This is a genomic window from Glycomyces tritici, from assembly GCF_030403505.1.
Genome location: NZ_JAUEMJ010000011.1, coordinates 56,424 through 112,724 on the forward strand (window position 1 = coordinate 56,424; position 56,301 = coordinate 112,724).

General features: G+C 71.2%; 54 protein-coding genes (2 of these 54 running past the window's edge). 25 read left to right on the forward strand and 29 right to left on the reverse strand.

Features of this window, described 5'->3' with window-relative positions; all coding sequences use genetic code 11:
• The 5 genes from QWI33_RS25290 to QWI33_RS25310 all read right to left on the reverse strand — a co-directional run.
• A protein-coding gene (locus tag QWI33_RS25290) for a right-handed parallel beta-helix repeat-containing protein (RefSeq protein WP_289959620.1) crosses the window boundary here: on the reverse strand, window positions 1–333 show its start. The gene continues 1,329 nt to the left of window position 1, outside the view; the window shows 333 of its 1,662 coding nt (coding positions 1–333); its start codon is at window positions 331–333; its stop codon lies beyond the left edge, outside the window.
• Window positions 334–524: 191 nt separating this feature from the next.
• Complete coding sequence (locus QWI33_RS25295; RefSeq protein WP_289959621.1) at window positions 525–1,073, reverse strand: hypothetical protein; 549 nt, start codon at window positions 1,071–1,073, stop codon at window positions 525–527.
• A 95-nt stretch (window positions 1,074–1,168) separates the two neighbouring features.
• Complete coding sequence (locus QWI33_RS25300; protein ID WP_289959622.1) at window positions 1,169–1,978, reverse strand: MerR family transcriptional regulator; 810 nt, start codon at window positions 1,976–1,978, stop codon at window positions 1,169–1,171.
• Between the two features lie 10 nt (window positions 1,979–1,988).
• Window positions 1,989–2,480 carry a VOC family protein gene (locus tag QWI33_RS25305; RefSeq protein ID WP_289959623.1) on the reverse strand — a complete coding sequence of 164 codons (492 nt, stop codon included), beginning with the start codon at window positions 2,478–2,480 and terminating at the stop codon, window positions 1,989–1,991.
• Window positions 2,481–2,580: 100 nt separating this feature from the next.
• Window positions 2,581–3,126: a GrpB family protein gene (locus QWI33_RS25310; RefSeq protein WP_289959624.1), complete on the reverse strand. Its 546-nt coding sequence runs from the start codon at window positions 3,124–3,126 to the stop codon at window positions 2,581–2,583.
• Between the two features lie 315 nt (window positions 3,127–3,441).
• Here QWI33_RS25310 and QWI33_RS25315 point away from each other — a divergent pair, with 315 nt between their 5' ends.
• Both QWI33_RS25315 and QWI33_RS25320 read left to right on the forward strand, forming a co-directional pair.
• Window positions 3,442–3,864, forward strand: a complete 423-nt coding sequence (locus tag QWI33_RS25315) for an STAS domain-containing protein (protein ID WP_289959625.1) — start codon at window positions 3,442–3,444, stop codon at window positions 3,862–3,864.
• Window positions 3,861–4,829, forward strand: coding sequence for a sensor histidine kinase (locus QWI33_RS25320; RefSeq protein ID WP_289959626.1), 969 nt, complete (start codon window positions 3,861–3,863; stop codon window positions 4,827–4,829). Before QWI33_RS25315 ends, QWI33_RS25320 begins: the two co-directional genes overlap by 4 nt.
• Before the next feature lie 15 nt (window positions 4,830–4,844).
• On the opposite strand, the gene QWI33_RS25325 is transcribed toward QWI33_RS25320, so the two are convergent.
• Window positions 4,845–5,627 carry a SigB/SigF/SigG family RNA polymerase sigma factor gene (locus QWI33_RS25325; RefSeq protein WP_289959627.1) on the reverse strand — a complete coding sequence of 261 codons (783 nt, stop codon included), beginning with the start codon at window positions 5,625–5,627 and terminating at the stop codon, window positions 4,845–4,847.
• Between the two features lie 534 nt (window positions 5,628–6,161).
• Here QWI33_RS25325 and QWI33_RS25330 point away from each other — a divergent pair.
• Window positions 6,162–7,127: a sensor histidine kinase gene (locus QWI33_RS25330; protein WP_289959628.1), complete on the forward strand. Its 966-nt coding sequence runs from the start codon at window positions 6,162–6,164 to the stop codon at window positions 7,125–7,127.
• Between the two features lie 74 nt (window positions 7,128–7,201).
• Here QWI33_RS25330 and QWI33_RS25335 read toward each other — a convergent pair whose 3' ends face one another.
• On the reverse strand, window positions 7,202–8,389 hold the full coding sequence (locus tag QWI33_RS25335) for a serine hydrolase domain-containing protein (RefSeq protein WP_289959629.1): 1,188 nt from the start codon (window positions 8,387–8,389) through the stop codon (window positions 7,202–7,204).
• A gap of 108 nt (window positions 8,390–8,497) precedes the next feature.
• On the opposite strand from QWI33_RS25335, the gene QWI33_RS25340 reads away from it, so the two are divergent.
• Entirely contained in the window at window positions 8,498–9,055 is a 558-nt protein-coding gene (locus QWI33_RS25340) for a TetR/AcrR family transcriptional regulator (protein ID WP_289959630.1), read from the forward strand.
• Between the two features lie 143 nt (window positions 9,056–9,198).
• A complete protein-coding gene (locus QWI33_RS25345; RefSeq protein ID WP_289959631.1) occupies window positions 9,199–10,026 on the forward strand; it encodes an alpha/beta fold hydrolase in 828 nt (275 codons plus the stop codon).
• A gap of 69 nt (window positions 10,027–10,095) precedes the next feature.
• Here the strand turns inward: QWI33_RS25345 and QWI33_RS25350 are convergent, their stop codons facing one another.
• Window positions 10,096–10,941, reverse strand: a complete 846-nt coding sequence (locus QWI33_RS25350) for a CPBP family intramembrane glutamic endopeptidase (RefSeq protein ID WP_289959632.1) — start codon at window positions 10,939–10,941, stop codon at window positions 10,096–10,098.
• 149 nt (window positions 10,942–11,090) lie between these two features.
• Between QWI33_RS25350 and QWI33_RS25355 the strand changes: the two genes are divergently transcribed.
• The 4 genes from QWI33_RS25355 (at window position 11,091) to QWI33_RS25370 (ending at window position 15,916) form a co-directional block, all read left to right on the forward strand.
• The gene (locus QWI33_RS25355; protein ID WP_289959633.1) at window positions 11,091–12,275 is read left to right on the forward strand and encodes a sensor histidine kinase; all 1,185 of its coding nucleotides are present in this window, start codon (window positions 11,091–11,093) and stop codon (window positions 12,273–12,275) included.
• Window positions 12,272–12,919, forward strand: coding sequence for a response regulator (locus tag QWI33_RS25360; RefSeq protein ID WP_289959634.1), 648 nt, complete (start codon window positions 12,272–12,274; stop codon window positions 12,917–12,919). Before QWI33_RS25355 ends, QWI33_RS25360 begins: the two co-directional genes overlap by 4 nt.
• 296 nt (window positions 12,920–13,215) lie before the next feature.
• Window positions 13,216–14,493: a vanadium-dependent haloperoxidase gene (locus QWI33_RS25365; RefSeq protein ID WP_289959635.1), complete on the forward strand. Its 1,278-nt coding sequence runs from the start codon at window positions 13,216–13,218 to the stop codon at window positions 14,491–14,493.
• Between the two features lie 166 nt (window positions 14,494–14,659).
• The gene (locus QWI33_RS25370; RefSeq protein ID WP_289959636.1) at window positions 14,660–15,916 is read left to right on the forward strand and encodes a hypothetical protein; all 1,257 of its coding nucleotides are present in this window, start codon (window positions 14,660–14,662) and stop codon (window positions 15,914–15,916) included.
• An 83-nt stretch (window positions 15,917–15,999) separates the two neighbouring features.
• On the opposite strand, the gene QWI33_RS25375 is transcribed toward QWI33_RS25370, so the two are convergent.
• The 3 genes from QWI33_RS25375 to QWI33_RS25385 all read right to left on the reverse strand — a co-directional run bounded on the left by QWI33_RS25375 (window position 16,000) and on the right by QWI33_RS25385 (window position 19,032).
• A complete protein-coding gene (locus QWI33_RS25375) occupies window positions 16,000–16,491 on the reverse strand; it encodes a hypothetical protein (RefSeq protein WP_289959637.1) in 492 nt (163 codons plus the stop codon).
• A gap of 206 nt (window positions 16,492–16,697) precedes the next feature.
• A complete protein-coding gene (locus QWI33_RS25380) occupies window positions 16,698–18,302 on the reverse strand; it encodes a glycoside hydrolase family 43 protein (protein ID WP_289959638.1) in 1,605 nt (534 codons plus the stop codon).
• Between the two features lie 112 nt (window positions 18,303–18,414).
• Window positions 18,415–19,032, reverse strand: coding sequence for an RICIN domain-containing protein (locus QWI33_RS25385; RefSeq protein WP_289959639.1), 618 nt, complete (start codon window positions 19,030–19,032; stop codon window positions 18,415–18,417).
• A gap of 332 nt (window positions 19,033–19,364) precedes the next feature.
• On the opposite strand from QWI33_RS25385, the gene QWI33_RS25390 reads away from it, so the two are divergent.
• The 8 genes from QWI33_RS25390 to QWI33_RS25425 are packed head-to-tail and all read left to right on the forward strand — an operon-like array spanning window position 19,365 to window position 26,911.
• Window positions 19,365–20,204 (forward strand): IclR family transcriptional regulator, encoded by an 840-nt coding sequence (locus QWI33_RS25390; RefSeq protein ID WP_289959640.1) that lies wholly within the window; start codon window positions 19,365–19,367, stop codon window positions 20,202–20,204.
• Between the two features lie 9 nt (window positions 20,205–20,213).
• Window positions 20,214–20,942 (forward strand): AfsA-related hotdog domain-containing protein, encoded by a 729-nt coding sequence (locus QWI33_RS25395; protein WP_289959641.1) that lies wholly within the window; start codon window positions 20,214–20,216, stop codon window positions 20,940–20,942.
• On the forward strand, window positions 20,939–21,748 hold the full coding sequence (locus QWI33_RS25400) for an SDR family NAD(P)-dependent oxidoreductase (RefSeq protein WP_289959642.1): 810 nt from the start codon (window positions 20,939–20,941) through the stop codon (window positions 21,746–21,748). Before QWI33_RS25395 ends, QWI33_RS25400 begins: the two co-directional genes overlap by 4 nt.
• A 12-nt stretch (window positions 21,749–21,760) precedes the next feature.
• A complete protein-coding gene (locus tag QWI33_RS25405; RefSeq protein ID WP_289959643.1) occupies window positions 21,761–21,991 on the forward strand; it encodes a phosphopantetheine-binding protein in 231 nt (76 codons plus the stop codon).
• Complete coding sequence (locus tag QWI33_RS25410; RefSeq protein ID WP_289959644.1) at window positions 21,988–23,187, forward strand: beta-ketoacyl-[acyl-carrier-protein] synthase family protein; 1,200 nt, start codon at window positions 21,988–21,990, stop codon at window positions 23,185–23,187. Before QWI33_RS25405 ends, QWI33_RS25410 begins: the two co-directional genes overlap by 4 nt.
• Window positions 23,187–24,137, forward strand: coding sequence for a beta-ketoacyl synthase N-terminal-like domain-containing protein (locus QWI33_RS25415; RefSeq protein WP_289959645.1), 951 nt, complete (start codon window positions 23,187–23,189; stop codon window positions 24,135–24,137). Before QWI33_RS25410 ends, QWI33_RS25415 begins: the two co-directional genes overlap by 1 nt.
• A gap of 3 nt (window positions 24,138–24,140) precedes the next feature.
• Entirely contained in the window at window positions 24,141–25,139 is a 999-nt protein-coding gene (locus tag QWI33_RS25420) for a 3-oxoacyl-ACP synthase III family protein (RefSeq protein ID WP_289959646.1), read from the forward strand.
• Window positions 25,136–26,911, forward strand: a complete 1,776-nt coding sequence (locus QWI33_RS25425) for an acyl-CoA dehydrogenase family protein (protein WP_289959647.1) — start codon at window positions 25,136–25,138, stop codon at window positions 26,909–26,911. The genes QWI33_RS25420 and QWI33_RS25425 overlap by 4 nt, the downstream gene beginning before the upstream one ends.
• A gap of 69 nt (window positions 26,912–26,980) precedes the next feature.
• Here the strand turns inward: QWI33_RS25425 and QWI33_RS25430 are convergent, their stop codons facing one another.
• From QWI33_RS25430 to QWI33_RS25470, 9 genes are all read right to left on the reverse strand, one after another.
• Window positions 26,981–28,051 carry a LacI family DNA-binding transcriptional regulator gene (locus tag QWI33_RS25430; RefSeq protein WP_289959648.1) on the reverse strand — a complete coding sequence of 357 codons (1,071 nt, stop codon included), beginning with the start codon at window positions 28,049–28,051 and terminating at the stop codon, window positions 26,981–26,983.
• Entirely contained in the window at window positions 28,048–30,258 is a 2,211-nt protein-coding gene (locus QWI33_RS25435) for a beta-galactosidase (protein WP_289959649.1), read from the reverse strand. The genes QWI33_RS25430 and QWI33_RS25435 overlap by 4 nt, the downstream gene beginning before the upstream one ends.
• 357 nt (window positions 30,259–30,615) lie before the next feature.
• Window positions 30,616–31,842, reverse strand: coding sequence for a sulfotransferase family protein (locus QWI33_RS25440; protein ID WP_289959650.1), 1,227 nt, complete (start codon window positions 31,840–31,842; stop codon window positions 30,616–30,618).
• Window positions 31,843–32,062: 220 nt separating this feature from the next.
• Complete coding sequence (locus QWI33_RS25445; RefSeq protein WP_289959651.1) at window positions 32,063–32,617, reverse strand: hypothetical protein; 555 nt, start codon at window positions 32,615–32,617, stop codon at window positions 32,063–32,065.
• A gap of 232 nt (window positions 32,618–32,849) precedes the next feature.
• Window positions 32,850–34,115 carry a wax ester/triacylglycerol synthase domain-containing protein gene (locus QWI33_RS25450; protein WP_289959652.1) on the reverse strand — a complete coding sequence of 422 codons (1,266 nt, stop codon included), beginning with the start codon at window positions 34,113–34,115 and terminating at the stop codon, window positions 32,850–32,852.
• A 211-nt stretch (window positions 34,116–34,326) separates the two neighbouring features.
• The gene (locus QWI33_RS25455; RefSeq protein ID WP_289959653.1) at window positions 34,327–34,986 is read right to left on the reverse strand and encodes a DUF998 domain-containing protein; all 660 of its coding nucleotides are present in this window, start codon (window positions 34,984–34,986) and stop codon (window positions 34,327–34,329) included.
• 145 nt (window positions 34,987–35,131) lie between these two features.
• The gene (locus tag QWI33_RS25460; RefSeq protein WP_289959654.1) at window positions 35,132–35,632 is read right to left on the reverse strand and encodes a GNAT family N-acetyltransferase; all 501 of its coding nucleotides are present in this window, start codon (window positions 35,630–35,632) and stop codon (window positions 35,132–35,134) included.
• Between the two features lie 37 nt (window positions 35,633–35,669).
• Window positions 35,670–37,679 carry a right-handed parallel beta-helix repeat-containing protein gene (locus tag QWI33_RS25465; protein ID WP_289959655.1) on the reverse strand — a complete coding sequence of 670 codons (2,010 nt, stop codon included), beginning with the start codon at window positions 37,677–37,679 and terminating at the stop codon, window positions 35,670–35,672.
• A 73-nt stretch (window positions 37,680–37,752) separates the two neighbouring features.
• Window positions 37,753–38,442 (reverse strand): aspartate/glutamate racemase family protein, encoded by a 690-nt coding sequence (locus tag QWI33_RS25470; RefSeq protein WP_289959656.1) that lies wholly within the window; start codon window positions 38,440–38,442, stop codon window positions 37,753–37,755.
• Between the two features lie 244 nt (window positions 38,443–38,686).
• Here QWI33_RS25470 and QWI33_RS25475 point away from each other — a divergent pair, with 244 nt between their 5' ends.
• Window positions 38,687–39,598, forward strand: coding sequence for a peptidase inhibitor family I36 protein (locus QWI33_RS25475; protein WP_289959657.1), 912 nt, complete (start codon window positions 38,687–38,689; stop codon window positions 39,596–39,598).
• A gap of 112 nt (window positions 39,599–39,710) precedes the next feature.
• Here the strand turns inward: QWI33_RS25475 and QWI33_RS25480 are convergent, their stop codons facing one another.
• From QWI33_RS25480 to QWI33_RS25490, 3 genes are read right to left on the reverse strand one after another with little or no spacing between them, the layout of a single operon-like run.
• Window positions 39,711–40,502 carry an SDR family NAD(P)-dependent oxidoreductase gene (locus QWI33_RS25480; protein WP_289959658.1) on the reverse strand — a complete coding sequence of 264 codons (792 nt, stop codon included), beginning with the start codon at window positions 40,500–40,502 and terminating at the stop codon, window positions 39,711–39,713.
• Between the two features lie 26 nt (window positions 40,503–40,528).
• Window positions 40,529–41,275: an SDR family NAD(P)-dependent oxidoreductase gene (locus tag QWI33_RS25485; protein ID WP_289959659.1), complete on the reverse strand. Its 747-nt coding sequence runs from the start codon at window positions 41,273–41,275 to the stop codon at window positions 40,529–40,531.
• Entirely contained in the window at window positions 41,268–41,987 is a 720-nt protein-coding gene (locus QWI33_RS25490) for an SDR family NAD(P)-dependent oxidoreductase (RefSeq protein WP_289959660.1), read from the reverse strand. Before QWI33_RS25490 ends, QWI33_RS25485 begins: the two co-directional genes overlap by 8 nt.
• 185 nt (window positions 41,988–42,172) lie before the next feature.
• Here QWI33_RS25490 and QWI33_RS25495 point away from each other — a divergent pair, with 185 nt between their 5' ends.
• Window positions 42,173–43,177: a sigma-70 family RNA polymerase sigma factor gene (locus tag QWI33_RS25495; RefSeq protein WP_289959661.1), complete on the forward strand. Its 1,005-nt coding sequence runs from the start codon at window positions 42,173–42,175 to the stop codon at window positions 43,175–43,177.
• Between the two features lie 74 nt (window positions 43,178–43,251).
• Here QWI33_RS25495 and QWI33_RS25500 read toward each other — a convergent pair whose 3' ends face one another.
• From QWI33_RS25500 to QWI33_RS25505, 3 genes are all read right to left on the reverse strand, one after another.
• Window positions 43,252–43,968, reverse strand: a complete 717-nt coding sequence (locus tag QWI33_RS25500; RefSeq protein ID WP_289959662.1) for a hypothetical protein — start codon at window positions 43,966–43,968, stop codon at window positions 43,252–43,254.
• Window positions 43,851–44,234 (reverse strand): transposase, encoded by a 384-nt coding sequence (locus QWI33_RS29605; protein ID WP_435367605.1) that lies wholly within the window; start codon window positions 44,232–44,234, stop codon window positions 43,851–43,853. The genes QWI33_RS25500 and QWI33_RS29605 overlap by 118 nt, the downstream gene beginning before the upstream one ends.
• A gap of 78 nt (window positions 44,235–44,312) precedes the next feature.
• Window positions 44,313–44,786, reverse strand: a complete 474-nt coding sequence (locus QWI33_RS25505) for a hypothetical protein (protein WP_289959663.1) — start codon at window positions 44,784–44,786, stop codon at window positions 44,313–44,315.
• Between the two features lie 388 nt (window positions 44,787–45,174).
• Here QWI33_RS25505 and QWI33_RS25510 point away from each other — a divergent pair, with 388 nt between their 5' ends.
• Complete coding sequence (locus QWI33_RS25510; protein ID WP_289959664.1) at window positions 45,175–46,536, forward strand: TrkH family potassium uptake protein; 1,362 nt, start codon at window positions 45,175–45,177, stop codon at window positions 46,534–46,536.
• On the opposite strand, the gene QWI33_RS25515 is transcribed toward QWI33_RS25510, so the two are convergent.
• Entirely contained in the window at window positions 46,506–46,880 is a 375-nt protein-coding gene (locus QWI33_RS25515) for a type II toxin-antitoxin system PemK/MazF family toxin (RefSeq protein WP_289959665.1), read from the reverse strand. The two genes, QWI33_RS25510 and QWI33_RS25515, sit on opposite strands and share 31 nt — an antisense overlap.
• A 64-nt stretch (window positions 46,881–46,944) precedes the next feature.
• Entirely contained in the window at window positions 46,945–47,877 is a 933-nt protein-coding gene (locus tag QWI33_RS25520; RefSeq protein WP_289959666.1) for an EamA family transporter, read from the reverse strand.
• Between the two features lie 71 nt (window positions 47,878–47,948).
• On the opposite strand from QWI33_RS25520, the gene QWI33_RS25525 reads away from it, so the two are divergent.
• From QWI33_RS25525 to QWI33_RS25540, 4 genes are all read left to right on the forward strand, one after another.
• Window positions 47,949–48,866, forward strand: coding sequence for a LysR family transcriptional regulator (locus QWI33_RS25525; protein WP_289959667.1), 918 nt, complete (start codon window positions 47,949–47,951; stop codon window positions 48,864–48,866).
• 126 nt (window positions 48,867–48,992) lie between these two features.
• Window positions 48,993–50,240 (forward strand): MFS transporter, encoded by a 1,248-nt coding sequence (locus QWI33_RS25530; RefSeq protein ID WP_289959668.1) that lies wholly within the window; start codon window positions 48,993–48,995, stop codon window positions 50,238–50,240.
• Window positions 50,241–50,455: 215 nt separating this feature from the next.
• Window positions 50,456–51,301 carry a nucleotidyltransferase domain-containing protein gene (locus QWI33_RS25535; RefSeq protein WP_289959669.1) on the forward strand — a complete coding sequence of 282 codons (846 nt, stop codon included), beginning with the start codon at window positions 50,456–50,458 and terminating at the stop codon, window positions 51,299–51,301.
• 352 nt (window positions 51,302–51,653) lie between these two features.
• Window positions 51,654–54,509 carry an AfsR/SARP family transcriptional regulator gene (locus tag QWI33_RS25540; protein ID WP_289959670.1) on the forward strand — a complete coding sequence of 952 codons (2,856 nt, stop codon included), beginning with the start codon at window positions 51,654–51,656 and terminating at the stop codon, window positions 54,507–54,509.
• Window positions 54,510–54,609: 100 nt separating this feature from the next.
• Here the strand turns inward: QWI33_RS25540 and QWI33_RS25545 are convergent, their stop codons facing one another.
• Window positions 54,610–55,077: a hypothetical protein gene (locus QWI33_RS25545; protein WP_289959671.1), complete on the reverse strand. Its 468-nt coding sequence runs from the start codon at window positions 55,075–55,077 to the stop codon at window positions 54,610–54,612.
• Window positions 55,078–55,284: 207 nt separating this feature from the next.
• On the opposite strand from QWI33_RS25545, the gene QWI33_RS25550 reads away from it, so the two are divergent.
• Window positions 55,285–56,301: the start of an ATP-binding protein gene (locus tag QWI33_RS25550; RefSeq protein ID WP_289959672.1), read on the forward strand. It continues 1,206 nt past the right edge of the window; only the first 1,017 of its 2,223 coding nucleotides appear in the window; it begins with the start codon at window positions 55,285–55,287; its stop codon lies beyond the right edge, outside the window.

Below are 56,301 nucleotides of genomic sequence, written 5' to 3' on the forward strand. Positions count from 1 at the left end.
GATGGTGCCGCCGCCGGAGGCCGTCGTGATGACCACGGTGGAGACGGTCTGGGCCGAGCCCCATTTGACGGAGACGCGGCCGGTGCTCCCGGCGGGAGACCAGTAGGTGCTCGCGTTCCCGTCGATGACGTTGCCGTAGCTGGTGCCACTGGCCTTGCTGGTGCCGTCGGCGCCCGCGCCGAGGCTGAGGTTGGCGCCGAGGGCCTGGGTCGAGTAGGACGGGCTGTCGGCGGTCTCGGCCGCGGCCATCGTCATCGACATGGCGCTCCCGGCGATCACCACCGCAGCGGCGGCCAGCGCCGCGCCGATCTTGAGTCTCGCTGTACGTCTCATCTGTGAACTACCTCTCGTGAGGGTGATATTGAGGCATTTCAATGAATCTAAGGCAAGGGCTTTCAAGGAGTCAATGGTTTCGATGCAACCGATTGCCCAAACTTTCGCGAGCGCCCTCGAGCTGCGTGAGGCTCAGCGGGTCGAGACCGAAGCGAGGGGGCCGCTCCGCCCTCCGCCTCAACGGCTGGCGATCACTCCTCGCGGCACCACAGCTGCCGCAGGTGCTCGTTGAACGTGACCACGGCGAAGACGACCGCTCCCGGCACGAAGTACCACGCCGCGGGGCCGGGTACGTCGTCCACTTCAGGCTTCGACGCCCCGTACGTCAGCAGGACGGGCACGAGCATGCCCACCAGCAGCAGCACCGCGACGATCCGGGCGGTCAGGACCAGGCCGGGACCGGCCCAGCGCCGCCACTGGGCGATGCAGATCCCGACCGCGGTGAGGACGCATGCCAGGAGCACCAGGAAGACCAGTCCCATCACGACCCCGAAGACCTGCTCGTCCTCGTCCTCGCCGAGGGAACCGAGGACCGCGAACGGCGCGGTCAGCAGCCGCACCGTCATCGGGTCGAACGACCGCGCGTCGGTGAAGGTGGGCAGCGCACTGCCGAGCATCAGCAGGCAGGCCGCGGCGAAGGCGAGCGAGCGGATCGCGATCGACTCGAGGGTGTGCACCCGTCCCTCGAGGTCCAGCAGCCGCCGCCGGATCCGTTCGACGTCGATTTCCGTGTCAGCCATGTCGTCGCCCCCTGCTCGCCGCCGCGCCGAATCCTCGCCGCGCGATCCGGATCGTAACCGACATGCGCTCGGCTCCTGAAGGAGCGGCTCCGGGCTCAATCCCAGGTCGCCGTCTCGGGATCGGTCCCGTTGGCCTCGGCGTTCGCGTCGAAGACCTCGCGCAGCCACACCGCCAGGCCCGGCTCGGCGGCGTCGAGGTTCGCAGTGAACGCGGCGTCGTCCACATAGGTGCGGCCGATGCACACGTGCATCGCGTGCGTGCAGTCGAAGTACGTGGACATGAGCTCCCGGTGCCGCTCCGCCAGCGCGTTCGCCGCGGCCGAACCCGGCAGGGCGCCCGAGCGCTTCGCGGCGACGAGGTCGGCGTTCAACGCCTCGGTGCGCGCCGCCACGGCCTTCCAGTCGTCCGCTTCCAAATGCGCGGCGCGTGCGGCGTACTGCCGCCACTGCGGCGTGTCGCCCCAGCGCTCCTCGGCCCCGGCCTGCCAGTCCGGGTCCCAGGATTCGCCGAAGATCGCCACCTGCTCCTCGGCCGTCAACCGGATGCCACGGCCCAGGGCGTCGAGCATTCGATCGACCGCGCCGGCCATCCGCTCCATGCGGGCGATGCCCTGCTGGAGCTGTGCCTTCTGTCGGCGCAGGTGCTCGCGGGCGTCGACGGCCGGGTCGTCGAGGAGCCGCTTGATCTCGCTCAGCGGCATGCCGATCTCGCGGTAGACCAGGACGCGGTGGACCCGGGCGATGTCGTCGTCGGTGTAGAGCCGGTACCCGGCGCCGGTGCGGTGGCTCGGGCGCGCCAGGCCGATCTCGTCCCAGTGGTGCAGCGTCCGCACGCTGACCCCGACGAGCGCGGCCGCGCCCCCGACGGTGAGGCCGCCGGGGGCGCGGTGCTGTCGGTCGTTCACCGGTCCAGTATCACTCGGTCGGCAGGTCCCATCCGCTCTCCCGCAGGTAGTCGGCCACCGGGCCGTTCAGGTCCAGGGGCTTGCCGCTGGTCATGACGACCTTGACGTTCTCGGGCGTGGTGACGATGAGGTCGACCGTGTTCCAGGGCCGGTCGATCGGCCCTTCCGTGCAGCCGGGGAGGATCGCCTCGCAGCGCTCCTTGATCTCGTCGAACTGGCTGAGCACGCAGGTGAAGGTGACGGTCATCCCAGGGGTCTGCGCGGTCGGCTCCCCGGGCAGGAGCAGGACGTCCTGGAACGCCCAGCGCCGCAGGTGCGTCATCTGGCCCGGCGTCGTGAAGAAGTCGATGAACCCGAGCCCTTCGGTCCAGAAGCGCTTCGAGGCCTCGAAGTCGCTCGTGGGGATGGAGGCGAACATGGGCATGCCGTAGACGCCCTTGTAGATCTCGGGTGCGACCGCGGTCGGGGACGGCATGGGAACTGGGCTGATGTACTCGGTCATGCCCCGATCGTCGAGCCTCACGCCGCGTGAGGGTCAAGCCGGGACGCCCGCGCAGGGCCGTGAACCCGGTCACCGCGAACGGGCCGGTCCCGGGCACCGGTCAGCGCTTCTCCCATACCGGCTCGGACGGCAGCCCCTGCTCGGCACGGGCGCGGTCGGTCAGCTCCTGCACCAGTGCGGTCTTCGCGCGCGAGTACTCCCCCGGCACCGTTCCGGTAGCGGCGATCTCGCGCTTGAGGCTCGCGTAGCGGGCGGCGTCCTCGGGGTGTCGTCGCAGGTAGTCGCGGAGGATTCGCTGGTTTCTGGTCGGCCAGCCGTCGAGGGTGACCACGTGCAGGATGTGGCTGCGAACGCCCTGGTCGGCGCGGACGAACAGCAGGCGGTCGGCCATGCCGTTGTCGTGCGGGTGGAATCCGCGCGCGGCCAGCGCATCCTGGTGCGCGCCGACGAGTTCGAGCCTCGGCACGGCGGCCATGAGGTCGATGACGGGCTTCGCGGCCAGTCCTGGCACCGCGGTGGACCCGATGTGCTCGATCGCCGCGAACAGGCCCGGCGCCGCACCGCTGAGCATGTCGATGGCCGCGTGCGCCTGGCGCGGCCAGTCGGGGTCGTAATCGGCGATGTGCAGCTTGGCGTCGATCGGCATGAGCGCTATCCTCCATCAAGCGCGACCATCCGCGGCATCGAGTCGGCGGGGGCCGGGCTCGCGGGACCGTCTCACCGGTGAGACGCCGTTCCGGGCGCAGTCCTCAGTGTCCCGACTGGTGGACCGTGCCGTGGATCTGAGGCGCTCGGGCGCGCCGGTGATAGCATCCTCACCACCGCGGATCGGCCCGCGCCCCGCAAGGGCCCGACCTCGGATGGAATCTTTATCGACCTCATCACCGCTTCGCGAGAGGTGGGCCATGTGGCAAGCGCGGAGCACCGGCTCCCGTGAGATGCACCGGTTTGTAGTGACCCATTGGGAGGTGTCGTGACAGCGGAACCTGCGGACGGCAAGTCCGGTGAGTCGCATTCCTCCCCAGTGGCGAATTCGCGTACACCTCTTACCGAACCGGACACTTCGGTCGAGCAGCTGCTGATCACCGAATGCGACTGCCACGAGGCCGGACTGCTGGTGGTCGGTGAGATAGATTTGAACGGCCACGACGACTGGGAGAAAGCACTGCGTCGGGTCACCGGCCATGGCGCCGAGGTCCACCTCCACCTCGCTGGGCTCCGATTCATCGACGTCCGAGGGGTCACCTTGCTCGTGAACATCGCAGACGGCCTGGACGGCGGTCAGCTGATCGTCGCCCACGGGGCGCCCCCTGGCTTCGACCGGGTCATGCGGGTGCTGTGGCCGGACTGCGCGGCCGGGATACTGATCGAAGGAGATCAATGACCGAAGCATCAACATCGGGCATCCGCGATCAGGAGAACACGGACGGGTTCGAGCACCCCGTCTTCTTCTACTCCTCGCCCGACGAGTTCCTCGCCGGCACCGTTCCGTTCATCGAGGCCGCCCTGAGCGCCGATGAGCCCGCGGCCGCCGCCGTGCCCAAGCACAACCTGGAGTCCCTCAGGAAGGCGCTGGGGACCTCCGCCGAGCGCGTCATGCTCATCGACATGACCGATGCCGGCGCCAATCCCGGCCGGATCATCCCCGGGGTGCTGCGCTCATTCGTAGACGCCCACAAGGGCAGTCACCGGGTGCGCATCATCGGCGAGCCGATCTGGCCCGGCCGCAGCGAACTGGAGTACCCGGCGTGCGTCCAGCACGAGGCGCTGCTCAACCTCGCCTTCGACGGCCGCCCGGTCACCAAGCTCTGCCCTTACGACGCCGAAGGCCTCAGCCCGCAGACGATCGCGGACGCGCGCGCCACGCACCCGCTGGTCATCGACAGCACGGGGCGGCACCCGAGCGAGCAGTACGATCCGGGCCGCATCCTGACCGACTACAACCAGCCGCTGGCCCCCGCGCCGAGGACCGCCATCGAGCGCGTCGCCGACAAGCGGACGCTCGACAACGCGCGCTGGTTCGTGACCTCGTACGGGCGCTCGGCCGGCCTCTCGAGCATGCAGCTCATCGACCTCGAGATCGCCGTCACCGAACTCTTGACCAACAGCATCCAGCACGGCGGCGGCACCGGCACGTTCCGCGTCTGGACCGAAGGCGCGCAGTTCATCTGCGAGGTCTGCGACGTCGGGCACATCACCGACCCGCTCGCGGGTCGCATGCCGAAGGACGAGTCGCAGGGACACGGACGGGGACTGGTGCTCGTCAACCAGGTCGTGGACCTGTTCCTCGCGCACACCAGTCCCCGTGGGACCACCATCCGGATCTACCTTCGCCTGCCCGGCGCGTAGACCCGGCGCAGCGGCTCAGGCGAGTTCCTCGCGGAGCTCGTTGAGCGTGCGGTTGAGCAGGCGGGAGACGTGCATCTGGGAGATGCCCACCTCCTCGGCGATCTGCGTCTGGGTCATGTCGCCGAAGTAGCGCAGGCCGAGGATCCTGCGCTCGCGCTCGGGCAGCTCCTGGACGAGCGGGGCGAGCGTCTCGTGGTTCTCGACGAGCTCGAGGGCGCTGTCCTCGCCGCCGATCGTCTCGGCCAGGGAGAGCCGGTTCTCGTCCTCGAACGGGGGCTCGTCGAGCGAGACCGCCCGGAAGGCCTGGCGGGCTTCGTAGCCCTCCTGGACTTCGCGCACGGTGATGTCGAGGTGCTCGGCCAGCTCCTCGTCGGTCGGCGGGCGGCCGAGGTCCTGGGAGAGCTCGGCGCTGGCGTGGTTGAGGGAGAGGCGCAGCTCTTGGAGCCGGCGCGGCACGCGCATGGGCCAGGTGGTGTCGCGGAAGTGGCGTCGCACCTCGCCCATGACCGTCGGGACGGCGAAGGAGAGGAAGTCCGCGCCCTTGCGGGCGTCGAACCGGTCGACCGCGTGGATCAGACCGACCGAGGCGACCTGGACCAGGTCGTCCTTCGCAATGCCCTTGCCGGAGAACCGCTGCGCGATGTGCTCGGCCAGCGGGAGGTAGCCGGTGACCAGGCGGTCCCTGACCTCGGTCCACTCGGGATCGTCCGGGTCGAGCCGCGCCAGGTCCTCGAACAGCGGCTCGAGGTGGCTGTACTCGTCCGACTTGCGGCGCTGCTGCTGTCGTGTGTGGGTCATAGGTTCTTCCTCCAGTCTTGGCTTGGGGGGTAGGTGCCCTGGAGTTGCAGCGGGCCCGGCTGTCCACCGAGCCCTCAATGCTGTCAACGCCGTGGTCACCGTCCGACCATTCTGGTCAGGAGTAGCATGTCCTTCAGCGACTTCGTCGCCTTTGACTCCCATCGACTTCAACGTTTTCATCAGCATACGAGAATGGCTTGGGGATGTCACCAGGCGGCTCCCAACGCAATTCTTAAACCTGTTTGAGATGGAGATCACATGTGCTTCGCGAGCCGGGAATGCGGCCGGCGATCAGCTACGCCACCAGCACGATCGCCACTCCCCCGCCACAGGGGTTCGCTGCCGCACCTCCGGAATCAGCGGCCGACCCGCTCCCCGGATATCAGCGAATAGACGTCGGTCGATAACTCACAGCTGTCTCCGCAACTACGTTTGGTTGCTTCACGTATACTCGACCGCGACTCGATGCACACTTGTCGGCGGTCGTGAACACCGACGAGCGGCAGGCACCGTCCCGGTCGAAGGAGGCGCGTGATGAGCTCAATGCCCGCCCTCCGGGCCGAGGAGCCGTTCGATCATCCCACCCTGCACTACCGCGGCCCCCAGGAGTACCTGGAAGGCACGATCCCGTTCATCGACGAGGCGCTCACCGCCGGTGAACCCGTGGCCGTCGCAGTGCCGGCCCGCAACCTGGACCTGCTGCAGGACGCCTTGGGCGCCTCGGCGGCACGCGTGCACATGCTCGACATGACCAAGGCCGGCGCGAACCCCGGCCGGATCATCCCCGGCGTCCTGCGCGAGTTCGCCGACCGGCATCGCGACCGCCGCGTCCGGATCATCGGCGAGCCGATCTGGCAGGGCCGCAGCGATCTGGAGTACCCGGCCTGCGCCCAGCACGAGGCGCTGATCAACCCCGCCTTCACCGGCAGGAACGTCGCCATCCTGTGCCCGTACGACGTCGACGGCCTCGACCGGCGGGCGATCGCCGACTCGCTCGCGACGCATCCGGTCGTCATCGACGGCAAGGGGCGCCGCACCAGCGCCGCGTTCGATCACGAGCGCGTCGTCGCCCGCTACAACCGGCCGCTCCCGCCGCCGCCCAAGACGGCCATCGAACGCGCCGTCGACCGCGGCACCGTCGACAACGCCCGCTGGTTCGTGACCTCCTTCGGACGCAAGGCCGGCCTGCGCGCCGACCGGCTCATCGACCTCGAGATCGCCGTCACCGAACTGGTCACCAACAGCATCCGCCACGGCGGAGGGACCGGGACGCTGCGCGTCTGGACCGATGGCGACCTGCTCGTCTGCGAAGTGGCCGACGCCGGGCACCTCACCGACCCCCTCGCGGGCCGCCGCCCGGTCGACGGGGGCCGCGAGGGCCACGGACTGCTGCTGGTCAACCATGTCGTGGACCTGCTCCGCACCCACACGGGCCCGGCGGGCACCACCATGAGAATCTACATAGGAATGGACTCGGACCGGGACCACTGGGCGGACTGACCGTCGGTCGCCGCGATCTACACGTCCCCCCGTCCGCGTCGCAGGTGCACGCTCGGGCATGGCCGAGTGCCCGCTCATGCCCGCAGGCATCGGTAGACGGTGTCCACGAGTCCGTTGACGCGGAGGTCGTTGCCCTCCAGCAGTTCCGATCCGCGGTTGGGGGTGTAGCCGAACGCGAGCTCGCCGCCGGGGTCGGCGAACGCGAAGGACCCGGTCGCTCCACCGTGGCCGAAGCTCCCGGCCGGGACGCCGCCGGGGACGAACGGGCCGCCCGGGACCATGAACCCCAGGCCCCAGTCGGTGCGGATGTTCAGCACCCGGTCCCGGCCGGTGCTGTAGACCGTTCCGGCCTGCCGGGCCAGCTCGGGGCCGAACAGCCGGATGCCGTCGACCTCGCCGATGGTGGCGGCGAACAGCTTCGCCAGGCCGGCCGCATTCGCCGCGCCGTCGGTCGAGGGCGCCTCGACCAGCGAGAACTTGGGGTCGCTCGCCGATTCCCATCCGATCTGGAAGCTGCCGTACATCGCCCGGTACGTGAGTGAGGCCGGGTCCGCGAGGCCTTCGTACAGGCCTTGGAGTTCGGCGACCCGGCTGCCGAGCATCACCGCTTCGGTCGCGGCGGGCACGACGAGCGTCGCCAGGCGCGGCAGTTCGCTCTCGGGCAGGCCGATGTAGCAGTCCAGGCCGAGGGGCTCGGCGATCGCGGACGCGAAGTACCGGCCCACGGTGGCGCCGGTGACCGCTTTGACGACCCCGCTGAGGAGGTGGCCGAACGTGACCCCGTGGTACCCGTGCGCCCCGCCGGGCGTCCATTGCGGACGTGCGGCGGCGATCGCGTCGAACACCGGGGTGCCTGCTGCCAGCGCCTCGTAGGTGACCGGCGCGTGTTCAAGCGAGACGACGCCCGAGCGGTGGGTGAGCACCATGCGGAGGGTGATGTCCTGCTTGCCTTCGGCGGCGAAAGCGGGCCAGTAGTCGGCGATCGGTCGGTCGAGTTCGAGGCTGCCGCGGTCGACCAGGTGCAGGACGCTGACGGCGGCCATGGCCTTGGTGGTCGAGGCGATGCCCGTCACGGTGTCGCGGTGCCACGCCCGGCCCGATTCGGGGTCGGCCTGCCCGCCCCACAGGTCGACGACCGGGCGGCCGCGGTGCAGCACCGCGACCGCCGCCCCGACCTCCTTGCGGTCCGCGAAGTGCCGCGCGAAGCACTCGCGTACCGGCTCGAACCCTGCGGCCGTGACGCCTTCGATCGTTGTCGGCATGGTGCGCCCCTTCCTCGTAGCCTACCGTCCGGTCGGTAGATTAGCCTACCGCCCGGTCGGTAGTCAATGGGGTAGCATGACCGGCGTAGCGACGACGAAGGAGCGGCATTGGCGGGCAGGCAGGACACCGCGGTCACGCGGGACCGGATCTTGGAGACCGCTCGCGAGCTGTTCGGCGCGAACACGTACCGGGCCTCTTCGATGCGCGAGATCGCGGCCAGGCTCGGCATCGCCAAACCCTCGCTCTACCACCACTTCAGCAGCAAGGCTGAGATCCTCGAGCAGCTGCTGGAAGCACCGATCGAGGCGCTCGGCGCGGCAGTGGAGGCCGCCGCCGGCGAGCCCGACGCCGACGAGGCGCGGCGCCGCCTCCTGCGCGACTGCATCGCGGTGATGATCACGCACCAGGACGTCATGCGCCTGCTCCTGCGGGACGCGTCGATCTACAGCGACGACTCCATGCAGCTCGTCGGCACGGTCGTCGCCACGGTCGACCGCGCGACAGCGATCCTCGCCGGCCCGGGCGCCGACTGGCGCCGGCGACTCCGCGCCGCGCAGGCGTTCGCGGCCGCCACCGATCCGGTCGGCCGGTTCCCGGACGCCCCCGTCGAAGCGCTCCGCGAAGCACTCTTCCTGGGGGCCATGGCGATCCTCGACCTCGACTGACCGCCGTCCGGCGCCGGGGACGCGCCGGCGGCACGGGAAGCGTTGCGGGACCGAACAATCCGGTTACCTGAGGCACGGCACCGTCCCCGCCCCGATCGGCGTGAACGCATGACGGGCGCGGCGATCGCCGGTAGGGTGCACGGATGCCGACCCATGATCTCTCCCGAACGCTCGATTGGCAGGGACGGACGATCGCGTGGGACCGCTTCGGGTCCGGTCCCGCCCTGGTGCTCCTGCACGGCACGCCTTGGTCGTCCTACCTGTGGCGGCCCTTCGCCGACGCGTTCGCCGAGCGCTTCACCGTCCACCTCTGGGACATGCCCGGCTACGGCCGCTCATCAAAGGACCCGTCCCACGCCGTCGACCTCGGCTTCCAGTCCGAGCTGTTCGCGCACCTGCTCGAGGCGTGGGGTCTTGAACGGCCCCATGTGATCGCGCACGACTACGGCGGCACCGTCGCGTTGCGGGCCCGGCTGCTCCACGGCACCAGGTACGCCTCGCTGTGCCTCGTCGACGTCGTGGCGCTGCGGCCTTGGGGCTCGCCGTTCTACCGCCTCGTACGCGAACACGCCGACGTCCTCACCCGGCTGCCTCCGCCCGTCCACCGTGGAGCTGTCGAGGCGTACATCCGCGGCGCTTCCCACCGCGGGCTGAGCGACGCCGACCTCGGAGCCCTGGTCGATCCGTGGACCGGCGAGTCCGGTCAGCCGGCCTTCTACCGGCAGATCGAGGCGGCCGACGAGCGGTTCACCGACGAGGTGGAGGACCGCTACGGGGACATCGACGAACCGACCCGCATCCTGTGGGGCGCCGACGACGCCTGGATCCCGGTCGACCATGCGCACCGGCTCCACGCGGCCATGCCGGGCGCCTCGCTCGCCGTCATCGAAGACGCCGGGCACCTCGTCCAACTCGACGCGCCGGTCCGCCTCGCCGCCGAGCTGACGCGCTGGACCGAGTCCGTGCGGTGAACGCCTCCGGTCCGGGCCCGGCTCCGCTGCGGTCGCGTGGAGCCGGGCGCGGCCGGACCGGCGTCGCGCTCAGTTGCGCAGGCCCAGGCGCCCCCGGGTCGCGAGCAGCAGGATGACGGCGAGGATCGCGAAGGCCACGAGCTGCACGGTCTCGTACGCAAGGTCGTTGTCGACACCGGGGAACAGCACCGGGAGCAGCGAGACGTTGCAGTAGGTGTGCGCCAGGATCGCGATCGGCCCGCTGCCCTCCGTGCGGTTGTACAACCAGGTGAACAGGTAGGCGATCGCGATCGTGAAGCCGAGGAACACGAGGTAGGGGCGGACGCTGGCGGCGAGGTCGCTGCCGGCGTGGTTGTAGCCGTCGATGAGGAACAGCGGCAGGTGCCACAGGCCCCACATCACCCCCAGGACGAGCGTGCCGAGCGCGGGCCCGAACCGCTCCTGCAGCCGCGGCGTGGCGAAGTTGCGCCACCCGGGCTCCTCCCCGAGCGGGCCGCCCACGATGAGGACGACGACGAACGCGACCGCCCAGCCGCCGAGCTCCCCGGGCTCGGGCCGGAACGCCGCGAGCGCGCCGGGCAGCGGTAGGACGCACAGCATCAGCAGTGCCGGGAGGCCGATCATGACCAGGGCGTACCAGCGCCGTCCCACTCGCCAATGGCACAGGTCGCGCACCAGGGCCCGCACACCGGCGCGGCCGTCGGTTGCCGCCGTGACGACGAAGGCGGCGAGGAACGGCCCGATGAAGGGCGCGGCGAACATCCAGGGCACCAGCGGAAGGCGCAGGACGAGGATGCACAGCAGCTCGTAGGCGAATGCGGGCGCGAACGACAGGACGAAGAAGCTCAGAAGCGGGCGGTCGCTGATCGTGCGAATGATCGGGTTGCGGCGCAACGGGACTGGGGTCTGGATCATGTTCGGTCTCCTCGATGGGCGTTGACGTGCGGTCCAGCGTGCCCGCCGCGGGCCGCCGTCGTGCATCCGTCGTCGGAGGGATCGGCCGGACGGCATATCCGTCTTTCGGCAGAGAGACGCCGCGGACCGGGCTCGGTACGGTTCGGGGCATGAACGATGCATCGCGACGCAAGGACAGCACGGCCCGTGTGGCCCGGATGCTCACGGCGGCTGCCGTAGTGGCCGCCGGGGCGGTCGGCTTGGCGTTCGCGCAGTGGTCGGCGGTGGTGCCCGCGGTCGCGGCGGTCCTCGCACTCGCCGCCCCGGGCGGCAGGTGCCTCCGGTACCGGCGCACGGGTGCGGCGGCCTCCGCGGTCGCCGCCGTCTCACTGCTGTGCACCCTGCTTCACCGGGGCCCGCTGACCGGCTCGGCCGGCATCTGGGTCCTCGTGGAGCTCGCCGCGTTCGCCGTGCTCGTCGGCGTGGCAGTGCGACACGCGCCCGGCCGGCAGGCCGCGGGTGCCGCGGCCCTGGCCGTGCTCGCGCTCGGCCTGCAGCCGTTGCGGATGCTGCGCGACGCGTCTCCCCTGTGGACCGAGTACGTGTTCTTCCTCGGCGGCTGGACCATCGTCGGACTGGTCGCCGTAGCGGTCGGTGTCGTCGCGCGACTGGCCGACCGGCGCCGGTCGCGGGCGCTGGCCGAGGTGCGGCGGCGCGAGCGGCTCGCCCTCGCCGGCGACCTGCACGACCTGGTGGCGCACGACGTGACCGGGATCGTGCTCGACGCGCAGGCGACCCGCGCCGAAGCGGACCCCGCGCAGGCACCGGACGCGCTGGAGCGCATCGAGAAGGCCGGACTGCAGGCCTTGGCCGCGATGGACCGGACCGTCGGGATGCTCCGCGACGAGGGCGGCGCGGCGGAGCCCGGCACCCGCACGTACGGGGTGGCCGACGTGGCCGAGCTGGCCGACAGGTTCGCGGCCACCGCGCGCGTCCCCGTGCACCGGCATATCGACCCGGATCTGGCCGATCGCGTCCCGCGCGAGGCCGGTGACGCCGTCTACCGGCTGGTGGCCGAGGCCCTGACGAACGTTCGCAGGCACGCCCCGAGCGCCGCCGAGGTCAGCGTCGCGCTCACCGCCGAGGCGGCGGTGCTGCGGGTGCGCGTCGCCGACACCGCCTCGCGATCACTGGTGCGCCACCACCGCCTCGCGCACCGCGGCGGCCACGGCGGGACCGGCCTCATCGGACTCGCCGCCCGGGTCGAGGCGCTCGGCGGCGAACTGCACGCCGGCCCCGACGCCACGGGCTGGCTCGTCGAGGCGAGCCTGCCGCTCGGACGGGAGGCGTCGTGACGATCCGTGTCCTCGTCGCCGACGACCAGGACGGCGTCCGCCGCGGACTGTGCCGCCTCATCGACGCCCAGTCCGACATGGCCGTCGTCGGCGAGGCCGCCGACGGCCTCCAGGCGGTCGCGCTCGCCCGGTCGCTGCGCCCCGATGTGGCCCTGGTCGACATCCGGATGCCGCGCCTGGACGGCTTGGACGTCACCCGGCTCCTCGCCGACGCGTCGGCGCCCGAACCGGTCCGGGTCGTCATCGTCACCACGTTCGACCACGACGAGTACGTCCACACAGCGCTGCAGGCAGGCGCGTGCGGTTTCGTGCTGAAGCGCTCCGGCCCGGCCCTGCTCGCCGAGGCCGTGCGCGCCGCCGTCGCCGGCGAATCGCTGATCAGCCCGGCCATCACCGTCCGGCTGCTCCAGCATCTCGCGCCGGTCCGAACCGGTAAGGCGCAGCGGAATCCGCTCACGCCGCGAGAGACCGAACTGGCCCGGCTGGTGGCACGCGGCCTCTCCAACGCCGACATCGCCGCCGAACTGTTCATCTCCGTCGGCACGGTCAAGACGCACCTGGCCAACATCCAGGCCAAGCTCGGCGCCGCCAACCGCGTGGGCATCGCCGCCTGGTGCTGGCAGACCGGCCGCGCCACCCCGTGACCCGCACTGCCGAGGCCAGGTCGGCTGCCGCGCACCCCGGAGGGCCGCCGCGAACTCATCCGTTCAGTGGAGGCGCGGCACCGCCCACTGGGCCATCATGGACGCATGGGCACGAGCGGGCGACGCGACGCCGAACGGGGGCGACACCCCGTCCGCGAACCCGCCGCCGCTCCGACATAGCGCACCCGTTCCGCCGCGATCGGCACGCGGCAAGCCCGCCGACCCGTCACCGCCACACCACGAGCATCACGTCCCGATCCCCATCGGACCACCCCTTTCAGGAGAGTGAACGCCACGTGCTCAGCCGGCCCGACCACGATTTCAAGTTCGTCAACCCCCGCCGACGCAGTCTCCTCGCCGCCGTCGCCGCGGCCTCGGTCGCCGCGGGCGTCGGCGCGAGCCTCGCCGAACCCGCCTCCGGAGCCACTGCGGATTGCGGCGCGGACGACGCCCTGACCTGGTTCGACACCACGGTCGCCGTCACCGCCGCGGGAGGGTCGACCGTCCGCGTCATCAACGACCGCTCCTGGGCCATCGCCTGGAGCGCCGCCGCGCGGGCCCTGCGAACCGCGCCGCGCAGAAGCCGCGAGCACTACTCCCGAGCCGCCCTCGCGTCGGCGCTCCACACCGGGTTGTCAGCGCTCACCACCGGGCAGCAGGAAGCGCTCGACGCGGCGCTGGCTGAGGCGCTCGCCCGGATTCCCAAGGGCAGGGCCAAGAGCGAGGGCGTCGCCGCCGGCGCGCGGGAAGCCCGAGCCCTGCTCGCCGACCGTGAAGGCGACGGCCTCGACCCCGCCTCGATCAGCCCCCAGATCGAAGTCCCCGCACCCGCACCGGGGATCTGGCGGCCCACCCCGCCGGCACTGTCGCGCCCGACCACCGCCGGGATCGCCTACGCCAGGCCCTTCGCGCTCGAATCGGTCGAGCAGTTCCGGCCCGCCGGCCCGCCGCCCGTCGGCTCCGACGCCTACCGCGCCGAACTCGACGAGGTCCGGTCGCTGGGCCGGCTCGACTCCCCCGACCGCACCGAGGAGCAGTCGTTCATCGCGCAGTTCTGGTTCACCTCGGCGGTCCCGCTGCTCCAGCAGTCGCTGCGGCGGGGCCTCGAGCGGACGGACGACCTCGCCGACCGCGTGGAGCTCGTCGCCCTCTTCTACATCGGACAGGTCGACTCCCAGATCGCCGGCGCCGAGACGAAGTACCACTACTGGCACTGGCGTCCGATCAGCGCCGTCCGGGAGGACCCGGACGCCCCCGAGCCGGGCTGGACCCCGTTCGAGACGACCCCGAGCCACCCCGACTACATCAGCGGGACCAGCCTCTACACCGGCGTGGGCCAAGCACTGCTGCAGGCGCTCGTGCCGCAGGGTCCCGGGCGCGGGTTCCGGCTCACGAGCCCGGACTTCCCGGCGACGCCGCGCTCGTACTCGGGTTGGGCCGCACTGGGTCCGGAGGCCGTCTCGGCGCGCGTGCTGACCGGCATCCACTTCCGCACGGCCGGAAGGGACGCCCTGACGCTCGGCGCGGACGTGGTCGGCCATGCGGTGCACCTCCAGGACGACCTCTTCGGCTGACGCAGGGCCGCCGTGCCGCACCCGGCCACTGCGGTCTCGGTTCGCTCGGGAGCTTTACTCGTGAGGGTCCGCCTGGGACACTGTGGTGTGCGCGGCTCCTCCCGAACCGCTGCGCCGCAGGACGCCCCGGCGCCGTGCGCCCTCGAGATCCCAAGGACGAACGGGATTGGAACCACCGGCTCCCCCTGCCACCCCGCCCGCGCCCGTCGCCCGGCCCCGGGCGGGCCGCCCGATCGCACGGCTGGCCGCGTGCGCCGCGCTCAGCGCCGTCGTCCTCGTGCACGGATCGGCGGGCAGCTGGAAGTACTTCGGTTTCATGCTGCCCCAGGCGTGGAGCATCGTCGTGCTCGCCGCGGCGCTCGTCGCGGGCCGCCGGATGTCGCGGACGGCGATGCGGTGGCTGCGGTGGTCGACGCTCCCGGCGATGATCCTCCAGCAGCTGGCCTACATGGCCGATCACCAGCGCGGCGACCTGCTCGTCCTCAGCGCCTGGCTCGTCCTGCTCATCGGGCTGGAGCTGGCCGAGGACACCCCGGCACGGTTGCGGTACGCGCTGCGGCGGCTGTGCCGGCGCGAACTGCTGTCCGGTGACCGGCAGGCGGTGCGGCGGCTGGAGCGCGAGTTCGAGCGCTCGGGAAGGCGCCTGGCGATCGCCGGCGCGGGAGCCGTGGCGGTCGCGCTCACGGTGACGTGGCCGAGGTTCGAAGAGCTGCAGGCGAACTGGCGTTACTGGGAGTTCGGTCCGGCCGTCGCGGACCAGGTCTGGGTCACGGTCACCGGGGCGGTGATCGGCGCCTGGATGGGGCGCTTGATCGGCTACGGGCTGCTCGGCAGGTCGCTGCGGCGCCTGGAGGTGACCTTGCGGATGGTCCCGGTCCACCCCGACGAGGCCGCCGGGCTGAAGCCGATCGGCGACTTCTACTTCTACCATTCGCTGCTGGCGAATCTGCCCGCCGCGTTCCTCGGGGCCTGGGTGCTGACCCTCTCGCTGGCCCAGGGCGCACCGGCGATCGACCGCTACCGCCCCTTCCTCGGCCAGTACTTGACGCTGCTGGCGGTGGCGACGCTGATGGGCGTGCTCGCGTTCATCCTGCCGCTGTACTCGATACACCGGATGATGCGGCGGCAGAAGGAGGCCGTGCTGCTGGCCGAGGCCGACGGGCTCACGCCCGGCATCGAGGCGTCGCACCGGCACGCGGCGGAGGGCGGCGCGGGCGACGTGGACGCCGCCAAGCAGCGGCTCGAGACGCTGGTCGAGCGCTACCGGCAGTTCGAGGCGACACCGGTGTGGCCGATCGATCCGGCGATCCGGCGGCGGTTCACCGTGCGGAACCTGGTGCTCCTGCTGCCGTTCGCCGGGTACGTCCTCGGCGAGAGCCCTGTCTGGCAGGACGTGACCGACCTGGTGCGGAACCTGGGGTGACGCCTGGTCAGGGCCCGGTGCCCGGGGTTCGGGTCCGAGTGCCCTCCCAACGGACCGAGGCGTGTGGGTGGCCGGGTGGGACGCTAGTACTGCTTGTAGACGAGGCGGTCCTGGGTGAAGACCGTGAAGTTGTTGCCGTTGACGAAGGTGTTGCCCGCGAGCAGGAAGTAGGTGTTGGAGAGCGGGGAGTACGAGTGCACGCCGGTGAAGGTCTGGCTGCCGCCGTAGCAGGGGGCCGTGCCGCCGGGGGTCCACGAGCTCATGTAGTGGGTGGCGACGACCGTGCCCACCTGGTTGTTGCTCTGGTTGTTGACGGCCACGGTCAGCGTCGGCGTGGTGTAGCTCGATTGGCGGCACACGGTGATCGAGTACTGGAACGTCGTCCCGCCCGTGTCGAACTGGACCCAGCCGCTGGCGTACCCGAGCGAGTGCCCGTTCCCGGTGACCTGGATGGTGACGGGGATCTGGCCGCCCCAGGCCGCCTGGGCCGGCGAGGCGGTCATGACCGCGCCGGCGGTCATGGCGAGGACGGCGGCGAAGGCCACGAGGACCCGCCGGAGGAGGTTCGTTCGCATTGCGCTCCTTGAATCAGAGATGATCGAACATCATCGATGTGATGACCTCCAGAGTCTGTTGCAGTCCGACCACATTGAGCAATCCTCCGAACGTATGACGGTGCCGTGGAATGGAAACCGGTGACCGTCCACAGAAGAGACGCGGATCGTCCAGTGGGGTCGCCGAGGCGCCGGCTCGCTCGGGGGTGCACGGCGCCTCGCAACGCCTAAGTGGTGACCGAGAACCTCTTGACGGTGACGGCCCCGCCGAGCGCGGTGGTGGCGTGGTTGAAGACGGCGAAGCGGTATCCCATGAAGAACGTCCAGTTGCTGTTGAGCGTGAACGCGGGCCCGAGCTGGCTGAAGCTCGATCCGTCCTCGCTGTAGGAGAAGACGGCCTGGCGTCCCGAACCGGGGCGGATGTCCGCGGTGACGCGCAGCCAGACCCGGGCGCCGCACAGCTCGGCGCTCGCGCGTTCGGTGCCGGTGCCGGTCGTGTTCCAGCTGCCGTCCATGGTCAGGCCGTCGGTCATGGAGAGCCGGGTGACGCCGTTGTCGCGGCGCAGGCCGATCCAGGCCGAGGCGTCGCGGAGCATCGCCAGGCCCGCGCGGTCGCCGTTCGCCATGGCGGAGGGGTCGAGTTCCACGGTCGCCGTGGAGGAGGGCCCCTGGATCCGGTGGGTGAGGGTGTTGCGGGCCGAGTAGAGGTCGTTGGTGACCGTGGCGGTCTGGAGCCGCAGCCCGTTCCCGGTCGTCCATTTCGTGTTGTCGGGGTTGTGGTTCCACTCCCACTTGGCGGCGAGCGTCGCGGCGGTGAACTCGTCGGTGCCGGTCAGGGACGGCACGGGGTGCGGGGTGAGGTTCGGGAACGGGTAGGTGCTCCCCCACGCGCCGTTCACGGTGGTGACCTGCGGCCAGCCGTCCGAGGTCCAGGTGATCGGCGCCAGCGCGGGCATCCGCCCGCCGGGGTAGGCGTCGACGAAGGCCATGTAGTACCAGGCGCCGTTCGGCGTCGAGATGAGCCCGCCCTGGTGGGGGACGCCGCCGCCGGAGATCGGGCCGCGCATGTCCAGCAGGACCTGCCTGAGTGTGTAAGGGCCCCAAGGCGAGGAGGATTTGAGGATGTACTGGCCGTTGGCCGGCCGGGTGAGGAAGATGTAGTAGCTGCCGTTGATCTTGTAGAACCGGGCGCCTTCGAGGGTGCCGATGTTCGAGGGCGTGCTGAAGACCTGCTGGTTGCGGACTTCGGTCCTGCCGTCGGGCGAGAGCTGGGCGACCGAGATCTGGGTGTTGCCGTAGGCGACGTAGATGGTGTTGTCGGTGTCGACGAGCATCCCGGCGTCGTAGTAGGCGCGGCTCAGTTCGGCGTGGCGGGTCCAGGGCCCGGCGGGGTTGGCGGCGGTGTACATGTAGGAGCGGGCGAAGTCGATCTGGCCGAGCCAGTAGAAGCGGTTCTCGCTGGTGCGGTGCGCGATCGAGGACGCCCAGATGCCGCGCACGTAGCCGCGGCCGCCGCTCATGTTGTACTTCGCCCCGAAGTCGAGCGAGGGCACGGAGTGGCCGATGAACTCCCAGTTCACGAGGTCTCGCGAGTGCAGGACGGGCGCGCCTGGCGAGTAGTGCATGGTGGACGCGGTCATGTAGAAGTCCGAGCCGACGCGGATGACCTCGACGTCGGCGAAGTCCTGCCAGATGACGGGGTTGGCGAAGGTCGACTGCTGGGCTCCGGCGGTGAACGGGTGGACGGCGGTCGCGGCGACGGCTCCGGCGAGCGCGCTGGCCCCGCCGATGAGCACTCCCCTGCGGCTCTTGGAAAATTCGAGCCAGGACATGGTGGCTCCCTTCGCTGGTCGAGGATGGTCTACGTAGGTGGGCTGGTCGGACGGGTCGCGGCAGGGCGTGGCCGGACCGGAGGGTGCGCCCCCTCGGTCCGGTCCCGGCCGGTCAGATCGCGGCCGCGTCGATGTCGGCGAGGACGGTGTCCGCTCCGCAGGTGACGCCCACGGGAATGAGCGAGAACTGCTGGTTCGTCGCGCCCGTCGGCGCCCACTGGCGGATCGGGGCGCCCAGGGCGGTCGACCAGTTGTAGACGTCGATGGCCTTGCCCGAGTGGCGGTTGACGAAGGAGTAGTAGCCTTCGGCGTTCCGGTTCACCTGCCACTGCTGGTTGTTGCCGTTCACGTTGGTGTACTGCGCGATGGTGCCGCCGTCGGCGGTGCTGAGGTTCCACACGTCGAGCACCTGCCCGGAGTGGCGGATCTGCATCCGGTAGTAGCCGCCGCCGCTGTCGATGAAGCGGAACTGCTGGTTGGTGGCTTCGAGGTTGGTGTACTGGGTGAGGATCGCGCCGGTCGCGGTCGAGGCGCCCTGGATGTCGAGCGCGAGGCCCGAGTGGCGGGAGACGACGGTGTACCAGTCGCTGGTGCTCGGCGGCTGCGCTTCGGCGCGGTCGGGGGCGAGGGCCACGAGTGCGGCGGTGGCGATCACGACGGCCGCCGCGAGCGCGGCCAGGCCGCGGGTCCATCGGGACAGGATCGAGCAATCGGGTGCGGCCGATGTCATCGGGTGCTCCTTAGCGGACGCGGGAACGGGGGCGGGGTTCGGGGGCCGGAGTGCAGACCGGTTTCGAAACGTTCGGGTGAAGTTCCGAAAATTAACTGATTTGAACTATAGAGATCTATCGATATCTAGTCAACGGGGTCCGGGCTGCGGTCGCGGCGCCTTGCGAGGCCCGCGCGCGGAATCGCCCGATCGGGTGAGATGTGGACGGTACTGCCGTCTTCTACTGTCGGGTATCCGCTAACGACGCGTGATGTCGCCGTCGCCGCGGCGACAATGAGGACGTCTCGAGGCAGTGTCGCCTCCGTCTTCGCTTCCTATGAGGTGCTTGCACTGTGAGTGAATCTGCGAGACCGCGCGGCGTCACCGCCAAACTGGTCCTCCTGCTCCGCGAGCTCGCCGCGGGCCGCGAACCGGCCGGCGTCTCGCACCTGGCCCGGAGCACCGGGCTCCCCAAGACCACCGTGCACCGCCTCCTCGCCGACCTCGAGAGCAACGGCATCGTCCACCGCGACCAGGGCCGCTACCAGCTCGCCTCCCGGCCGCACTGGGCGAACCCGGGCCCGCAGCGGGACGTGACGCTGCGCAAGGTCGTCAAGCCGTACCTGCTGGAGCTGTACGCGCGGACCGGGCACGTGGTCACCCTCGCCACCGCCTGCGGCGACATGGCCCGGTTCCTCGACGTGCTCTACCCGCACCGCTTCACCGAGATCCTGCTGCGCACCACCGCCGCCGTCCCCCTGCACTGCACCGCCACCGGCAAGGCCATGCTCGCGTTCGACCCCGCGACCGCCGAGCAGTACCTGCGCAAGCACCATCTGACCCGCCTGACCCGGCACAGCATCGGCACCCGGCAGGCATTGGACGCGGCGCTGGTGGAGACGCGGCTGCGGGGCGTCGCCATCGACCACCAGGAGCACGTGGCCGGCTTCTGGGGCGTGGCCGCCCCGCTGGTCGACACCTCCGGCCGCGCGGTCGGCGCCATCGGCCTGGCCGGACCGGTCCGCGGGTTCCGGCCCGGCGAGCACGTCGCCCAGCTGCGCACGGTGGCCAAAGCCGCCTCCGACGCCCACAACCGCCGCTCACCGCAGACCGTTCCGGACGGCGGAACGGCCCCGTTCCAAGACCCGGAACACTGCACCGCGTCGCCGCCGGGAGTACCGAAACCTCCATAGCCTCAACGCATGCCAGCGCACACCATCCCTGTCGTCGGCCGTCCCTTCGCGCGATTCGCCGCGCTCGTCGGCGGCCTGACCCCCGACGCCGCCCTGACCGCCCTGCGGGGGCGCACGCTCGGCCCGGCCCACCTCGTCCCCGGGCAGGGCGTCACCGCCGAGGAGTGGTCGGACATCGAAGCGGCCGGGGCCGGAGCGGTCACCGCGGACCCCTTCCTCTGCCGGGAGCCGGTCCGGGTGGGCGTCCACCAGCGGGACCCGCGGAACGTCCTCATCGCCGACCTCGAACCGGTGACGGACCACCACTGGCGGGCCGCGATCGTCATCCACCCCGAGAGCGCCCCCCTCGCGGACCGCGACAACGGCACCGCGCACGTCCCGGGCATGGTCGAGGTCGAAGTGGGGCTCCAGACGGCGATGGCCGTGGCCGAGCAGTACCTGCTGCCGCGCCCGGGCGCCTTCGACTTCACGTCCAACCGGGTCGAGATCGCCTTCGAGGCCTTCATGTTCCCGCTGCAGGCCGTGGTCGAACTGCACGCCGACCGCGTGGCCTGGTCAGGCCCGGAAGTCCTCGAACTCGACGCGACCGCCCAGATCCACCAGGGCGGCCGGCGCGTCATGACCATGCGCTTCCGGTCGCAGGCCTTCGAGCGCGGCCTCCTCGCCGGCCTTGAGCGCGAACGCGCCGACGCAGTGCTCACCCGAACCACCGATCCGACCTTTCTGGAGCAGCGATGAACACCCAGCCTCTGACCGGCAAGCGCGCCCTCGTCACCGGGGCCTCCCGCGGCATCGGGCGCGCGATCGCGCTCGCCCTCGCCGAAGCCGGCGCCGATGTCGCCGTCCTCGCCCGCGGCGGAGACGCCCTGGAGTCGGTGGCCGCCGAGATCAAGGACCTCGGCCGCCAAGGGGTCCCGGTCGTCTGCGACGTCACCGACCCGGCCCGGATCGACGCGGCGGTGGGCGAGGCCGTCGATGCCTTGGGCGGGCTCGACATCGCCGTGAACAACGCCGGCGGGTTCAACTGGACCGGCCCGTTCCTCGACATGACCGCCGCGGACTGGGAGGAGGTCCGCGGCCTGAACCTCGATGCGAGCGTGTCGCTCCTGCGCCGCGTCGGCGCGCACCTGACCGCCCAGGGCTCCGGCTCGGTCCTGAACGTCTCCTCGATCGCCGGGCTCGGCGGCGCGCCGCGCCTGTCCTTCTACGCGGTCTGCAAGGCCGCCATGATCTCCCTGACCCACACCCTCGCCGTCGAATGGGCCGCCTCGGGCGTGCGCGTCAACGCGATCGCCCCCGGCTGGATCGACACCGCCCTCACCGGCTCCTTCACCGCCCACGACCAGGTGCGCCTGGGCCTGCAAAGCGAGGTGCCTCAGGACCGCTGGGGCCGGCCCGAGGACGTCGCGGGCGCCGCCGTCTACCTCAGCTGCGACGGTGCCGCCTTCGTCACCGGATCGGTGCTCGTCCTCGACGGCGGCCTCACCAGCCAGCTCTCGCACGTCGCCCGCAACCTGCTCGACCTCGGCCGCGCCGCGGCCTGAACCGGAGGAACCGTGAACCCCGACCAGATCGACCGGGCCCGCGCACTGGTGGCCCGCGTCCTCGAAGTACCTCCGGAGGACGTGGCCGACGGGGCCGACTTCCGCGACGACCTGGACGCGGACTCGCTGCAGCTGGCAGAGATCGCCGCCGCCCTCGAAGACGAGCTCGGCGTGGAGTCGGACGAGCCGCCCGCGTCATTCGCCGAAGTCCGCGAACTCCTCGCCGCCGAGGCCGGGCCGTGAGACGGGCCGTCATCACCGGTCTCGGGCCCGTCAGCGCCATCGGCACCGGACGCGAGGCCTTCGCCGAAGCGCTCATGACCGGCCGGAGCGGCCGGCGCGACGTGACCGCCTTCGACACCAGCGGATACCGCATCCACCACGCCTGCGACATCCCCGACTTCGATCCCCGGCACTGGATCGAACGGCTCGACCCGGCGGACGTGGGCCGCTCGGCGGCGCTCGCCGTCGCCGGGGCGCGGCTGGCGCTGGCCGACGCGGGCCTAGCCCATGAGGCGCTTGCGGACCGGGAGGTCCTCATCGCCGTCGGAGTGAGCGACTGCGAAGCGGCAGACGAGGACCGGCTGGCCGAGCAGGCCGTCCGGCACGGCCCGCGCGGGTTCGATCCGGCCACCGCTGCCAGGTTCGCCACGCCCGCATCGACACAGGTGGCGGCCGAACTCGACCTGCCGCACGCCGAGACCATCGACATCGCCGCGGCCTGCGCCGCGGGGAACCACGCCATCGCCCACGGGCTCGACGCGATCCGGCTCGGCGAGGCCGACATCGTGCTCTGCGGCGGCGCCGACGCGTTCGGACGCCGCATGTTCACCGGCTTCCACCGGGTGAAGACCCTGGCCCCGGACGCCTGCCGGCCCTTCGACGCCGACCGCGCCGGGACCATCACGGGCGAAGGCGCGGGCGTCCTCGTCCTCGAGGAGCGCGACCGGGCGCTCGAGCGCGGTGCGACCGTCCACGGCGAGGTCCTCGGCGCCGCCGTCAACTGCGATGCCCTCCACCCCGTTGCGCCCGACAGGGACTCGGTGGCCGCGTGCATCGGCCTCGCGCTCGCCGACGCGGGCCTGGAACCGGCCGATGTGGACGCGATCTGCGCGCACGGCACGGGGACGCCGGCCAACGACGTCAACGAGGCGAGCGCGGCGCGGCTCGTGTTCGGCGACCGGCTCCCGCCGATGACGGCGGTCAAGTCGATGCTCGGCCACGCCATGGGCGCCTCGTCCGCGCTCGGCGCGATCGCCTCCGCGCTCGCCATCGGGGCGCAGTACCTGCCGCCCACGATCAACCACCGCCGCACCGACCCCGCCTGCGCGGTCGACTGCGTCCCGAACACGGGCCGGCCGGCCCGCCTCGACGTGGTCGAGAACCACGGCTTCGGTTTCGGCGGCACCAATGCCGTCGTCCTCATCGGACGGCACTGATGCGAATCAAGGACTTCGCCTACTGGTCGCCGCTCGGCGCGCGCCCGGCGCTCTCGGGCGCGGGCGAGCCTGACGTCGTCCACGCCGCCGACCTGCCTCCGGGCGGCATCGTCCCGGTCCCCGGCTTCGACATCGGCGCCGAGGTCGGCGCCAAGGGCGTCCGCTCGATGGACCGGGCCACCGCGTTCGCCGTCGCCACGGCCGGGCGCCTGCTCGACGGCGGCGATCCGGCGCGCACGGGCGTCGTCCTCGCCACCACCGCCGGCAGTTTCGCGACCATGATGGCGTTCGGGGCGCAGTCGCTCACCAAACCCAAGCCGTACCAGGTCGATCCGGGCCGGTTCCCGGTCGCGGTCATGAACTACGCGGCCGGGCAGGTCGCGATCCGCCACGGGATCACCGGCCCGAACGCGGTGGTCCGCGGCGGCACCGCCGCCGGAGCGCAGGCGTTGCGATACGCCCGCCGGCTCCTCGCCTCCGGACGGGTCGACCAGGTGCTCTGCGGCGCGGCCGAAGAGGCCACCGCCGAACGCGCCTGGCTCGAACACGCCGCAAGCGGCGGCAAGCGGCCCATCGGCGAAGGGAGCGTCATGTTCCGCCTCGTCGCCGACGACGAACCGGGCCCGCGCATCACCGCGATCGCCACCCAGCTCGGCCCCTCCGCCCTGGAAGGCGCAGTGCGGCGCGCACTCGCCTCGGCCCGCACGGCGCCGGAGGCCATCGGGGCCGTCGCCGCCACGGGCGGACCCGAAGAGGCCGAAGCGCTCCGGGAGGTCCTCGGTGCCCTCCCCGAGACCGTGGCGGCGCACGAGCGGCTCGGCGACACCTCGGCCGCCGCCATGGGCTTCGCCCTCGCCGCCGTCCTCGAGACCACCGGTCCCGGAACGGATTTCGCGCTCACCGGCATCGAACGGCCGGGCCTGGCCTGCTGCATCGTCGGGAGGACGTGAACCATGGCCGACTGGGGCATCATCGGATCGGGCGCCTACGCCCCGGCCACGGTGATCGACAACGAGGCCGCGGCCGCCGCGCTCACCGTTGCGCCGCAATGGATCCTCGACGCCACCGGCATCCGCGAACGCCGCCGCGCCGCTTCCGGCGAGGCCGCCTCCGACCTCGCCGCGCACGCCGCCCGCGCTGCGCTTCGCCGCACCGGCCTCGGCATCGCGGACATCGGGCTCATCGTCGTCGGCACCTCCACACCGGACGAACTCGGTCCCAGCACCGCGTGCCGGGTCCAGGCGCTTCTGGGCGCCCGCGGCGCCGTCGCCCTCGACGTCGGGGCCGCCTGCGCGGGCTACCTCTTCGGTCTGAGTCTCGCCCGCGACTGGCTCGCGGCCCGGCCCGGCGCCGGATATGCGCTCGTCATCGGCGTCGAGGTCTACTCGCGGTTCCTCGACCCCCGCGACCGCTCCACCGCCGTCATCTTCGGCGACGGCGCCGGCGCGAGCATCGTCGGCCCCGTGGCGGACGGCGAGGGCATCCGGTCGGTTCGCCTCGGCTCAGACGGCACCCGCGCGGACGCCGTCCTCATCCCCGCGGGCGGCAGCCGGCGTCCCTTCGAGCCCGCCGCTCAGCGGATCACCATGGACGCCAAGGCCATCCGCAAAGCCTTCCCCGAACTGTTCGACATGATGCTCGCCGAGACCCTCGCGGAGCACCGCATCGGCGTGGACGGCATCGACCTCCTCGTGCCGCACCAGCCGAACCCCAGGACGCTGCGCATGTTCGCCGAGGACGCCGGCATCCCGCTCGAGAAGGTCGTCGTCATCGGCGACCGCCTCGGCAACATCGGCGCCGGGTCCATCCCCACCGCCCTCGCCGAAGCCGCCGCGGACGGGCGGCTCAAACCCGGGCAACGCGTCCTGCTCATGGCCATCGGCGCTGGCCTCACCTGGGGTTCGATCCTCATCCACTGGCCCACCCCGCCACCAGAAGGAGCCCCGAAGTGAACGACGACCTCGCCGCCTTCGTCACCGGAGGCACCGACCAGACCGCGCTGCGCGCCCTCTTTGCCGGGCCCGCCTTCGACCGGCCGCAGGGGCTCACCGCGGCGCAGTCCCACGAGCACATGTCCGAGCTGGTGCGAAGCGTCACCTCGGCCGCGGGTCCCGCCGCCTCGCTCCTCGCCGACCGGACCCGCCTCACCGACCTCATGGGCTGGGCCGCCACCCGCGACCCCGTGCTCTTCCACGCCCTGCTGCTCCACTACTGCCTGTGCCTCAACGGGATCGCCGAGTTCAGCCCCGACCCGGTCAGGGCCCTCGCCGCGGTCGAGGAACGCGGCGACATCGGCGTCCTCCTCATGACCGAGGCCGGCCGCAGCGGCAGCCACCGCGCGATCCGCACCGAAGCCCGCTACGACCCGGCCGCCCGCGAATTCGTCCTGCGCACCCCGGACGCGACCGCCGTCAAGTTCCCGACCGCGGCCGGCCTGGCCTCGGTCTCCAGAACCGCACTGGTTTACGCGCGCCTCGTCGTCGACGACGCCGACTGCGGCGTGTTCGCCTTCGAGATCCGATTCGGCGGCGCCCACGGGCGTCCGGAGGGGATGCGGATCGCGCCGACCCCGGAGGTCACGGCGCTCCCGGTCGACTACGCCGCAGTCGCGTTCGCGGGCACCCGGCTCCCGTTCGACGCCTGGCTCGCCGACAGCGCCGCGATCGGCACGGACGGTCGATTCAGCGATCCCCTCGGCACACGCGAGGCCCGGCTGAGCCGCTCCATGGGCGTCGGGACCCGCACGTGGACCGCCATGGTCGCCGGCTGCGCGGCGTTCACCCGCGCCGCCTGCGCCATCGCGGTCCGGTACGCCCGCACCCGCCTCACCTCCGACACGCTCTCCGCCGACCGCCCGCTCATCGGACACCGCTTCCAGCAGGTCGAACTGCTCACCGCCCTCGCGGACGCGTACGCCCTCACCGCACTCGCCAACCACGCCAAGCAGCGCACGGACGCCCCGACCGCTGCGGCAGGCTCGACCTGGGCGCCCTGGTCGGCCGTGGACGCCACGCTGCCGCTGCTCAAAGCGGTCGCGAGCGAGACCGCCGAACGCGTCGCGCACACGTGCCGGGAACGCTCCGGCGCGCTCGCCTACGCCGGGACGCCCCTCCTGCTCGCCCACCAGAACACGGCCCACGCCTACCTCAGCGCAGGCGGCGACAACGCCCTCATCCGCTTCGACACCGCCCGCGCGATGTGCGACGAGGGCTTCGAGCCGCCCGAAGACGCAGCACCCCAAGGCATCCGAGTCACGGACGACTTCCTGCGCCTCGCCCGGGCCTGCGAGCACCGTCTGCGCGCCAAGCTGACCGAGCGCGTCACCGCGAAGGACGGCGACCCGTTCGAGGCCTGGGACGGCGCGCTCGCACTCGGGGCCGAAGCCGCCGCCGTCCGCGCGGAACGGCTCCTCATGGAGCACTTCGCGGCGGCCGCGGCCGCATCCGGCCCGGACGCCCGCGCGGCGCTGGAGCGCCTGCTGATCATGCACGGCATCGGCTGGGCGCGAAGGCGGGCCGCGGCGCTCACCCGATGCGGCCTCCTCACCGGCGCCGCCCTGGAGTCCCTCGAAGACCTGGCGCACCGCACCTGCGACCTCCTGCTCCCCCGCCTCGCCGACCTCGTCGACGCCTTCGGCCTCGACGAGGAGTACCTGGGCACCTTCATGGCGGCCGACGACCACCTCGCGGCATTCGCGGCGCAGCACGGCTTCACCGACCTGTAGACGGCCGGATACCGCTCGGCCTCAACGGCGCAGGGCGCACCCTTAGCGTCCATAGTGTCCTAGCCGCGATCAGGCGGAGTCGCGGACGACCAGCTCGGTGGGAAGCACGCGCGTCGTGGCCTCGGCGCCGTCGATGGCCTGCAGCACTTCGCGGACCATGGTCTGGGCGACCGCCGCCACGGGCTGGTGGACCGTGGTCAGCTCCGGCGCGGTCCGCCTCGCGATCGCGGAGTCGTCGAAGCCCGCGACGGCGAGGTCGGCGGGCACCCCCAGGCCGCGCGTGCGGATGGCCTCGATCGCGCCGGCGGCGAGCAGGTCTGAAGTGGCGAAGACACTGTCGATCTCGCGCCCGGCGTCCAGGAGCGCCGCCATGGCGGCGTGCCCGTCCGCCTGCGAGTACCGCGCGGCCGGTTCGAGGTGGACGAGATCGCGGCCGAGGCCGCGCGTGAACGCTTCGATGCGCTGCTGCGGGCAGAGGGTCTCGGGATAGGCGGCGATCACGGCCGTGCGCTGATAGCCCTGGTCGCGGAAGTGGCGGCCGAGCGCTTCGCAGCCGGGCGCGTCGTCACTGCGGACGAGGGCGAACTCGCGGGGCTCGGCGAAGGGGTTGCCGCAGACCACGACCGGCAGGGCCCGGGACTCGAGCAGGTCGAGCAGGGGGTCCTGCCCGGTTTCGGCGGGACTGACGAACAGGACGCCGTCGACGTGGCCGGCGCGGAGGAACGCCGCGACCCGATCGCGCTCGGCGGCGTCGGCCGCAGTGAGGAAGACCAGGGAGCGGTCCGCGGCGGCGAGTTCGCGGCTCGCCTCCTGCAGGATCACGGCGTAGTTCGGGTCCTCGAAGAGTGCCGTCGGCGCCGCCCCGAGCACGAGGGCGACGCTGTTGGTGCGCTGCATGACCAGTGCCCGGGCACGGGCGTTCGCGGTGAACCCGGTCGCACGGACCGCCGCCATCACCTTCTCGCGGGTGGCGGGGCTGACCCAGTTGCGGTCGTTGAGCACTCGCGAGACGGTGCCGATGGAGACGCCGGCGGTGTCGGCGACATCCCGGATGGTGATGCCCTCGCGGCGGCGGCGCGGACGGGGCCGCGAGTACTCCTGATCGGCCGTGTCGCTCCCGTCGGAGGCGAAGGGGCTCATGACGACCCGTCGACGGCGTGGCGGCGGGCGCGGACCGGGCGGGCGAGTGCGCGGAGGACGCCTTGGCCGCTCGTCTCGGCGAGTGCCCGGCGCGCGTCGGGGTGGAGCCAGATCGGCGCCTGCGGGTGGAGCGGCAGGACGTGCACGGTGACCTCGGCGGTCCCTGCCGGAACAGTGATCGTCCACAGTGTGCCATCCCAGAACCGGTCGGTCAACAGGACGCCGTCGGCCTCGGCCACGGCGACGTCGCCGATCCATTCGATCGTCAACTCGAAGTCGTCGTCCTGCAACGGGTCCGGAACGGCGATGTCGTAGCGGGCCCCGTCCGCGAACACCTGCTCGAGCGGAGGGGCGGAGGCCCGGCCGTTCGAGGCACCGTAGTCGACCGGCGGTTCGGCCGCCGGGCGGCGCAGGGCGACATGGAGGTCGCTCGTGACGGCGGCCGGGCCGGGCGCCGGGGTGAGCGGGTCGAACCGCAGGTGCTCGGTGTCGAAGCGGGCGACGGGTCCGCCGGTGCGGTCCCAGGTGAGGACGCCGGACTCGTCGACGTCCAGTTCATCGGCGCTGGTGTACAGGACGCCGTCGATCACCCAGGCCTGCTCGGCGAGATCGGCGGGCAGCACGACGACCGCGTCCTGACCGCGCTCGAATGCCCGCACTCGATCCGGATCCGCCTCGGACACGGCACCCCCGACAGCGATCCACGCGCTGATGCCGGGGAGCGCGGCCAGGACCGCGACGCGCCCGCCACCGGGGCGGTCCAGGAGCGTCAGCAGGTTCGCCGTCGCCCAGTCGAGGCGCATTCGTCCGATCTGGAGGCCGAACGGGAACCGCGCGATGGTCCCGGGCGGGATCGCGATGGGCTCGTCGGGGAAGGTGAGCGTGCTGCCTGGGAGCGTGATCGCGAAGGCGACCGGGGCGCTCGGGCCCAGCGCCTCGTGCGGCTGGCGGCGGTTGACGAACACGAAGCCGCACTCGCCGTCGGAGCGGATCGCCCACCGCGGCGTCTCGGCGTCGAAGGCGTCGGCGGGCACGCGGTCGGGCAGGGTGGAGGGCATCTGGACGAGCCGGTCGCCCACGGCCGCAAGGAAGGCGTGCTGCTGGCGCAGGAGCGCGTGCGTCCGGGTGGGCTGCCCGGCGGCGCCGATGGGGGCATGGAAGTCGTAGTCGATCTGCGGCAGGTCGTTCGGGTAGCCCGTGGCGTGGGATTCCTGCAGGCCGAGGCCGGGATTGCGGCCGCCGGCGTACATGTAGTAGCCCTGCCAGGCCGATCCGTTGCCCAGCTTGACGTTGGCGACCGCGGCGATGTCCTCGGCGTCGAGCACGGGCCGGCGGTGGTAGGCGGTGGCCATGCCCCCGCCCAGTTCGCAGGTCACCGGCGGGAACACCGTCGAAGGCGAGCGCGACTCCGGACCGGGCAGGCCCGGGGCGCGGAGGTCGGCGCCGATGCCTGGGTCGTCCCACACGTGGCGGAAGAAGAAGTGCTCGCGGAACGAGACGTCCCACGGGGCGGTCGCGTCGGTCCAGAACCCGTCCGCGTAGCCGCCGTACATGGGGAGGACCTCGTCCTCCGGCAGCACCGCGCCGCCCCAGGCGGTGGCCATCCACAGTGGTGCCCGCAGGCCGGCCGCGACCGCCATGCGCTTCAACGTCGCGATGTGGGCGGGCTGGTCGTACAGCTCGTTCTCGACTTGGATGCCGATGACCGGGCTGCCGGGCTCGAAGTGCGCGGAGAGCTGGTCGGCGAGCGCGGCGAACCAGGGCGCGACGAGTGCGAGGTAGGCGGGGTCGTCGCTGCGGTGGCTGACTCCGGCCTCCTGGACCCAGTCCGGGAAGCCGCCGTTGCGCACCTCGCCGTGGCACCACGGGCCGATCCGCAGCACCACCTCGAGGCCGGTCTCGACGCACAGGTCGAGGAACGCGCTGATGTCGCGGTCGCCTTCGAAGGAGGGAGGCTGGTCGCGCTCGGGCTGGTGGTGGTTCCAGAAGAGGTAGGTCGCGACGGTGTTCACGCCGCCGTTGCGCATGGCCCGGAGCCGGCGCCGCCACGACTCCCGCGGCACCCGGGTGAAGTGGAGCTCGCCGGACACCGGGAACCAGGGCTCGCCCTTGCGGGTCAGGTACCGGCTGGTCAGACCGATCCGGTGGTTCGTGCCGGAGGCCATGGCCGGAGCGGCGAGCGGAAGCTCCCAGTCGCGGTGCGTCACCGTCAAAGCGTCGTGTGGACTCACAGGTCACCCGTCTTGTCGAGCGCGCGGCGGGGTCCGCGCGATGCACCCATGCTAAAAACGTTTTCCGGTTTGCGCAACCGCTCGATCGACACGGGCGACGACCGATGGCCCCCGAACGTTCGATGCGCTGCCGCCTGCGCGGCAGATCGCCAGGGCCGGAACAGGAAATGGCCGGCCTTCGCTGCCCGCCACGCTCGGGGCAGGCCGCGGCACCCGCCGGACGGCACCTGTGCTCGCCCGCAGGCTGCGCCGTCACGGCGGCGTACGAGTGTCCGCTCAGGGCGGACATCGGATCAAAGACGCTGCCCTGCGCGGGACGCGAGGGGCCCGGGTTCACCTCGAGAAGCGGCGAATCCAGTTCGGCTGCACGGCGTTGAGGTTGTGGACCATCTGCACGTAGTCGCCGAAGGCCGCGTTGACCTCGTCGTGGCTCTTTCCGTAGGCGCTCGAGTCGTATTCGTGGCGGCGGGTCGTATCGCGCTTCCCGAAGTGCTCGTCGAGGCGGCGGTCGGATGCCGGGTCCCATTCGATGCCCAGGTGGGAGAACAGCGCCGGGATCGTGCTGCAGGGGTCGGTGGTCAGCCAGTGGTAGGGCACATCCACGATCCGCTCCCGCGGGAGGCCGGCCCGGGCGGTCCGGTCGGCCTCGATGCCTTCGACGAGGAGGTCGAGCCAGAGGTCGCCGAGCTCGTGCAGGTCGACGGCCTCGGGGTTCAGATGCATCCGCCAGGTCGCCTCGTTCATCGAGCAGGTCGACCCGAACGCGGTCACCGGATCCCTGTGGCACCAGACGATCGTCGCGCTCGGGAAGACCTTGAAGATCTCCGGCAGGTGCCACAGGTGGGCCGGCTGCTTCAGGACCCAGCGCTTGCGCGGCCGCCCGTACTGGAGTACCTGGAGCACCCGCTTGAGGTACTCGTACCACGGCAGCGCGTCGGCCTCGTCGATCCATCTGCGATAGCCCTTCAACGGTGCCGTGCCCATGAAGAACCTGGTGGCGACCTCGGCGAAGAACGTCTCCTCGGGCTCGAAGGCGCTGAGCGGGTGGATGTCCTGGAAGTAGGGTTCGTAGCGGTACATCAGCTTGATGACCTTCTCGATGCCCTTCGACTCCTTCCGCCAGTCCTCGTAGTGGGTCCTGGTCGAGACCAGTTCGGCCATGAGCGGGCCGCGGCAGCCCTCGGCTCCGGCGAGGAGCCGGTGGGTGACGGTGGTGGCCGTGCGAGGCAGTCCGAGGATGAAGATCGGATCGTCGATGGGCTCCTCGGCGATCGCGGGGTCGGCTCGGTGCTGCGCGTCGACCTGGGCGACGTTGCGAAGGCGCGGCCCGACCTGGGAGTGCTCGGCGCTGTAGCGCCCCATTGCGGACAGTCCCGGCTCCTTGTACATGGCGATCAGGAGCTGCCGCAGCGCTTCGGCTTCGGGCCCGTCGGGGACCAGGCCGAAGTCGCGCTCGCAGCCGTCGAGGAGCCGGCGCCACAGCGCCTCGGGGCTGCGGCGGCGCTGGGTGAGGCTCAGGACGCGATTGGTCACTCCCAGCAGCGGGGTAGGACGTGGCATGGCGGCTCTCCTTGGGAGGGAATCACAGCGCGAGGGGTGGTGATGGTCGCCGCACTGATACTGGCACAGCGGCGACGCGAAAAGAAGCCCCTCACCGGCGCTCAGGCCATGTCTGCGGTGCGGAGATGCCGCTTGATCAGCAGGATGCCGACGAGCGGCGGTCCGAAGAGGGGAATCCCCTCGGCCACAGGGGACCCAGTGTTCGACCAGGTGAAGGCCTTCAATCGGATTCCCGATTGCGATGGTGCCCGAGGGTCAGGAGCGCGCCGATGAGCGGCAGCCCGAAGAGGGTCGTGAGCACAGGGATCTCCTCGGCCGACTCGAACCCGGACGGCGCACCGGCTTTCAGCCACGAGGTGAGCTCGTCGTACTCGTAGTCGCCGATCGGGATGTCGACCATCAGTCGGAGTGCGGCGACCATGACGAGGCCGAGCGCGCCGACGGCGCAGAACACGCCCAAGACGATGACCGACCAGCGCGGGCCGATCCGTGAGGCGACCGCGAGGGCCGTGAACGCGGCCGCGAGGAGCAGGCAGCCGACGGCCGGGTAGACGAACCGGAAGTTCACGATCGCGTCGAGCTGCGGGAGGTAGCTCGCGCCGAAGTCGTCGTTGTCGTCGAGCAGGGTCTCCGCGGCAGCGTCCCTGGCGGGGCCGGCGGCATCGAGCAGGAAGACCGCGCAGGCGAGGAGGATCACCGCCAGTGAGAAGGAGAGGATGACCGCGGATTCGGAGCGGTTCGGCTTCGGCCGCGGGGGACTCGCGAGTCGGTTCATGAGGGTCTCCGATCGACGGGTGCCGGACCTTCGATCATAGGTGCCGCGTACCACCGCGGTCCACTGTCGCCGTCCGGCCGCCGGGTCGAGCCGATCTGGCTGCCGGTGTCGGCGGTGCCTGAGGCGGGGCCGTCCTGCTCGGCCGGGTGTTGCCGAGCGGTGGCGATGCCGTTGAGCACCCCCGACCATGCCCCGGACTGCCGTACCGCCAGGCCCGTTGCGGGGCGGGCGCTCAGGCCCAGGACGTCACGGTCGCCTGCCAGCGGGCCGGGAGATCGTCGAGACCGGGCATCGCCGGGTCGAGCGTGAAGCACACCGACGCGGTGTCCCGGTAGGTCAGGAGCACCGTCGCCACAGGGACGCCGAGTGGCGCCCACATCACCGGCGCGACGCGGGTGACCGGCGCGCCTTGGAACTCGAGTCGTCGCCGCAGCACCAGATTGGATGCGAGCGCCGCCGCGTGGGCGGGCTTCGACACCGTTTTGAGCACCTCGGTCATCGCGACGACCGGGGTCAGGGCCGTGATCCGGCGCATGGCCTCGCGCAGGGACGCTGAATGCAGCACGGTGGTCGCGCTCGGCGTCATGGCGAGTCGCTCCTCGGCGGTGCACTGCCCGCCGGGGACGGCGATGGACGCGAGGATGACGCGGTTGCCCGGCAGGTCCTCCTCGCCGGGGCGGCGCAGGTTCACCGGGACCAGGAACGGCACCGCGGCCGGGACCGGAGCCGAGGGCAACCGCTGCGTCCCTTCGGTGAGGGCGTGGGCGAGCGCGGCGAGGTAGACGTCGTTCACGGTGGTGCCGCGGGCGGAAGCGGCGCGGCGGAGCAGGTCGACCGGCATCTCGCACCACCGGTGCGTCCGCTCGGCGGAGAACCCCGCCGGGTGCGACGCCCAGATCCCGGAGCGCCGGGCCCCGCCGAGGAGCGCACCCGCGGCGGTGGTCATGGCCCGCATGGAGACCCGCGGCCTTTGAGCGAACCCGGGGTACGCGGAGGAGGGCGTCCCGGTGTCGTCTGCGAACAGCGTCTCCAAGGTGTGGAGGATGCCGCCGCCGTCCTGCAGCGAATGGTGGACCCGGTAGAGCAGCGCGAAGCCGTCCTCGGAGTGGCCGTGCAGCAGGTGGAGCTGCCATGCGGGGCCCTGCTCCGGCAGCGGCGCGCCGATGAGCTCGCTCGCCGCCGTCTCAAGCGACGCCGGGCCCGGAGCGAGGCGGTGCTCTCGCACATGGGCCGCCAGGTCCAGATCCGCCTCGATGCGCCAGGACGACCCGGCCGGGAGGCTCCGCAGCGCCGGGAGCAGCGCCAGCCGCGCGGAGACGTGGGCGGTGACCTGGTCCAGATTCGGTGGCGCGCCCATGCAGTGCAGCATCATGCCCACGTGCGGCCGCGTGGACGGCGAGAGCGCCGGGGCGGCCCACAGCGCCCGGTCCATCGACCTCCGCGGCGCCGAGGCCCGCTTGCCGGCCGCGCGTGCCGCTGCTGTCCCAGTCTCGTTCACCACCGGATCATAAGGGACGACAAGGTCCAACCCGGTCGCGAAGAGCGCACCGTTCTCGAGTCGTCGCGGTGAGACCTGAACTGCGCGAGCGGATCGGCCGGCTCGAATCGCGTCGCCTGCGCTCTGTGAAGCACCTCGGGACCCGCCGGTCTGCGGGTCCCGAGGTGCTTCTTCGTTCCTGTCGCTGTCGTCGGTCAGCGGTCGATGATCGCTATCGGCTCGCACGCAGCTGCTGGAGCGTGACGGCCGACGCCCACAGCCAGATGAGCGCGCCGCCGGTGAGCATCCACCGGTAGTCGGCCGCGGCGAAGGTGACCGCGGTGAGCGCCAGGTACAGGGCGGGCACGATGTAGCAGACTGCGCGCCAAGCGGTCCGGCGCTCGGAGCGGAACCGGCGTGCGAAGACGAAGCAGGCGACGAGGAGGGTGAGCCCGGCTCCGGGCGCTGCGAACGCGTGCAGGATGCTGTGCCAGCTCTGCTCGGCGGGAGCGCCGTCCGGGGTCCCGGCGGGATAGCCGAAGGCGGGGTCGGCGACGAAGACGCCGCCCCACACCAGCGCGATCCCGTACAGGCCGAACAGTCTCGGTCCCCACGTCGCGGCGGGGCCGCCGCCGAGGGAGCGGCGGAGTCCCACCGCCCCGGCCAGGGCCAGCAGGCCGGAGACGATGAAGTTCGCGATCTGGATCCAGCCGAGGTCGCTGAGGCTGAGCAGGCTCAGCGGATGGACGACGGGGTCGAATCCTTCGCGGGTCGCGGCTTGGACGAGGGTGAGGCCGACGAACAGCGGTCCGGCGGCGACGCCGCACGCCAGCAGGCCTCGGACGGTCGCGGTCGCGGAGGCGGCGGGCGGGGCTGCGGTAGCGGTGGTCATCAGTGTGCTCCTTGGGGCAGTGGATGGGTTCTGCCCGTATAGACGAGGCGGCGCACGCGGATTCATCGGTGGCGCGGCGAATCCTCATTGCGTTGCGCGCCGTCCAGGTCACCAGCCCCGGTTGGCTTCCAAGCGCAACGCGAGGTCAGTCGCCGAGCGTCTTCAAGCCGGTGTCGCTGAGCCGATAGCCGACCCATTCCTCCATGGGCACCGCGCCGAGCGATTCGTAGAAGCCGATGGCGGGCGCGTTCCATTTGAGCACTGACCAGTCGATCCGCTGGTAGCCGTTGGCCTCGCATATGCGGGCGAGCTCGCGCAGGAGCGCCGCACCGTATCCGCTGCCGCGGGCGGCGGGGTCGACGTAGAGGTCTTCGAGGTAGATGCCGTGCTTCCCGGTCCAGGTCGAGAAGTTGAGGAACCATACGGCGATGCCCGCGATACGGCCGCCGGCCTCGACGACATGCGCGAAGACCGCGGGATCGGGTCCGAACAGCGCCGCGTCGAGGTCCTCGACGGTGGTCTCGACCGCGTCGGGCTCGCGCTCGTACGCCGCGAGGTCGCGGATCCGCTGAAGGATCTGAGGCAGGTCTTCCGGATGGGCGCGACGCAGGACCGCGCCGTCGGCCAGGACGGTGTGCTCGCTCATCGGCACGAGTCTATGACCGCTGTTCCAGGACCCGGCGTCACCCACGTCTCGGGGCCGGCGCAGTGAGCAGACGGGTGCCGGGGGCCGACGCCGAGAACGGCCCGGGCACGACCCCGCCGCGCGGGAGGCCGGTGATGTCCGAGCTCAGGTCCAGATCGGACCCGTCGGGGTTGGAGTAGCCCATCTCGGCCTGGTAGCTCGTGCCGAGGCGCTCGGTCGTCACCGGTGCGACGAGGTCGATGGCGTCGCTCAACTCGACGCGAACGATGCCGGCTGCGGCGTCGTGCACCTCGACGCGCACCGGCGACGTGTCCAAGACACGGGGCGCGGGTTCCGCGCGGAACGGTTCGGCGCCGTCCGCGTACAGGTTGCCTTCGACCCACACCGGGAGCCGGGGCCCGGCCAGCGCGCTGCCGTCCTCGTGCGGGTACTCCTCCGGGGTCGGGCATGCGTCGTACTGCGAGGTGCCCACCGGGGTGGGCACGAACGTGGCCTGGCCGGGCACGCCGTCGATGTCGATCGCGCCGTTCCAGAAGCTCGCGAGCACCGGTTCCGCCTGCGGTTCGGCACGTTCCCCGTCGCCGACGAAGACGTTGTTGTAGAACCGGTTGTCGCCGCCGAGGATGTTCGAGACGCCGTAGACGGCCGTGGCGTGCGGCAGGTGGTACGGGGTGTACCGCTGGTGCTCGGTGCAGTTCGCGATGCGGCCCGCGAAGTAGTTGTGCACGTAGGCGCCGCCGGTGGACATGTCCTTGACCGACCACGGCGAGAGGAACAGGTTCGAGTCCACGAGGTACGGGCCGTGGCAGACCTCGACCATGAAGTCTTCGGCGGTGGAGGCGTAGAAGACGTTGCGCCGCACCAGGGTGCCTTGGGCCTGCCAGTCGAGCCACAGGGCCCGGTGCGTGTGGTGGATGGTGTTTCCGCTGATCACGGTGTCGATGGCGGCGTGCAGTTTGATGCCGGCCACCTCGGCGCCGTGCCATTGCCGCTTCACGTGGATGCGGGCGATGTGGTTGTCGACGATGCGGGAGAACGCCGCGCCGAGGTGTCCGACGATGCCCGCCTGCTCGCAGTCCTGGATGGTGTTGCGGCGCACCGTGTGGGAGCCGACGTGGTCCCGGTCCCACGGGTGCGGCTCGCCGGCGGCGGGTCCGCGCAGGGCGAGTGCCCGCTGGATGACCTCGCGTTCGCGCTGTGTGCCGCCTTTGGCGCCCTTGGGGCTCGCGGTCCACTCGTTCTGCCCGGTGCCGGCCTCCTTGCCCAGGGAGACGCCGACGTTCTTCGAGTCGGTGATCGTGTTGTCCTCGATCACCCAGCCCTTGGACCAGTGCGGGCCGATCAGGCCCTCCTGCAGCGCGGTGGGCGGCGCCCACTGCGTGGCGGCCTTGGTCAGGGTGAAGCCGCGCACCGTGATGTGGTCGGTTCCCGTGGCCTCGGGCCAGAAGACGAATGTGCGGGCGTTGATCTCGATCTCGTGGTCGGCGGGGTCGGCGCCCCCGAAGTTCGCCCAGATCGTGGTGGCGTCGTCCCCTGTTTCGCAGTACCAGGTGAGCAGGGAGCCCGCCTGGTCGAAGGAGTCTTCGGTGGCTGCGGGGTGTTCGACGCCGTCCAGGGTCAGCGACTCGTACATGGACTTGCCGTCGAGGTACACCTCGCCGGTGTGCCAGGTGTTGACCTGGTCGAAGAACCAGTCGCCGCCGATGCGCTCGGCATACGGGTTGCGCTCCCCGAACAGGGTGTTCGGCACCGTGGCCGTCCAGACCCCCGCGGCACCGGGGTGGGGGCGCCAGTCGGCGACCACCTCGGCGCCGGAGATGGTGACCGGCTCGTAGAGGCCGTCCGCTCCTGGCGCGGCCTGGTAGGTGATCGGTGCGTCGGCGGTGCCGCCGCGAGGCGGATTGACCCACTCCCGGTACACGCCCTCGTGCACGAGCACGGTGTCGCCCGGTTGCGCCAGCGCCGCGGCCGCACCGATGCTGAGCAGCGGGTCTTCAACGGTTCCGGCGGCGGTATCGGACCCGGTCTTCGCGACATGTAGCTCCACGCCGCAAACCATAACCCGAGCCCTTTACCGATCCACCACCGATCGCCGTGGTGCTGATGTCCGAGGGGGCCGCTCAAGCAAGCGCCAGGTCGACCAGGCGCTCCGCGTGCAGCCGCGTGGAGTCGAAGACGGGGACCGGGCTGTCGGTGGCGTCCACGAGCAAGGTGATCTCGGTGCAGCCGTAGATCATTCCCTGGCATCCTCGCTCGGCGAGGTCGGCCATGACCCGGCGGTACTCCTCGCGGGACTCGTCGCGGAGCACGCCGAGGGTGAGCTCGTTGTAGATGATGTCGTGGATCCGTGTGCGGTCCGCTTCGATCGGCACGACGACTTCGACGCCGTGCGCGGCCATGCGTTCGCGGTAGAAGTCCATCTCCATCGTGAACCGCGTGGCGAGCAGCCCGATACGGGTGAGCCCGGCGGCTCGGACGGATTCGGCGGTCGCGTCGACCAGGTGGATGAACGGCACGGCCACCGCCGATTCGAGCTGATCCGCGACGACGTGCATCGTGTTGGTGCACAAGGCGATGTAGTCGGCGCCTGCGCGTTCGAGCGTGGCGGCCGCGCGTGCGAGGCGTTCGCCCGCGGCTTCCCAGTCGCCGGCGCGCTGCATGTCCTCGATCTCGGCGAAGTCGACGGTGACCATGATGCTGTGGGCATTGTGCTGCCCGCCGAGCCGGGCCCGGACGTCCTCGTTGATGAGGCGGTAGTACTCGGCCGAGGACTCCCAGGACATTCCGCCGATCAGCCCGATGGTGCGCATCGCACCATTGTGCCCGAGCGGTCGGTCGCATCGGGGTGCGGCGATGTCTGAAATGAAGAATTCCTTCATCAGTTGCTTGACTTGTGGAGATTCCTGTCAGATCCTGGAAAGGTCCGGTCGACCTGGGGATGGATTCCCAAGCGTCGCCATCGCTGCGATTCGAGTCCATCCCGCCGGACGTCGTTCGACCCCATGATGAGAAGCGCCCGACCTCCTTTCCCACCCCCTCCCACAAGGAGCAGTCATGAGTTGGATCAGATCGAAGCGGCATGCCCTGACCGCGCTGTTCGCAGCGGCCGTGATGGGCGTTGCGGCAGCAGTCGCCGGCGCCTTGCCCGCGCAGGCCGCGACGGCCCGCAACGGCGTGTGCGAGTCCGGGGAGTTCTGCCTCTACTACAACAGCGACACCTCCGGCTCGGTGAGCGACTTCGCCGGGTCCGTCAGCGACTACGGCTCGAGCACGGGCTGCTACAAGTTCATCAGCGCGGGCGCCGGCCAGGGGCAGTGCGTCAAGAACAACGCCGCCTCGGCCTGGAACCGGACCAGCCGGTACGTCACGGTGTTCTACAACAGCGGCTACAGCGGCCCGATCGACAACTTCAGCCCAGGGGCGGAGGCCAACCTCCGCGCCTACCTGAAGAACGAGAACGCCGCCCACCTCATCGGCGTCAGCGGCAACGCCACCGCCAACCTCGAGTACGCCGTCTACCACTCGTCGTCGGCGAACATCACCGCGTACTTCGACGGCTACACCACCACGTCGGGCCGGCACGAGGGCGTCGACATCGCGCACGCCGTCGGCGCCTCGGTGTACGCGCCGGTCTCCGGCACCGTGGTCCGCATGACCGAGGGCTCCCGGGGCTCCGGCGGCCTGTCCACCCTCGCCGTCTACAACTCGAGTCTCGACAAGACCGTCGTCTACCTGCATCTCGACCCGACCGTCGGTGTCGGCGCGACCATCTCCGTGGGCGAGAAGATCGGCGTCGAGGACTGGCGCGGCGTCAGCTCCTCCGGCGGCGCCCACACGCACGTCGAGATGCGCAACGGCCGCCAGACCGCCGCGGCCCCGAGCGTCGGCGACCCCACCCTGAGCAACCCGAACCCGACGAGCTTCTGGACCGCCAGGGGCTACAACATCTGCTGCCAGTTCGGCTAGGTCCACGCTGACGCAGGCAAAGAGCCGCGGAGGGCCATCGGCCCTCCGCGGCTTCGCTCACGCCCGGGCCAGGACTGACGACCGAACCCAGGCCTGGCCGAACGGCACTGGGTTAGTCGACGACGAAGCCGCCGGTCAGGTTGGCCACCGTCCCCGTGATCGCGGCGGCGCGGTCGGAGGCCAGGAACGCGGCCGCTGCGGCGAGTTCCCCCAGTGTGGTCGCCCGCTTGCGGTGGGTCCGGTCGGACATCATGGCGGCGAACTCGTCTGTGGAGATGCCATAGGCCGCGGCGTGCAGGCCGAAGACCACGTCGATCGTGCCCGTCTCCTCCATTCCCGTGGTGCGCAGGCACACCGCGCGCACGCCGTGCTGGGCCCACTCGGCGGAGAACTGCCGGTTGAGCGATTCCATCGCCGCCCAGGCCGGGCTCATGCCGCCCATCAGCGGGATGCCCAGCGCGCTCGGCGTCGGCGTGTGCATCAGGATCACGCCGGAGCCCTGCGCGATCATGCGGCGGGCCGCCTCCCGGCCGGTGAGGAAGTGCGACCGGGTGTAGGTCGCGATCGGAGCGGAGAAGTGCTCCGCCTCCAGTTCGGTGAGCGGAGTGCCCTGCAGGTGGTGCTGCGGGATGCCGATCGCGTTGAAGGAGACGTCGATCGTCCCGGCCTCGCCCGCGACGGCATCCAGGTGCTCGGCTATCGCGCGTCCGTCGAGGGCGTCCACTTCGGCGGTTCGGGCGCTGCCGCCGGAGGCGTCGATGCCCTTCGCGAGGGCTTCGAGGGCGCCGAGGCGGCGTCCGGTCAGGTGAACGCGGGCGCCTTCGCGGGCGAACGCCCGGGCCACCGCTCCGCCGACCGCTCCGGCGGCGCCGTAGATGATCGCGTTCTTGTCCTTGAGCAGCATCGAATCTCCTTTGAGCATTGGTGCGGTCACGGCAGTTCGGCCAGTCCGGCCGCGGTGAGCATGTATCCGGCGGCGAGGGCCTCCGGGTCGGTGCGGACGAGGCCGAGCACCGCCGATCCCGCCTGCTCCGGTGTCAGCGGGTCGCCGAGGCGCTGCAGGAATGCGTCCTCGGTCTCGCCGTTTCGGGCGGCGTAGGCGCGGATGCCGCGCCTGCCCACCTCGCCGAACGGCGTGATCTTGGGCAGCACGGTGGTCACGGTGAGGGCGAGCCCGGCCCGGTCCGACTCGTCCTGGGCGTACCCGGCGATGAACCGCTGGGCCGCCTTGGCCCCGGCGTAGCCGCCGCTGGCGGGCGACCCGCCGATGGCCGCGCCACTGCTGACCACCACGATCCGGCTGCCGGGCGGCAGCGGCTGCAAGAGCGCCTCGCGCAGCCACGTGAACGCGATCTTGACGTCGGCGTTCCAGTTGGCGGAGAAGGTCTCCCAGGTCTGGTGCTGGAGCGGGCGCATCACCGGACCGGCGCCCGCGACCAGGACGAGGACCCCGGGCTCGTACCGGTCGAGCAGCCGCCACGCGGCCTCCGGATCGGTCGCGTCGGCCGTCTCGGCCCGGATCCGGCCGCTCGCGGCGGCCAGTTCGTCGAGGTCCCTGCCGGTCCGGGCCACCGCGACCACCGAGGCCTTCGCGTCGGCGAACGCGAGCGCGATCCCGCGCCCGAGGCCCCGGCCGCCGCCCACGACGAGTGCCGTCGTCCCGCTGAGGTCAGTCACGGTCGCCCGCCAGGTAGGTCGCCATGTGGCGTTCCAGCGCCTTCGTCGGACCGCCGTCCCAGCCCGCGGTCGCTGACGCCGACAACGGGTCCGGGAAGAGGTCTTCTTCGCCCTTCTCCACGCCGTCGAAGACCTGGCGCGCGACCGCCTCCGGCGCGGCCTTCGGGATGTCGAAACCGCGGGTCATGTCGGTGTCCGTCGGGCCCAGCAGCACGGCGTGCACGCTGATGCCGTCGCCTGCCGTGAGCATCCGCAGCGACTGGGTCATCGAGAACGCCGCCGCCTTCGACATCGAGTACGTCGGCTGGAGCGGCATCGCCGCCACCCCCGACAGCGACAGGATGTTGACGATGCGGCCGCGGGAGCGCCGGAGCGCCGGCAGGAACGCCTGCGTCACCGCATAGGGGCCGAAGCAGTTGACGGCGAAGTGCCGTTCAAGCGCGTCACTGTCGTCGAGTGCGTCCGGAAGCGCGATCCCCGCGTTGTTGACGAGGACGTCGAGTGCGCCGATCTCCTCGGCGGCCGCCCGTATGTCGCCGGCGTCGGTCACGTCGAGCCGGATCGGCACGACCCGCCCGTCCGGGTGGGCCAGCGGGCCGCGGGTCCCCGCGTACACGCGCTTCGCACCCCGTTCCAGCGCCTCGGCGACCAGCGCCTTCCCCACGCCGCGATTGGCTCCTGTGATGAGCACGGTCGTGTCCGCGAACGTCATGGTTCCTCCGTAGATTGGTACGCGGTCCTCCCGGACCGCGTGTCCGATGGGCTGCCGTCTCGAGCGGCGTCGAAGGGGTAGGCACCGCGGACACGCGGCATTGGTCGGTCCCTAAGCGACCAATTCGAGGCCCGGCCGGTGTCAGCACATGAATGAGGACTTTCCAACCGGAGCGGAGCGACGAGATGGCCGCGACCGAACTGCTCACCGAGGCGCGAGCGGGCGACGGCGAAGCGTTCAGGCGCTTGACCGAGCCGTACCGGCGCGAACTCCAGGTCCACTGCTACCGGATGCTCGGTTCGGTGCAGGATGCCGAGGACGCACTGCAGGACACGCTCCTCGACGCCTGGCGCGGCCTGGGCGGGTTCGCGGGCCGCTCGTCGATCCGGACCTGGCTCTACCGCGTCGCCACCAACCGGTGCCTCAACGCGCTGCGCTCGACGCGCCGCCGTCCGGCGCGGGCGTGGGGCAACCCCGGCGTCGAACCACCGGAACCGACCCGGATCGGCGAGGTCACCTGGCTCGAGCCCTACCCGGACACGCTGCTCGAAGGCGCGCTCACCGTCGCGCCGGGCCCCGAGGCACGCTACGAGCAGACCGAGGCGATCTCACTCGCGTTCACGACGGCGGTGCAGCTGCTGCCCGCCCGCCAGCGCGCCGTGCTCATCCTGCGCGACGTGCTCGGCTACCGCGCCGACGAGGTGGCCGAGATGCTCGACTCGACCACCGAATCCGTCCACAGTGCCCTCAAGCGCGCCCGCGCCGGACTCGGACGGCGGCTGCCGAAGGACCACGAACCGGCTCCCGCGCCCGGTTCGGCCGCCGAGCGGGCCCTCATCGACAGGTTCGTTCGCGCTTACGCCGCAGGCGATGTCGAGGGACTGGTCGCGCTCTTCGCGGAGGACGTCCGAGTCTCCATGCCGCCGATCCCGCTCGAGTACGAGGGTCGCGAGGTCGCCGGCGACTTCTTCGCCGCGGTCATGAAGGACGGCCGGTCGCTCGCCCTCGTCCCCACGCGCGCCAACGGCCAGCCGGCATTCGCGGCTTACCTCGACCCGGTCCCCGGAGGACCGCGCCCGGGCACCGGCCTCACCGTCATCACCCTCGCGGGCGACCGCATCAGCGCCCTCGTCAGGTTCGACAGCGTCGTACTCCCGCGATTCGGCCTGCCCCGATCACTCGCCCGCTGACGGGCCCCGCGGCAGGCCGGCCGGCTCGGATGTCGCAGAGCAGCGGCGAGGTGCGCGACTGACGGCCTTGAGCATCAGGTCTGGCCGCCCGTCGTCTCAGGCGATGGCGCAGGGTCGAAGGGCGCGTTGTCGTACCCGTTGAAGTCCTTGTACGCGACGACGTTCCGGGACCGCAGAATCCGCAGCGCCCTCCACCGGACCTTCCGCAGGATCTCGACGTCTCGCGGCGACAGGGATGCGACGTTGACCGCCGGGGGCTTCTCGGTGACCCGCAGCCGCGCATGCGCGACCATGACGCCGATCGCGAACGCCAGCAGCAGGATGAACGGCACCGCCAGTGCCGACTTGGCGGCGTGTTCCCACTGCCTGATGAGCACCGCCAGGAGCGAGACCGCCGCGACGACGACGATCATCACCGCGATGCCGTTCAGGGTTCGGTCCCACTGCCGGTAGGGCGTCAACAGCCACGGCACGAAGAACCCGAGGAGCGCGCAGCACGAGAGCCCGACGCCCGCCCACACCACTGTCAGCAGCGCCTCGTCCGCGATGCCGCCGGCGAGCATGAGGAATCCGAGTCCCACCGCCACGATCAGGCAGATGACCGTGAGGCTCAATCCCGCCACGGCGACCGTCCTCCCCAGCGCCGTGCGCCGGTACCAGCGGTTCGCAAGGGTCAGTTCGACTTGCGCGTAGTCGAGTACGACCCGGTTGAGCGCCCCGATGTCGAACGGGGTGAAGTTGTCATGGACCGTCGCCCATTCGTTGGGTTGGACGGCGGCGGGCTTGGGCATGGGACTTCCTCGATCTCTATCGCATTGGGCGCGGAGGCCTTAGCGCGCGTCTCGGTTGGTGCGTTTCTTGTAGCAGGTGAGGGCTGCCGCGAGGACGAGGGATGGTGGGAGGCGCCGAAAGGCGGCGGGAGGTGGTGCCAGGCGCAGCCGGCGGTCAGCACGAACGCTATCGCTGCGAAGGTCTGGCGCTTATCGGCCCGAGGAATCCCACCGCCCTGCGCCCGCTTCGGTGCTACCGGGATCAACGGTTCGGTGATCTCCCACAACCATCGGGCATCATGCGTCCGCCGGACTCATCCATGTCAGATCTCGACCAGATCGGTTGCACCGCAAGCGGGGCGAGCTCAAGGGGCTGAGCTGGAGGTGCCTGGAGGAGGTGTCCAGCTTCGATGCATGCCGGTGCTGTAGCCGACGAGCAGGTTCACGGCTGCCAGGACCAGGAGGAGCAACAGCACGTTTCCGGATCTCGGGTTCCACAATGCCAGCAGCCAGACCAGATAGCCGGCGATGAAGGCGAGGCTGTAGATGCCGGGGGCGGCGAGTCGCAGCTTCTCGGCTACTAGGGGTCCGATGATCATCGCGCCGAGTGGGGCGAGCAGCAGGAGGGCCACCATGTACGGTATGCCCGCGCCGGGGGCGAACGCTTCTGAGCTGTCAGCCCAGGATGAGGAGACGGTGTCGCCGCCGAACGTGATCGCGGCGGCAGCGGCAACCTGAGCGAGACTGACCACAAGGGTCTTGCCCATGGCGACCTCGCGTCCCTTGCGCCGCAAGGCGGATCGGCTCTGATGCCCCAGGGGGTCCGCTTGTTCGCTCATGCGTCCCAAGTCTACCGAGCAGTTTCGCTGCGGCTGTTCTCTGCGAACAGCGAATACACCAACTGAGCAATGCGCTCAGCCTCTCGCATCGAATTCGCTACAGCCGACGCGGCGCCGCTCGAGCACCCGCCGCCATGCGCGCTCAGTGAGAAGCCGCATCGGCTGGTGGATTGCCGACGAGACGTCTGCTCCCGTCGGCGCGCGCCCCGAACCTGTGAGGCGTAAAGAAAACGTCAATACTCTCGGCGAGCACTCGGGGCGAACTCGATTTCCCCAGGTAGACGGCGTTGTGTCGCCTTCGGTCGAGGGGCGGCGGCGATATCCTGCATCCGGCGGCGCGGGCCCGCGCCGCGATCCCCACCGATCCGAGGACTGTGCCCTGCAAACCGTGCCGCGCGCCGTGCTCGACGGCTTCGTCCGGAGCCCGCTCCGCATCGTCCCGGTGGCGTTCGCCCTCGCGATCGCGGTCGCCACCGCGCTGCTCATGCTGCCGGTCGCGCAGGTCGAACCGGGCGGCACCCGGTTCGTCGACGCGGTGTTCACCGCCACCTCGGCGATCAGTGTCACCGGACTGATCACCGTGGACACCCCGGTGCACTGGACCGGGTTCGGGCAGGCGGTCATCTTCGGCTGCATGCAACTCGGCGGCCTGGGCATCATGACCACCGCGGCATTCCTCGGCATGCTCGTCAGCCGCAGACTCCGCCTCCGGTCGAAACTCATGACGCAGGCCGAACTCCACCCCTCGATCAGCCTCGGCGACGTCAAGAGCGTCCTGCGCTTCGCCGTGCTGTTCACGCTCATCGTCGAAGTCGCCTTCGCCGCAGTCCTGGGCCTGCGGTTCCACTTCGGCTACGGCTTCAGCGCCGGCGACTCCGCGTGGCACGGGGTCTTCCACAGCGTCGCCGCGTTCAACAACGCCGGTTTCGCGCTCTTCAGCGATTCCATCATCGGCTTCGCGACGGACCCGTGGATCAGCCTGCCGCTGGCCCTGGGCACCGTCCTCGGCGGCCTCGGCATACCCGTGGTCTACGAGCTCACGCGCCGCCGGAGCCTGCGAGGCGGCCCGCGCAAGTGGTCGCTGCACACCAAGATGACCCTCGCGGGCACGGCGTTCCTCCTCTTCGGCGGCTGGCTGGTCCTGCTCGCCCTGGAGTGGGCGAACCCCGGCACGTTCGGGCAGTACCCGTGGCAGGACCGGTTCCTGCCCGCGTTCTTCCAGTCCGCGGTGCTGCGCACCAGCGGCTTCAACTCCATCGACATAGGCCGGTTGAACGACGACTCGCTGCTGGTCTCCATGGCGCTCATGTTCATCGGCGGCGGCTCGGCCTCGACCGCAGGCGGCATCAAGGTCACCACGTTCTTCCTCCTGATGCTGGTGATCTGGGCCGAAGTCCGCGGCGAACGCGACGCCTCGGCCTTCCGCCGACGCCTGCCGACGCCCGTCATCCGCGAAGCGCTCACGGTGGCCCTCGTCTACGTCGCCCTCAACGTCACCGCCGTACTCCTCATGCAGCGCTTCGAACCCGGCATCATGCTGGCGCCCATCATGTTCGAAGTGGTCTCGGCCGCCGCCACCGTCGGCCAGTCCACGGGCATCACCTACAACCTCACCGACCAGTCCAAATGGCTGCTCGCAGCGGTCATGTACGGCGGCCGGATCGGTCCGGTCCTCTTCGCGACCGCATTGGCGATGACCACCCGCAAACGCCACTACCGCTACCCCGAAACCCGACCCCTCGTCGGCTGAGCGGCATCGGTCTCTCCAGGCGGAACCGAACGAAGCGCCTCCTCGATCTCGCTGAGCTTCGCGGACGACAGGACGCCCGCCTGCCGGATCAGGTCCTCCCTGGTCAGGGTGACCAGCCAAGTGCAAGGGATTTGGCCGCGACGTGGAAGTGCGACTCTCACTACGCCTTCGAAAGGCAGTCCTTCGGGGGCGCCTACCGCCACCTCAACGGCCATGCCGTTGAGATCGGTGCCCGCGGGAGCGACGACCTGCATCGCCGAGAGACCGGACGCCGCTTCTCCCGACAGCAGTACGACTGCCTGCTGCCCGTCGAAATCCGCCCACCAGACTTCGCCACGTCGCATATGTCCTCCTTATTCGGGACGGCGCGCCTGCGTCGCCCCTTCGACCGCCGCCTACTTCGGCACGCTAGCCGACTGCGGCTCGATCGTTTTCGGTGGTGGCCCGCGGGACCGCCTGCCCCTGCATGGGCTTCGCCCGCTTGCGGAGGCTTCCCAGCAGTACCCCGCCTACCACGAGGATGCCGCCCAGGGCCTCGGCGCGAGTCACCGTCTCGCCCAGGATCAGCCAAGCCGCGGTCATGCCGGTGATCGGCACCAGCATCGAGAACGGCGCCACCACGCCCGCAGGGTGCTTCGACATGAGCCAGGTCCACAGGCCCGAACCGAGGATCGTACCGATCACCACCGTGTAGAGCAGGCCGACAACGGCGCCGACCGCACCTGGATCGGCGAGTCCGGTCAGGGAGTCGCCGATGCGCGACGGCCCCTCGACCCACATCGCCAGCCCGAGCATCGGCAAGGGCGGCACCACCGACATCCACAGCGTCAAGTGCAGCGGACTCGCCGCTCTCGCCTGCCGGTTGCAGATGTTGCCCATCGCCCATCCGAGGGCCCCGGCGAGCGTCAGCAGGAACGGCACCACACTGGCGTGCTCAGCGCGCTGCCAGCCCACCACCGCGAGCCCGCCGACGGCGACCAGGACGCCGAGCAGCTGCGGGCCGCTCACGCGCTCCCGCAGGACGGTGGCCCCCAAGAGCATCGTGAACGGCCCGGATGCCTGGAGGACCAGCGAGGCCAGACCCGCCGGCATGCCAGCGGCCATGCCCCAGTACAGGAACAGGAACTGCACGGTCCCGAAGCCGAGCCCGTAGCCGATGAGCCAGCGCAGCGGAACCTCCGGCCGCTTGATCAGGAGCACCGTGGGGACGGCGATGAGCGCGAACCGGAGCGCGACGAGGAACATCGGAGGGAAGTGCTGGAGCGAGGCGTCGATGGCGATGAAGTTGAGGCCCCACATGACGGCGACCGCCATGGCGAGCAGGACGTGGCGAACAGGCATTGCTCCATGATGCGAGCCAGAACAGTAAAGTACAAATGAAAAATGCTAAAGGCATTATGTAGTATCGCTACATGGACGTGCGTCATCTGGAGCTGCTTCGCGAACTGGCGCTGCGCGGCAGCGTCACCGAGGTCGCCCGCGCTACCCACCGAACCCCGTCTGCGGTCTCCCAGCAGCTCAAAGCCGCGCAACGAGAGTTCGGCATGGCGCTGGCGGAGCCTTCGGGCCGCGGCCTGCGCCTGACCGAGGCGGGCAGGGTCCTGGCCGAGGGAGGGGCGGCGGTCGCCACCGCGATCGAACAGGTTCGCGCCCAATGGGACTCGTTCCGCGGCCAACCCTCCGGCACGGTCACCGTCGCGGCCCTCCCCAGCGCCGCGACCTTCATGCTCGCGGCGGTCCTGCAGGAGTTCGAGGGGAGCGAGATCGAGATTCGGTGCAGCGACATCGACATCGCCGAGGCGGAGTTCGCCTCGCTCGCGTCGGACAATGACATCGTGATCGCCCACAGCTTCACCGGTGTGCGCCCCGCGGGCGAGAGCGCCCTCCGCGTCCAGCCGCTCGCACGCGAACCGCTCGACGTGGCGATGGCCGCCGACCACCCGCTCGCCGCGAAGGGGGCGGTCCGCACCGAGGACCTGGTCGACTACGAGTGGATCGGCGTGCCCAAGGGCTACCCCTTCAACTCCGTCCTCGAATCGATCGAACGGGCCACCGGAGCAACCTTGCAAGTGTCCCAACGCATCCGGGACAACCGACTCGTAGAGTCGCTGGTCGCGGGGAGCCGCCGCATCGCCGTACTCCCCCGGTTCACCACTCCGACCGGAGCCGGCCTCGTCCTGCGGGAGATCACCGACATCCCGACGCGGCGGCACATCACCGCGATCCTGCGCCCGGACCGGGCGGAACGGTTGGCGGTCAAGCAGGTCCTCGGAGCCTTCAGGCGGGTGGCCGCCGATGTGGAACGCCACCACCGCGGAACGGGCAGGTAGCCGAATACCGATCAGGGCCGTGCAGCAGCTGCAAGGTGAACGGACCGACCGCCGATCAGCGCCGCCCTGAGGAATCGGCCGCGCCCGCATTGAACTCCCGCCGGGAAATCGGATAAACCTGACCACATGCCCATGCCCACCCGCACCGCATCCCCCGAGACCGCCGGCGCGCACCCACCGGTGCCGCGGCGAGTGCTCATCGCTCTGTGCGCCACTCAGATCACCAGCTGGGGCGTGCTCTTCTACGCCCTCCCGGTTCTGCTCGGCGACATCACCGCCGACACCGGCTGGTCGACGGCCGCCGTCATGGGCGCCTTCTCCGCCGGGCTCGCCGCCTCCGCCCTCGCCGGAATCGGCGTCGGACACCTCCTGGACCGCCGAGGTCCCCGCCCCGTCATGACCGCAGGCTCGATACTCGCCGCACTCGCGCTCGTCGGCATCGCGACCGCGCCGAACCTGTGGACGTTCACCGCCGCATGGATCCTCGCCGGCATCGCCCAGGCCGCCGTCCTCTACAAGCCCGCGTTCGCCGCCATCACCACCTGGTACGGCCCCAGACGCGTCCAGGCCCTGACCGTCCTCACCCTCGCCGGCGGCCTCGCCAGCACCGTCTACGCACCCTTCACCGCCTACCTCGCCGGGCACTTCGACTGGCGCGGCGTCTACCTCGTCCTCGCCGCGATCCTCGCAGTCCTCACCGTCCCCGCCCACGCCATCGCCCTCAACCCGCCATGGCCCCAGGCTCCTGCCGAAACCGGCGGCAACGTGGCCACCACACTGGACCGCCGCGAGATCATCACCTCGCCGACGTTCATCGCCCTGGCCGCCGCAATCGCGCTGGCCGCGTTCGCGATGAGCACCTCGAACCTCTATCTCGTCCCGCTCATGACCGAGCGCGGCACGGACACCGCCACCGCCGCGTGGGTCCTGGGCATCTGCGGTGCCGGACAGCTCCTCGGCCGTATCGCTTACGCGCCCATCGCGATACGCACCGGCCCGACCGTCCGCGCGGTCGCCATCCTCGCCATCGGCGCAGCGACCACCCTCGCCACCGCGCTCATCGCCGGGCCCCTCGGCCTGGTCTTCGCCACGGTCGTCCTGCTCGGCGCCGCGCGCGGCGCCTTCACCCTGCTCGACGCCACCGCGATCACCGATCGCTGGGGCCCGCACGGCTACGGCACCCTCCACGGCATCCTCTCCGCGCCCGCCACCATCGCCATCGCCCTCAGCCCCTGGGCCGGAGCCCACCTCGCGAACTGGACCGGCGGCACCCCGCAGATGTTCACCCTCCTCGCCGCGGTCACCGCCCTAGCAGCCGTCATCATCCTGGTGGAACGCATCGCGAAGCGGCCCCTGAAGGTTCGTGCGCGGTGAAGTGACCGTTCCGCCGCCCGCACTTCGAAGGCGCCCGGGCCGCAGACCAGTCCACCGGCGGCGAAGGGTCGCGAACCCGCGGGCGCTCGCCGGACTGACCTGTCCCTCGGAACCGAGTCTCGTTGCGATACAACCAAACCAGTTGAGGGCTCCCGCCGGTGTGGCTAGAGTCGGGCGTCATTGCGCGATGACGCGGCCGACAAGGAGATGTGGGTATGGGACAACGATCCGCGGACCAAGTGATGGAAGCGATCGTCGCGGCGCTCGCACAGGTTCCGGGTGTCGCAGCGGTGACGCTGGGGGGTTCACGTTCGACCGGCACGGCGCACGCGAACTCGGATATCGACATAGGGCTCTACTACTCACGCACCGCGGCACCCGGTTTCGACCGCCTGCTCGAGTGCGCGGCGAGGTTGGACGACCGCGGCCGACCGGACGGCCATGGGGACTACGGCCAGTGGGGGCCGTGGATCAACGGCGGGATCTGGCTTCGCGTGGGCGGGTTCAAGACCGACCTGCTCCTGCGGGAGATCGAGCACGTGGACGACCATGTCCGCCAGTGCGCAGAGGGTCGTCCCCAGATCCACTACCAGCCCGGCCATCCCCACGGCTTCTCCACTGCCATCTATGCCGGCGAGGTCAGCCGGAACGTGCCGTTGCACGATCCCGACGGCGTGCTCCCGCGATTGCGGGCCCAGGTCGACCCCTATCCGGAGCGACTGGCGGCGGCGCTGGTGGGGAAGTTCGGATGGGAGGCGCAGTTCGCCTTGGAGACGGCCGGCTCCGCGGCGGACCGGGGCGACCTCCACTACGTCGCCGGCTGCGCGTTCCGGGCGGTGGCCAGCCTGAACCAGGTCCTCTTCGCCGCGAACCGTCGCTTCATGCTCAACGAGAAAGGCGCCACGAGGATCGTCGAGACCTTCGCGCACGCGCCCGAGGACTACCCGAACCGAGTGAACGAGGCGCTCGGACTGCTCGCTCCCGATCCCGCGGCACTGCGAGCGGTGCTGGATCGGCTCGCACGGCTGCGAGACGAGGTCCTCATCGCGATCGACGCCTGAGCGAGCGACCTCCAGCAGCGTTGCGCGGCTTGCGGGCCCGAGCGAGAACCCCCCCGATCGGCGACGTCGTCGCGATCGCAGGCGGCGTCGACCGCGTCCGGGCACGCAGCCGCCCCGGCAACGCGGCGAGGGCCGCATGGGCCGGGTAGCGGGCTTCCGGATTCACAGGACAGGCCCTAGGACCGCGGCGAGGACGAGCCGCGGGCGCGGTGGTCGACACTGGATAGTGTGATCACCGGACACCGCAGGCCGCGGAATCCGGGAGACCGGAGTCGGCCCCGCGCGTCCACTGCGACCGGTCCGATCGTCCGGGACCGGCGACACGAGACGACCGATGCGAGATTGCTGCGCCATGACAGAGACGATGCGAATCGGCCTGCTCGGCCCGTTCCAGGTCACCGCCGAGGGCCTGCCGAAGACCGTCGCCGGGGGAAGGCAGCGGGCGGTCCTCGCCGCCCTCGCCCTGTCCGCGGGGAAACCCGTGCGCAGCAGCACCCTCGCCGCGCTCGTCTGGGGCGAGGACGCCCCGCCCGCCCGGCACCGCCTGCACGCGGTCGTCAACCGCCTGCGCCAGGCGATCGGCGCCGAAGCCCTCCGCGCCGCGCCCGGCGAGTACACGCTGGTCCTCGACCCCGATGCGGTCGACGTCCACCGATTCCGTTCCCTGGCAGCCGAATCCAAGCACGCCGAGGGAGCCGCCGAACTGGCCCTGCTCGACCGGGCCCTGGGCCTGTGGCGCGGCGACCCGCTGATCGACATCGACGCCGAACGACTCGTGGCCGCGCACGCCCCCGCCCTGTTCGAGGAGCGGCTGCGCGCCCTCGAGCGGCGCGCCGACCTGATGCTGGAGGAGGGCGGCCACGCCGAGCTGGTCGCCGAGCTCAGCGAGCTCACCACCGCGCACCCGCTGCGCGAGTTCCTGTGGTCCCGGCTGATGCTCGCCCTGCACCGGTCAGGCCGACAGGCCGAGGCCCTCGCCGCCTACCAGCGCGTCCGGACCCTGCTGGCCGACCGGCTCGGCGTCGACCCCGGGGAGGAGCTGCAGCGGGTCCACCGCACGGTGCTGCGGCCCCTGAGCGGGCCGCCGCCCGAGCCCGCCGCGACCCGGCCCGCCGCGCTCCTCGCCGTCCCCGCTCCCCGGCAGCTGGCCATCGACACCCCCGGGTTCACCGGACGCGCCGACAGTCTGACGGAGCTCGACCGGCTCCTCGACGCGGACGAGGCAGGCGGCGCACCGGTCACCATCGCGGTGATCAGCGGCCCCGCCGGTGTCGGCAAGACCACCCTGGCCGTGCACTGGGCGCACCGGGTCGCCGACCGCTTCCCCGACGGGCAGCTCCATCTGAACCTCTCCGGACGCGGGACGAGCGGATCCTCGACCGCCGACGCCGCGCTCATGACCGTGCTCCTGTCCCTCGGCACGCCGCCGCAGCGCATCCCGCCGGACACCGAGGGACGGTCCGCGGCGCTGCGCACCGCGCTGTCGGGCCGGCGCGTGCTGATGCTGCTCGACAACGCCCGGGACGCCGACCAGGTGCGCCCGCTCCTGCCCGGCTCCGGCAGCCTCGTCCTGGCCACCAGCCGCAACCGGCTGCGGAGCCTGCGCCGGCACGAGGGCGCCCGGCTGCTGGAGCTCGACCCGTTCACGCCCGCCGAGTCGGCCGCGCTCCTGCGCCGCGTCCTCGGCTCCGCGACGGTGTCCGACCATCCCGGCGCGATCGCCGAGCTCACCGGCCTGTGCGGGCACCTGCCGCTGGCCGTGGCGCTGGCCGCCGAACGGGTCCGCAACACCGGGATCGCGCTGCCGGTCCTGGTCGAGGAGGCCCGGGACGACCGCGCGCGCCTGGACGCGCTCGACGACGGGGCCGACGACGTCCGCAAGGTCTTCTCGTGGTCGTACCGGGCCCTGCCCCCGCAGGCCGCCATGATGTTCCGGACGCTCAGCGCCGCCCCGGGACCTGATATCGGCGCCTCGGCCGCGGCGGCGCTGACCGGTACCGCCCCGCCGGTCGCGCTCCGCCTCCTGGAGTCGCTTGTGGACCACAATCTGCTGCGCCGCCACCGTCCGGGCCGGTACGAACTGCACGACCTGCTGCGGGTCTACGCCGCCGAACTCGGCGCGGCGATCGACGGTGAGCAGCGGCGAACGCAGGCCTTGGCCCGGGTGCTCGACTGGTACATCGCGACCGGTCTCGACGCCTGGTCGCATGTGCAGCCGACGTCGATGGGCCCCGGTCTGGAGACGCCCCGGACCGAGGTCGCCCCGCTCGTCTTCGCCGACGCACCGTCTGCGCTGGACTGGTTCGAGACCGAACAGGACAATCTGATCGCGGCGGTGGGCGCGGCGGAGAGCGCCGGCCTGGACCGCGCCTGCTGGCGGCTGGTGCATCTCCTGTGGGCGCACCTGGACCGCTGCCGGGCCTGGCCGGAGATCGCCTCGCTCGGCGCGATCGGGCTGGGGGCGGCGCGGCGCGCGGGCGACGGCTACGGCGAGGCCGAGATGCTCACCATGGGGGCCAGCCTGCGGCACCTCGGGCGCTTCGACGAGGCGATCGCCTCACAGGAGCGGGCACTGGTCATCTACCGCGAGCAGGAGAGCCTCAGCGGCCAGGCCACAGTGCTCAACAACCTGGGCATGATCTTCCGCAGCATGGGCCGCCACGAGGAGGCGATCGAGCACCTGCGGCGCTGCGTCGCGCTCGACGAGCGGACCGGCGAGCCGGGCGACCTGGCGGTGTCGCTGCTGAACCTGGCCCAGTCCTATATCGAGGGGGGACGGGCGCCCGAGGCGATCGAGACGGCCGGGCGATCGCTGGAGCTCCTGCGCGAGTTGGCGCATCGGCGGGGCCAGGGCAGGGCGATGGAGACGATCGGACTCGCCCACGGGCAGATAGGCGAACACGGGGTCGCGGCTTCGTGGCTGCGGCGGGCGTCCGAGGTGTTCGCGGGCATCGGGGACCGCTGGCACCAGTCGGGGAGCCTCACCGGTCTCGGCCGCGCGCTGCGGGCCGACGGCCGCGCCGACGAGGCCGATGCCGTACTGGAGCAGGCGCTGGAACTCGCCGTCACGCTCGATGATCCTCGGGCCGAGGAGATCCGCCGCCTGCTGGCGGACCGGGACGGCGCTGCCGCGCCCGAACCGCGCCGGGGGGACGCCGCAGCGCACGCAGGCGAGACGCCCGGCGACCACGTCGCCGGGCGCTCTTGAGCGCATCGCCCGCTCGGCCGCGAGCGGGCGATGCGCCCCCTTACGTTCGATTCCTTGGCGCGTCCGAGGCGAACGCCTCGGGCGCCGACGGGTTCGAGCCCTACATGTCCCGGTTGTCGGCAGCCTCGGTCGGCAGCTGGCGGTAAGGCGGGGTGAAGGCCGACGGCCGCTCGCCCTGGATGTTGTTGTCAGGGTCCACGCTCATGTCGCGGTTGTCCAGGTCGAAGCCCGTGATGCGGACGCTGAAGTCGCGGTTGTCGGGGGTGGTGGGTCCGGTGATGCGGACGCTGAACTCGCGGTTGTCGGGGTCGATCTTCCGCAGGTCCTCCCCGGTGATGCGGACGCTCTGGTCCCTCCCTGTGATGCGGACGCTGAAGTCACGGTTGTCGACATCGCCGCCGGTGATGCGGACGCTGGCGTACGGCGGGAGGAACGGGTTGGGGACGTCGCCGGCCGCCTGGGCGGGGACGGCGAAAGCGGCCACGGCGAGCCCGGCGAGCGAGCAGGCGGCGGCGGTGCGGGCGAGGGCTGCGGTGGTACGCCGGAGCGGCGTGGTCTTCTGAGTCATGGCCCCACCGTATGGACGGGCGCTCACGTGCGGCTCACATCGTGCGCACTCCCGGCTCACGCCCCGCTCACGCGGGTGCACAGGACAGGTCGGTCATCGACTGGAGGCCGACAGAGAGATGGCAGGCGATCATCCGCACCGAGCGCACGCGTAGCCGGTCCGCTGTCGGTGCTCGGACTCGTTTACGGGTTGCCCTATCATTGCGGCATGGCCGACCGAGCGTCCGACGCCCGCGTCAACCTGCGGCCTTTGCGGCTTCGGGCGATGATGACGCAAGAAGAACTCGCCCTCAAGTCGGGCCTGGGAACGCGCACGATCAGGGACATCGAGACCGGGAAGGTGCGGCCGCAACCGCGAACCCTGCGGCTGCTGATCGAGGCGCTGAATCTGGACGAGGACGGTCAAGCCCTGCTGACCGGGGCGTCGGATCAGGATGCGGCAGCGTCCCGGAACGTCCCCCCGGTGACACTTCCCTCTGGCACCACGGTCTTCACCGGCAGAAGCGAACTCCTGGCCAGGCTCGACCGATCGGCCGAGGCGGGAACGTCCCGGCTCACCGTCCTGACCGGGGTCGGCGGCATCGGCAAGACGATGCTCGCCCTGCACTGGGGCCACCGGTCGACCGAGCGGTTCCCCGGCGGAGAGATCTACATCGACCTGCGCGGTTTCAGCTCGAGCGGGGCCGTGATGGAACCGGCTGAAGCAGCGCGTCAACTGCTCGGTTCCGTAGGGGTGGAACCGCTCCGGATTCCAGCCGACACCGACGCCCTGTTCACGCTCTACCGCAGCATCATCGGCAGCGAGTGCCGCCTGCTGGTGCTGGACAACGCGCGAGACGCCGCCCAGGTGCGGCCGCTGCTGCCGAACTCCCCCCAGGTGCACACGGTCGTCATCAGCCGCAATCAACTCGTCGGACTCGCGGCCTCGCACGGGGCCAAGATCATCGAGATCGGGGCGTTCGACCGGACCGAAGCGGCCGCCTTGCTCGAACGGCAGTTGGGCAAGGCGCGCCTCGCCGCCCAGCCGGCGTCGGTGGAGCGGATCCTGACCGCGTGCGCAGGTCTGCCGCTGGCGCTCGCCATCATCGGCGCCAAAGCCTCGACCCGGTCCGACCATGCCCTGAGCGCCATCGCCGACGAGCTGGACGCCGCACGGCTGGACGCCCTCGCGGTCGACGAGGCCTCGGTGGACCTCCGGGCGGTGTTCTCCTGGTCCTACCAGGAG

Excerpts from the sequence above, each read along its gene's own strand:
- QWI33_RS25295 (WP_289959621.1), bottom strand. The coding sequence starts at position 1,073 with ATGGCTGACACGGAAATCGACGTCGAACGGATCCGGCGGCGGCTGCTG.
- QWI33_RS25305 (WP_289959623.1), bottom strand. The coding sequence starts at position 2,480 with ATGACCGAGTACATCAGCCCAGTTCCCATGCCGTCCCCGACCGCGGTC.
- QWI33_RS25310 (WP_289959624.1), bottom strand. The coding sequence starts at position 3,126 with ATGCCGATCGACGCCAAGCTGCACATCGCCGATTACGACCCCGACTGG.
- QWI33_RS25320 (WP_289959626.1), top strand. The coding sequence starts at position 3,861 with ATGACCGAAGCATCAACATCGGGCATCCGCGATCAGGAGAACACGGAC.
- QWI33_RS25325 (WP_289959627.1), bottom strand. The coding sequence starts at position 5,627 with ATGACCCACACACGACAGCAGCAGCGCCGCAAGTCGGACGAGTACAGC.
- QWI33_RS25330 (WP_289959628.1), top strand. The coding sequence starts at position 6,162 with ATGAGCTCAATGCCCGCCCTCCGGGCCGAGGAGCCGTTCGATCATCCC.
- QWI33_RS25335 (WP_289959629.1), bottom strand. The coding sequence starts at position 8,389 with ATGCCGACAACGATCGAAGGCGTCACGGCCGCAGGGTTCGAGCCGGTA.
- QWI33_RS25345 (WP_289959631.1), top strand. The coding sequence starts at position 9,199 with ATGCCGACCCATGATCTCTCCCGAACGCTCGATTGGCAGGGACGGACG.
- QWI33_RS25350 (WP_289959632.1), bottom strand. The coding sequence starts at position 10,941 with ATGATCCAGACCCCAGTCCCGTTGCGCCGCAACCCGATCATTCGCACG.
- QWI33_RS25355 (WP_289959633.1), top strand. The coding sequence starts at position 11,091 with ATGAACGATGCATCGCGACGCAAGGACAGCACGGCCCGTGTGGCCCGG.
- QWI33_RS25375 (WP_289959637.1), bottom strand. The coding sequence starts at position 16,491 with ATGCGAACGAACCTCCTCCGGCGGGTCCTCGTGGCCTTCGCCGCCGTC.
- QWI33_RS25380 (WP_289959638.1), bottom strand. The coding sequence starts at position 18,302 with ATGTCCTGGCTCGAATTTTCCAAGAGCCGCAGGGGAGTGCTCATCGGC.
- QWI33_RS25385 (WP_289959639.1), bottom strand. The coding sequence starts at position 19,032 with ATGACATCGGCCGCACCCGATTGCTCGATCCTGTCCCGATGGACCCGC.
- QWI33_RS25395 (WP_289959641.1), top strand. The coding sequence starts at position 20,214 with ATGCCAGCGCACACCATCCCTGTCGTCGGCCGTCCCTTCGCGCGATTC.
- QWI33_RS25400 (WP_289959642.1), top strand. The coding sequence starts at position 20,939 with ATGAACACCCAGCCTCTGACCGGCAAGCGCGCCCTCGTCACCGGGGCC.
- QWI33_RS25415 (WP_289959645.1), top strand. The coding sequence starts at position 23,187 with ATGCGAATCAAGGACTTCGCCTACTGGTCGCCGCTCGGCGCGCGCCCG.
- QWI33_RS25420 (WP_289959646.1), top strand. The coding sequence starts at position 24,141 with ATGGCCGACTGGGGCATCATCGGATCGGGCGCCTACGCCCCGGCCACG.
- QWI33_RS25430 (WP_289959648.1), bottom strand. The coding sequence starts at position 28,051 with ATGAGCCCCTTCGCCTCCGACGGGAGCGACACGGCCGATCAGGAGTAC.
- QWI33_RS25440 (WP_289959650.1), bottom strand. The coding sequence starts at position 31,842 with ATGCCACGTCCTACCCCGCTGCTGGGAGTGACCAATCGCGTCCTGAGC.
- QWI33_RS25445 (WP_289959651.1), bottom strand. The coding sequence starts at position 32,617 with ATGAACCGACTCGCGAGTCCCCCGCGGCCGAAGCCGAACCGCTCCGAA.
- QWI33_RS25455 (WP_289959653.1), bottom strand. The coding sequence starts at position 34,986 with ATGACCACCGCTACCGCAGCCCCGCCCGCCGCCTCCGCGACCGCGACC.
- QWI33_RS25460 (WP_289959654.1), bottom strand. The coding sequence starts at position 35,632 with ATGAGCGAGCACACCGTCCTGGCCGACGGCGCGGTCCTGCGTCGCGCC.
- QWI33_RS25470 (WP_289959656.1), bottom strand. The coding sequence starts at position 38,442 with ATGCGCACCATCGGGCTGATCGGCGGAATGTCCTGGGAGTCCTCGGCC.
- QWI33_RS25475 (WP_289959657.1), top strand. The coding sequence starts at position 38,687 with ATGAGTTGGATCAGATCGAAGCGGCATGCCCTGACCGCGCTGTTCGCA.
- QWI33_RS25480 (WP_289959658.1), bottom strand. The coding sequence starts at position 40,502 with ATGCTGCTCAAGGACAAGAACGCGATCATCTACGGCGCCGCCGGAGCG.
- QWI33_RS25490 (WP_289959660.1), bottom strand. The coding sequence starts at position 41,987 with ATGACGTTCGCGGACACGACCGTGCTCATCACAGGAGCCAATCGCGGC.
- QWI33_RS25495 (WP_289959661.1), top strand. The coding sequence starts at position 42,173 with ATGGCCGCGACCGAACTGCTCACCGAGGCGCGAGCGGGCGACGGCGAA.
- QWI33_RS25500 (WP_289959662.1), bottom strand. The coding sequence starts at position 43,968 with ATGCCCAAGCCCGCCGCCGTCCAACCCAACGAATGGGCGACGGTCCAT.
- QWI33_RS25505 (WP_289959663.1), bottom strand. The coding sequence starts at position 44,786 with ATGAGCGAACAAGCGGACCCCCTGGGGCATCAGAGCCGATCCGCCTTG.
- QWI33_RS25515 (WP_289959665.1), bottom strand. The coding sequence starts at position 46,880 with ATGCGACGTGGCGAAGTCTGGTGGGCGGATTTCGACGGGCAGCAGGCA.
- QWI33_RS25520 (WP_289959666.1), bottom strand. The coding sequence starts at position 47,877 with ATGCCTGTTCGCCACGTCCTGCTCGCCATGGCGGTCGCCGTCATGTGG.
- QWI33_RS25525 (WP_289959667.1), top strand. The coding sequence starts at position 47,949 with ATGGACGTGCGTCATCTGGAGCTGCTTCGCGAACTGGCGCTGCGCGGC.
- QWI33_RS25530 (WP_289959668.1), top strand. The coding sequence starts at position 48,993 with ATGCCCATGCCCACCCGCACCGCATCCCCCGAGACCGCCGGCGCGCAC.
- QWI33_RS25535 (WP_289959669.1), top strand. The coding sequence starts at position 50,456 with ATGGGACAACGATCCGCGGACCAAGTGATGGAAGCGATCGTCGCGGCG.
- QWI33_RS25540 (WP_289959670.1), top strand. The coding sequence starts at position 51,654 with ATGACAGAGACGATGCGAATCGGCCTGCTCGGCCCGTTCCAGGTCACC.
- QWI33_RS25545 (WP_289959671.1), bottom strand. The coding sequence starts at position 55,077 with ATGACTCAGAAGACCACGCCGCTCCGGCGTACCACCGCAGCCCTCGCC.